Annotated in this window: 61 protein-coding genes (1 of these 61 cut by a window edge); 37 read left to right on the top strand and 24 right to left on the bottom strand. The window is 70.4% G+C overall.

The features are described 5' to 3' along the window. A protein-coding gene (locus E1181_RS16735; protein ID WP_132675812.1) for a hypothetical protein crosses the window boundary here: on the bottom strand, positions 1-800 show its 5' portion. 439 nt of this gene lie to the left of the window's left edge; only the first 800 of its 1,239 coding nucleotides appear in the window; it begins with the start codon at positions 798-800; its stop codon lies beyond the left edge, outside the window. 345 nt (positions 801-1,145) lie between these two features. On the opposite strand from E1181_RS16735, the gene E1181_RS16730 reads away from it, so the two are divergent. From E1181_RS16730 to E1181_RS16720, 3 genes are all read left to right on the top strand, one after another. Next, positions 1,146-2,234, top strand: a complete 1,089-nt coding sequence (locus E1181_RS16730; RefSeq protein WP_132675811.1) for an adenosine deaminase — start codon at positions 1,146-1,148, stop codon at positions 2,232-2,234. Positions 2,235-2,342: 108 nt separating this feature from the next. Further along, positions 2,343-3,107 (top strand): IclR family transcriptional regulator, encoded by a 765-nt coding sequence (locus E1181_RS16725; RefSeq protein WP_165944644.1) that lies wholly within the window; start codon positions 2,343-2,345, stop codon positions 3,105-3,107. 95 nt (positions 3,108-3,202) lie between these two features. Further along, positions 3,203-3,778, top strand: coding sequence for an RNA polymerase sigma factor (locus E1181_RS16720; RefSeq protein WP_132675810.1), 576 nt, complete (start codon positions 3,203-3,205; stop codon positions 3,776-3,778). A gap of 6 nt (positions 3,779-3,784) precedes the next feature. Here the strand turns inward: E1181_RS16720 and E1181_RS16715 are convergent, their stop codons facing one another. After that, positions 3,785-5,008, bottom strand: a complete 1,224-nt coding sequence (locus E1181_RS16715; protein WP_132675809.1) for a primosomal protein — start codon at positions 5,006-5,008, stop codon at positions 3,785-3,787. A 257-nt stretch (positions 5,009-5,265) separates the two neighbouring features. On the opposite strand from E1181_RS16715, the gene E1181_RS16710 reads away from it, so the two are divergent. The 3 genes from E1181_RS16710 to E1181_RS16700 all read left to right on the top strand — a co-directional run bounded on the left by E1181_RS16710 (position 5,266) and on the right by E1181_RS16700 (position 6,907). Beyond that, positions 5,266-5,847: an SMI1/KNR4 family protein gene (locus tag E1181_RS16710; protein ID WP_132675808.1), complete on the top strand. Its 582-nt coding sequence runs from the start codon at positions 5,266-5,268 to the stop codon at positions 5,845-5,847. An 83-nt stretch (positions 5,848-5,930) separates the two neighbouring features. Then, the gene (locus tag E1181_RS16705) at positions 5,931-6,284 is read left to right on the top strand and encodes a PadR family transcriptional regulator (protein WP_132675807.1); all 354 of its coding nucleotides are present in this window, start codon (positions 5,931-5,933) and stop codon (positions 6,282-6,284) included. Beyond that, positions 6,281-6,907, top strand: coding sequence for an HAAS signaling domain-containing protein (locus tag E1181_RS16700; protein WP_132675806.1), 627 nt, complete (start codon positions 6,281-6,283; stop codon positions 6,905-6,907). Before E1181_RS16705 ends, E1181_RS16700 begins: the two co-directional genes overlap by 4 nt. 4 nt (positions 6,908-6,911) lie before the next feature. Here E1181_RS16700 and E1181_RS16695 read toward each other — a convergent pair whose 3' ends face one another. The 5 genes from E1181_RS16695 to E1181_RS16675 form a co-directional block, all read right to left on the bottom strand. Then, complete coding sequence (locus tag E1181_RS16695; RefSeq protein ID WP_132675805.1) at positions 6,912-7,784, bottom strand: aldehyde dehydrogenase family protein; 873 nt, start codon at positions 7,782-7,784, stop codon at positions 6,912-6,914. Beyond that, on the bottom strand, positions 7,777-9,213 hold the full coding sequence (locus tag E1181_RS16690; RefSeq protein WP_132675803.1) for an aldehyde dehydrogenase family protein: 1,437 nt from the start codon (positions 9,211-9,213) through the stop codon (positions 7,777-7,779). The genes E1181_RS16695 and E1181_RS16690 overlap by 8 nt, the downstream gene beginning before the upstream one ends. Next, positions 9,214-10,161, bottom strand: a complete 948-nt coding sequence (deoC, locus tag E1181_RS16685; protein WP_132675801.1) for a deoxyribose-phosphate aldolase — start codon at positions 10,159-10,161, stop codon at positions 9,214-9,216. Positions 10,162-10,599: 438 nt separating this feature from the next. Continuing rightward, positions 10,600-10,785, bottom strand: coding sequence for a DUF397 domain-containing protein (locus E1181_RS16680; protein WP_132675799.1), 186 nt, complete (start codon positions 10,783-10,785; stop codon positions 10,600-10,602). Between the two features lie 20 nt (positions 10,786-10,805). Continuing rightward, a complete protein-coding gene (locus E1181_RS16675; RefSeq protein WP_132675797.1) occupies positions 10,806-11,666 on the bottom strand; it encodes a helix-turn-helix domain-containing protein in 861 nt (286 codons plus the stop codon). Between the two features lie 188 nt (positions 11,667-11,854). Between E1181_RS16675 and E1181_RS16670 the strand changes: the two genes are divergently transcribed. The 5 genes from E1181_RS16670 to E1181_RS16645 all read left to right on the top strand — a co-directional run bounded on the left by E1181_RS16670 (position 11,855) and on the right by E1181_RS16645 (position 16,497). Beyond that, entirely contained in the window at positions 11,855-12,100 is a 246-nt protein-coding gene (locus E1181_RS16670; protein ID WP_165944643.1) for a zinc finger protein, read from the top strand. 500 nt (positions 12,101-12,600) lie between these two features. Next, a complete protein-coding gene (locus tag E1181_RS16660; RefSeq protein ID WP_132675793.1) occupies positions 12,601-13,296 on the top strand; it encodes a TetR/AcrR family transcriptional regulator in 696 nt (231 codons plus the stop codon). 89 nt (positions 13,297-13,385) lie between these two features. Further along, positions 13,386-14,519: a glutathione-independent formaldehyde dehydrogenase gene (locus E1181_RS16655; protein WP_132675791.1), complete on the top strand. Its 1,134-nt coding sequence runs from the start codon at positions 13,386-13,388 to the stop codon at positions 14,517-14,519. A gap of 72 nt (positions 14,520-14,591) precedes the next feature. Continuing rightward, on the top strand, positions 14,592-15,215 hold the full coding sequence (upp, locus tag E1181_RS16650) for a uracil phosphoribosyltransferase (protein ID WP_132675789.1): 624 nt from the start codon (positions 14,592-14,594) through the stop codon (positions 15,213-15,215). 169 nt (positions 15,216-15,384) lie between these two features. Then, complete coding sequence (locus E1181_RS16645; protein ID WP_207922180.1) at positions 15,385-16,497, top strand: glycosyltransferase; 1,113 nt, start codon at positions 15,385-15,387, stop codon at positions 16,495-16,497. A gap of 67 nt (positions 16,498-16,564) precedes the next feature. Here the strand turns inward: E1181_RS16645 and E1181_RS16640 are convergent, their stop codons facing one another. From E1181_RS16640 to E1181_RS16620, 5 genes are all read right to left on the bottom strand, one after another. Beyond that, complete coding sequence (locus E1181_RS16640; RefSeq protein ID WP_132622630.1) at positions 16,565-16,900, bottom strand: hypothetical protein; 336 nt, start codon at positions 16,898-16,900, stop codon at positions 16,565-16,567. A gap of 249 nt (positions 16,901-17,149) precedes the next feature. Beyond that, the gene (locus tag E1181_RS16635) at positions 17,150-17,602 is read right to left on the bottom strand and encodes a flavodoxin family protein (protein ID WP_132675787.1); all 453 of its coding nucleotides are present in this window, start codon (positions 17,600-17,602) and stop codon (positions 17,150-17,152) included. Continuing rightward, positions 17,603-19,225 carry a phospho-sugar mutase gene (locus E1181_RS16630; protein ID WP_132675785.1) on the bottom strand — a complete coding sequence of 541 codons (1,623 nt, stop codon included), beginning with the start codon at positions 19,223-19,225 and terminating at the stop codon, positions 17,603-17,605. Continuing rightward, positions 19,222-20,031: a purine-nucleoside phosphorylase gene (locus tag E1181_RS16625; protein ID WP_132675783.1), complete on the bottom strand. Its 810-nt coding sequence runs from the start codon at positions 20,029-20,031 to the stop codon at positions 19,222-19,224. The genes E1181_RS16630 and E1181_RS16625 overlap by 4 nt, the downstream gene beginning before the upstream one ends. A gap of 166 nt (positions 20,032-20,197) precedes the next feature. Beyond that, complete coding sequence (locus E1181_RS16620) at positions 20,198-21,886, bottom strand: serine/threonine-protein kinase (RefSeq protein ID WP_235876821.1); 1,689 nt, start codon at positions 21,884-21,886, stop codon at positions 20,198-20,200. Positions 21,887-22,274: 388 nt separating this feature from the next. Here E1181_RS16620 and mbhE point away from each other — a divergent pair, with 388 nt between their 5' ends. The 13 genes from mbhE to E1181_RS16555 all read left to right on the top strand — a co-directional run bounded on the left by mbhE (position 22,275) and on the right by E1181_RS16555 (position 34,594). After that, positions 22,275-24,596 (top strand): hydrogen gas-evolving membrane-bound hydrogenase subunit E, encoded by a 2,322-nt coding sequence (gene mbhE / locus E1181_RS16615; protein WP_132675779.1) that lies wholly within the window; start codon positions 22,275-22,277, stop codon positions 24,594-24,596. Continuing rightward, a complete protein-coding gene (locus E1181_RS16610; protein WP_132675777.1) occupies positions 24,593-25,132 on the top strand; it encodes an MnhB domain-containing protein in 540 nt (179 codons plus the stop codon). The genes mbhE and E1181_RS16610 overlap by 4 nt, the downstream gene beginning before the upstream one ends. Beyond that, a complete protein-coding gene (locus tag E1181_RS16605; protein WP_132675775.1) occupies positions 25,129-25,557 on the top strand; it encodes a Na(+)/H(+) antiporter subunit C in 429 nt (142 codons plus the stop codon). Before E1181_RS16610 ends, E1181_RS16605 begins: the two co-directional genes overlap by 4 nt. Beyond that, complete coding sequence (locus tag E1181_RS16600; protein ID WP_132675774.1) at positions 25,554-27,089, top strand: Na+/H+ antiporter subunit D; 1,536 nt, start codon at positions 25,554-25,556, stop codon at positions 27,087-27,089. The genes E1181_RS16605 and E1181_RS16600 overlap by 4 nt, the downstream gene beginning before the upstream one ends. Further along, positions 27,082-27,630, top strand: coding sequence for a Na+/H+ antiporter subunit E (locus tag E1181_RS16595; protein WP_235876820.1), 549 nt, complete (start codon positions 27,082-27,084; stop codon positions 27,628-27,630). The genes E1181_RS16600 and E1181_RS16595 overlap by 8 nt, the downstream gene beginning before the upstream one ends. Further along, a complete protein-coding gene (locus E1181_RS16590) occupies positions 27,627-27,893 on the top strand; it encodes a monovalent cation/H+ antiporter complex subunit F (RefSeq protein WP_132675773.1) in 267 nt (88 codons plus the stop codon). The genes E1181_RS16595 and E1181_RS16590 overlap by 4 nt, the downstream gene beginning before the upstream one ends. Further along, positions 27,890-28,237 (top strand): monovalent cation/H(+) antiporter subunit G, encoded by a 348-nt coding sequence (gene mnhG / locus E1181_RS16585; protein WP_132675772.1) that lies wholly within the window; start codon positions 27,890-27,892, stop codon positions 28,235-28,237. Before E1181_RS16590 ends, mnhG begins: the two co-directional genes overlap by 4 nt. 182 nt (positions 28,238-28,419) lie before the next feature. After that, the gene (locus tag E1181_RS16580) at positions 28,420-28,704 is read left to right on the top strand and encodes a hypothetical protein (protein ID WP_132675771.1); all 285 of its coding nucleotides are present in this window, start codon (positions 28,420-28,422) and stop codon (positions 28,702-28,704) included. A gap of 395 nt (positions 28,705-29,099) precedes the next feature. Then, entirely contained in the window at positions 29,100-30,359 is a 1,260-nt protein-coding gene (locus E1181_RS16575; RefSeq protein ID WP_132675770.1) for a M20 family metallopeptidase, read from the top strand. Then, entirely contained in the window at positions 30,356-31,732 is a 1,377-nt protein-coding gene (locus E1181_RS16570) for a M20 family metallopeptidase (RefSeq protein WP_408010014.1), read from the top strand. Before E1181_RS16575 ends, E1181_RS16570 begins: the two co-directional genes overlap by 4 nt. Positions 31,733-31,816: 84 nt before the next feature. After that, positions 31,817-32,425 carry a hypothetical protein gene (locus E1181_RS16565; RefSeq protein ID WP_235876819.1) on the top strand — a complete coding sequence of 203 codons (609 nt, stop codon included), beginning with the start codon at positions 31,817-31,819 and terminating at the stop codon, positions 32,423-32,425. Between the two features lie 139 nt (positions 32,426-32,564). Beyond that, positions 32,565-33,266 carry an HAD family hydrolase gene (locus E1181_RS16560; RefSeq protein WP_132675769.1) on the top strand — a complete coding sequence of 234 codons (702 nt, stop codon included), beginning with the start codon at positions 32,565-32,567 and terminating at the stop codon, positions 33,264-33,266. Beyond that, the gene (locus E1181_RS16555; RefSeq protein ID WP_132675768.1) at positions 33,263-34,594 is read left to right on the top strand and encodes an FGGY-family carbohydrate kinase; all 1,332 of its coding nucleotides are present in this window, start codon (positions 33,263-33,265) and stop codon (positions 34,592-34,594) included. The genes E1181_RS16560 and E1181_RS16555 overlap by 4 nt, the downstream gene beginning before the upstream one ends. Here the strand turns inward: E1181_RS16555 and E1181_RS16550 are convergent. Next, entirely contained in the window at positions 34,591-35,061 is a 471-nt protein-coding gene (locus E1181_RS16550) for a gamma-glutamylcyclotransferase (RefSeq protein ID WP_093413862.1), read from the bottom strand. The two genes, E1181_RS16555 and E1181_RS16550, sit on opposite strands and share 4 nt — an antisense overlap. Before the next feature lie 294 nt (positions 35,062-35,355). Between E1181_RS16550 and E1181_RS16545 the strand changes: the two genes are divergently transcribed. The 4 genes from E1181_RS16545 to E1181_RS16530 all read left to right on the top strand — a co-directional run bounded on the left by E1181_RS16545 (position 35,356) and on the right by E1181_RS16530 (position 39,186). After that, positions 35,356-36,759 (top strand): NAD(P)H-quinone dehydrogenase, encoded by a 1,404-nt coding sequence (locus tag E1181_RS16545; RefSeq protein ID WP_132675767.1) that lies wholly within the window; start codon positions 35,356-35,358, stop codon positions 36,757-36,759. A 31-nt stretch (positions 36,760-36,790) separates the two neighbouring features. Continuing rightward, positions 36,791-37,180, top strand: a complete 390-nt coding sequence (locus E1181_RS16540) for a thiol-disulfide oxidoreductase DCC family protein (RefSeq protein WP_132675766.1) — start codon at positions 36,791-36,793, stop codon at positions 37,178-37,180. A 179-nt stretch (positions 37,181-37,359) separates the two neighbouring features. Continuing rightward, positions 37,360-38,550 (top strand): macrolide family glycosyltransferase, encoded by a 1,191-nt coding sequence (locus tag E1181_RS16535; RefSeq protein WP_132675765.1) that lies wholly within the window; start codon positions 37,360-37,362, stop codon positions 38,548-38,550. Between the two features lie 150 nt (positions 38,551-38,700). Then, positions 38,701-39,186, top strand: a complete 486-nt coding sequence (locus tag E1181_RS16530; protein ID WP_235876818.1) for an SRPBCC family protein — start codon at positions 38,701-38,703, stop codon at positions 39,184-39,186. Positions 39,187-39,249: 63 nt separating this feature from the next. Here E1181_RS16530 and glpK read toward each other — a convergent pair whose 3' ends face one another. Together glpK and E1181_RS16520 are read right to left on the bottom strand one after the other, a co-directional pair. Next, positions 39,250-40,752, bottom strand: a complete 1,503-nt coding sequence (glpK, locus tag E1181_RS16525; protein WP_132675763.1) for a glycerol kinase GlpK — start codon at positions 40,750-40,752, stop codon at positions 39,250-39,252. Positions 40,753-40,774: 22 nt separating this feature from the next. Continuing rightward, positions 40,775-41,527, bottom strand: a complete 753-nt coding sequence (locus E1181_RS16520; protein ID WP_132675762.1) for an MIP/aquaporin family protein — start codon at positions 41,525-41,527, stop codon at positions 40,775-40,777. A gap of 406 nt (positions 41,528-41,933) precedes the next feature. Between E1181_RS16520 and E1181_RS16515 the strand changes: the two genes are divergently transcribed. Then, positions 41,934-42,761 carry a DeoR/GlpR family DNA-binding transcription regulator gene (locus tag E1181_RS16515; RefSeq protein ID WP_132622590.1) on the top strand — a complete coding sequence of 276 codons (828 nt, stop codon included), beginning with the start codon at positions 41,934-41,936 and terminating at the stop codon, positions 42,759-42,761. A 91-nt stretch (positions 42,762-42,852) separates the two neighbouring features. Then, positions 42,853-44,601 (top strand): glycerol-3-phosphate dehydrogenase, encoded by a 1,749-nt coding sequence (gene glpD, locus E1181_RS16510; RefSeq protein WP_132675761.1) that lies wholly within the window; start codon positions 42,853-42,855, stop codon positions 44,599-44,601. 235 nt (positions 44,602-44,836) lie between these two features. Here glpD and E1181_RS16505 read toward each other — a convergent pair whose 3' ends face one another. The 8 genes from E1181_RS16505 to E1181_RS16475 all read right to left on the bottom strand — a co-directional run bounded on the left by E1181_RS16505 (position 44,837) and on the right by E1181_RS16475 (position 50,600). Beyond that, entirely contained in the window at positions 44,837-45,643 is an 807-nt protein-coding gene (locus tag E1181_RS16505) for an ESX secretion-associated protein EspG (RefSeq protein WP_132675760.1), read from the bottom strand. Further along, a complete protein-coding gene (locus E1181_RS16500; RefSeq protein WP_132675759.1) occupies positions 45,640-46,497 on the bottom strand; it encodes a PPE domain-containing protein in 858 nt (285 codons plus the stop codon). Before E1181_RS16500 ends, E1181_RS16505 begins: the two co-directional genes overlap by 4 nt. A gap of 6 nt (positions 46,498-46,503) precedes the next feature. Further along, positions 46,504-46,854: a hypothetical protein gene (locus E1181_RS16495; RefSeq protein WP_165939759.1), complete on the bottom strand. Its 351-nt coding sequence runs from the start codon at positions 46,852-46,854 to the stop codon at positions 46,504-46,506. Positions 46,855-46,947: 93 nt separating this feature from the next. Beyond that, on the bottom strand, positions 46,948-47,622 hold the full coding sequence (locus E1181_RS16490; protein WP_132675758.1) for a DUF3558 domain-containing protein: 675 nt from the start codon (positions 47,620-47,622) through the stop codon (positions 46,948-46,950). Positions 47,623-47,666: 44 nt separating this feature from the next. Beyond that, positions 47,667-48,038 (bottom strand): DUF1707 SHOCT-like domain-containing protein, encoded by a 372-nt coding sequence (locus tag E1181_RS16485; RefSeq protein ID WP_235876817.1) that lies wholly within the window; start codon positions 48,036-48,038, stop codon positions 47,667-47,669. A 94-nt stretch (positions 48,039-48,132) separates the two neighbouring features. Beyond that, positions 48,133-49,464, bottom strand: coding sequence for a dicarboxylate/amino acid:cation symporter (locus tag E1181_RS16480; protein ID WP_207922179.1), 1,332 nt, complete (start codon positions 49,462-49,464; stop codon positions 48,133-48,135). Positions 49,465-49,584: 120 nt separating this feature from the next. Then, entirely contained in the window at positions 49,585-49,665 is an 81-nt protein-coding gene (locus E1181_RS32920; RefSeq protein ID WP_363872896.1) for a putative leader peptide, read from the bottom strand. Positions 49,666-49,976: 311 nt separating this feature from the next. Continuing rightward, positions 49,977-50,600 (bottom strand): Maf family protein, encoded by a 624-nt coding sequence (locus tag E1181_RS16475; RefSeq protein WP_132675756.1) that lies wholly within the window; start codon positions 50,598-50,600, stop codon positions 49,977-49,979. Positions 50,601-50,670: 70 nt separating this feature from the next. Here E1181_RS16475 and E1181_RS16470 point away from each other — a divergent pair, with 70 nt between their 5' ends. From E1181_RS16470 to E1181_RS16455, 4 genes are all read left to right on the top strand, one after another. Continuing rightward, complete coding sequence (locus E1181_RS16470; protein WP_132675755.1) at positions 50,671-51,498, top strand: biotin--[acetyl-CoA-carboxylase] ligase; 828 nt, start codon at positions 50,671-50,673, stop codon at positions 51,496-51,498. Positions 51,499-51,571: 73 nt separating this feature from the next. Next, positions 51,572-52,078 (top strand): PH domain-containing protein, encoded by a 507-nt coding sequence (locus E1181_RS16465; protein WP_132675754.1) that lies wholly within the window; start codon positions 51,572-51,574, stop codon positions 52,076-52,078. Between the two features lies 1 nt (position 52,079). After that, positions 52,080-53,030, top strand: coding sequence for a hydroxymethylglutaryl-CoA lyase (locus E1181_RS16460; RefSeq protein ID WP_132675753.1), 951 nt, complete (start codon positions 52,080-52,082; stop codon positions 53,028-53,030). Next, a complete protein-coding gene (locus E1181_RS16455; RefSeq protein WP_132675752.1) occupies positions 53,027-53,668 on the top strand; it encodes an adenosylcobinamide amidohydrolase in 642 nt (213 codons plus the stop codon). The genes E1181_RS16460 and E1181_RS16455 overlap by 4 nt, the downstream gene beginning before the upstream one ends. Positions 53,669-53,670: 2 nt before the next feature. Here the strand turns inward: E1181_RS16455 and E1181_RS16450 are convergent, their stop codons facing one another. Further along, entirely contained in the window at positions 53,671-54,120 is a 450-nt protein-coding gene (locus E1181_RS16450) for a MaoC family dehydratase (RefSeq protein ID WP_132675751.1), read from the bottom strand. Positions 54,121-54,312: 192 nt separating this feature from the next. On the opposite strand from E1181_RS16450, the gene E1181_RS16445 reads away from it, so the two are divergent. From E1181_RS16445 to E1181_RS16435, 3 genes are all read left to right on the top strand, one after another. Continuing rightward, positions 54,313-54,756 carry a YbaB/EbfC family nucleoid-associated protein gene (locus tag E1181_RS16445; protein ID WP_132675750.1) on the top strand — a complete coding sequence of 148 codons (444 nt, stop codon included), beginning with the start codon at positions 54,313-54,315 and terminating at the stop codon, positions 54,754-54,756. A 2-nt stretch (positions 54,757-54,758) separates the two neighbouring features. Then, positions 54,759-55,079 (top strand): hypothetical protein, encoded by a 321-nt coding sequence (locus E1181_RS16440; RefSeq protein WP_132675749.1) that lies wholly within the window; start codon positions 54,759-54,761, stop codon positions 55,077-55,079. Between the two features lie 5 nt (positions 55,080-55,084). After that, positions 55,085-56,023 (top strand): WXG100-like domain-containing protein (locus E1181_RS16435; RefSeq protein ID WP_456238798.1); only part of this gene is annotated, 939 nt, incomplete at its 3' end.

Genomic DNA, 56,023 nt, shown 5'->3' with positions numbered 1-56,023 from the left:
TCCAGCCGGTCGGTCAGCGCCTCCAGGCGCTGCGCCAGGTCGTCGAGCTTGTCGGTCGGGTCCACGGCCGGGCGCTCGGCGAGGTGGTCCAGCTTCGAGTCCAGCTGGTCGCGGGAGCCGGAAACGGCTTCCGCGAGCTCCTTCTGCGAAGCGGCGAGCTCCTTCTGGGCCTCGCTGAGGCCCTTCTGGGTCGTGCCCGCGGAGTCGGTGACCGCGCGCTGCAGGGCCTCGCGGGTCCCGTCGAGGTGCTCGTGCACGCCCTCGTCGATCTCGGCGAACCGGCCGCGCAGGCTGGTCTCCAGCGAGTCGATGCGGTCGCGCACCGGGTCGTTGACCGACGCCGGGAGGGCTTCGAGGCGGCTGTCCTGCTTGTCCAGGTGCGAGCCGAGCTCGTCCATGCGCTTGTGGATGTGGCCGAGCTTGTCCTCCAGGCCGTCCATGCGGCCGGAGACGCCGTCCATCCGCCCCGCGACGCCGTCCAGGCGGCCGTCGAGCTGGGCGAAGGGCTTGGCGAGCTTGTCCACGATGGTCTCGACGGCGCCCTTGAGGTCCAGCAGCGCACCGTCGTGCGCCTCCAGCTTCGCCAGCGTCTCGTCGAGCCGCTCGGCGAGCACGCTGACCTCGGTGCGGTCGGGCAGCTCGGACAGGCGCTTGCGCACCGAGCCCAGGGACTCGAGCGGGGAGAGCCGGGCGTGGATTTCGTCGAGTGCGTCGAAAATCTGCTGCTGTTCGCTTTCGCGGATCTCAGCCGCACGCGTGAGCATGTTGCGCATGCGGTCGAACGACATGTTCTCGGTCACGGCTAGGGGCGTCCTTCGTCGAGGGGGGTGAGGACTTGAGAAGCCTAGCCACTGCATTCTCGCGCTCATAGCCGCCCCCCGTTACATTCCGCGACATTCATCCGCCAATTGGGGCTGAACGGCCCTCAGTTGATGGGCTGTTCGCATCAACCATCCAGAACTGAATGCTCTAAGAAAGACATCTGCGTCCATCTGGGTGAGTTTTTTCGCAGGCGCCGCTCGGCCAATCGGTTGTGAACCCCGATCGGCGCAGTGGTCGATGGCCGCTGAACAGCGTCGAAGTCATGGGGTGATCAAGCGGTGTCTCTGCGTGAGTCCCCGGAACGTGGCGGGTAACGTAGTCGCATGTCGACACCGGTGAACCTGGAAAACATCCGGCAGGCGCCGAAGGTGCTGCTGCACGATCACCTCGACGGCGGGCTGCGTCCGCAGACCGTCCTCGATCTCGCTCACGAAGGCGGATATCCCGGGTTGCCCCACGACAACGCCGATGACCTCGCGCGTTGGTTCGTGACGGCGGCCGACTCGGGCTCGCTGGAGCGCTACCTGGAGACCTTCGCCCACACCGTGGGCGTGATGCAGACCAGTGAAGCCCTGTTCCGCGTCGCGGCCGAAGCGGCCGAGGACCTGGCGGACGACGGCGTGGTCTACGCGGAGGTCCGCTACGCGCCCGAGCTGTTCCAGGAACGAGGCCTGACCCTGGACGAGATCGTGCAGGCGGTGCAGGACGGATTCCGCGAGGGAGAGCGCCGCGCGGAGGCCGCTGGAAAACGAATCCGCATCGGCACGCTGCTGTGCGCGATGCGGCAGAACGCGCGATCCACCGAAATCGCCAATCTCGCCATTCGGTACCGGGACGCGCAGGTCGTCGGCTTCGACATCGCCGGCCCGGAAGCGGGATTCCCGCCCACCCGCAACCTCGACGCCTTCGAATACCTGCGGCAGCAGAACGCGCACTTCACCATTCACGCAGGTGAGGCGTTCGGATTGCCTTCCATTTGGGAGGCCATTCAGCACTGCGGCGCAGAACGGCTCGGTCACGGGGTGCGGATCGTCGACGACATCAAGGTCGACGACGACGGCACGGTACACCTCGGCCGGCTGGCCTCCTACGTGCGGGACCGCCGGATCCCGCTGGAGATGTGCCCCTCCTCGAACCTGCAGACCGGCGCGGTGTCCTCGCTCGCCGACCACCCGATCGGCCTGCTGGCCCGGTTGCGCTTCCGCGTCACCATCAACACCGACAACCGGTTGATGAGCCACTGCTCGATGTCCAGCGAGTTCGCCGCGCTGCACGAGACCTTCGGCTACGGCTGGGAGGAGTTCCAGTGGTTCACGGTGAACGCGATGAAGTCGTCGTTCCTCGGGTTCGACGAACGGCTGGCGATCATCAACGAGCAGATCAAACCGGGCTACGCCGACCTGTTCTCCTGACCGCGACACCGCGATGGCGCTAGGCTGCACAGTCTCCGGCGGCACACCGTCGTGCCGCCGGAGACGCCCAGCACAGGTTCGAGCCGCCGCACTGTCCTGGAGGCGCAGGTGAGAAGGACCAGCGAACCCACGTTGATCGCGTCGGTCCAGCGCGCGCTCCGGCTGCTGGAGGTCGTCGGCGAGCACCCCGGCGGGATCACCGCGAAGTGCTTGGCCCGCGACACCGGGCTCGCGCTGTCGACGACCTACCACCTGCTGCGGACCCTCGTCCACGAGGGATACCTGGTCAAGCTCGACGACGGCGCGTTCATCGTCGGCGAGCAGGTGACCGGTCTGCACGACTCCGCGCAGGCGCAGCAGCTGCGCGCCAAGATCCGCGGCGTGATGGTCGAACTCCGCGAGGACCTCAACGCGGCGATCTACCTCGCCCGCTACCAGGACGGCGAGGTCCAGGTCGACGAGATCGTGGACAGCCCGCGCACGCCCAGGGTGGACGCGTGGGTGGACTTCCGGCAGGCGGCGCACGCCACCGCGGTCGGCAAGTGCCTGCTCGCCGGGCTCAGCAAGGGCGAACGCGCCGACCACTTCCGCAGGCACCCGCCGGAAGACCTCACCCCGCGCACCATCACCGGCGTGCGCGAACTGGTCGAGCGCCCGCCATCGGAGCTGGTCGCCGACACCGAGGAGTACTCGTTGGGCACGGCCTGCCTGGCCGCCCGCGTCCAGTGCGCGACCTCGCCGGTGACGCTCGCGATCTCGTTCCCGGCCCACAAGCTCGCCACCACCGGCGACTACCTGCGTCCGCTCAGCGCTGCGGCTGACGAGATCTCCCGCGCCCTCGCGCTGGCGGGTGATCGGGTCTGCTGGAACTGACCGATCTTTGATCACCATCTGAAAATCGGTGCCTTGTCAACCTCTCCAGCGCAGCGGGAAAATTCTGCGCAAGCAGCCAGTGAGGGGTTTACCCGATGTCAGCGGGCGACGATGGGACGTTGCTGCAGGAGGTCCGAACGGGATCGATGATCGCGTTCGCGGAGCTCTACGCCCGGCACAGAACGGCAGCGCACACCATGGCTCTGCAAGTCGCGGCGGTTCCGGCCGATGCCGACGACCTCGTCTCGGAGGCGTTCGCCAAGATCCTCGACGTGCTGCGCAGGGGGAGCGGGCCGGACCGGGCGTTTCGCGCGTACCTGCTCACCACGATCCGCAACCTCGCCGCGGGCGTCAACGCCAAGTCCCGCCGGATGATCCTGGCGGCCGACATCGACGAGTTCTGCGAGCCGGAGGAACCGGTGCAGTTCACCGACGGTGCCATCGGCGAGCACGAAAGTGCCTGCGTGAGCGAGGCGTTCGCGCACCTGCCCGCGCGCTGGCGCCAGGTCCTGTGGTCGGTCGAGGTGGAGGACCAGACGCCGTCGGACCTGAGCCGCCGCTACAACCTCAGTCGCAACAGCGCGGCGGCCCTGGTCTACCGGGCCCGCAAGGGACTCCGCCAGGCCTACGAGCAGCGCCTCGCGACGCCGGAGCTGACCTCGGTCGCTTGAGCCGGGTCAGTGCTTGCGGAAGCGCTCTTCCAGGTCGGCCATGAGCTTGCGCCAAATCTGGACCTCGGCGTCGAACGGCGGGCTCGGGGGCATCCGGTTCGGGCTCGGGCGCAGGATGAACGACACCAGCCAGCCCAGTCGTTCCGAGGACTGCAGGGCGTTCTCGGCGCTGTCGTCGCCGGCCCAAGCCGCCGCGTCGAGCAGCAGCTCCTCGGCCAGGTCCAGCTGGGTGGGGTCCACTTCGGACGGTCCTTCGCCGAGGTCGGCGTCCAGGCCGGCCAGCACGTAGGTGTTGTCCGACTCGACCTCGACCTCCAGCTCGCCGCCGGTGGCCGCGTCGCGCAGGCGCTGCCAGGTGGCCACCCGCGCCAGGTCGGTGTTCTCGACGGCCTCGTCGTCGGCGAGGAAGCGGGCGAGCGCGCGCCGCGAGGTGAACACGTCGATCTTGCCGTCCTCGCCGAGGAAGACCGGGTCGTCGCCGAGGTAGCAGCGCAGCGTGTAGAGCTCGCTGTCGCTGGTGACGATCTGGATGGGATCGATGCCGATCTCGCCCCAGAAGCCGAGTTCGACCTCTTCGATCTCGTCCACATCGGAATCCGAGGTGGCGGTGTCCTCGTCGGAGTAGGTCTCGGTCGCCTCGGCGAGCTCGGTCTCGGCGGTGGCGACCGCGTCCGCGGGGACGTCGGGGGTGGTCACGACGGAGTCGATGGCGTCGAGCACCTCGTCCCAGCGCTCCACCACGACCTTGCACAGCTCGTTCCAGCGCTTCTGCCCGTCGCGGCCGTTGAAGGCCAGCATGCCCTGGTTGAGCAGGGAGAAGCCGTCGGCCGAGTCGAGGACCTCGTCCACGGCGTCGAGCTCGCACACCTCGGCCAGCGACCGGGCGATCTCGACGATGTCGGCGAGCTCGGCGACGGTCCAGGTGTCCAGCGGCTCCGCCACCAGCTCCGGGACGCCCACCAGGTCGAACTGGTGGTCCTCGTCGGGGCTGAGCTCGACGGCCGACAGCGCGGGCACCACGTGCCACGCCGGGTGGTCGTCGAGGTCGTGTTCCCGTGCTGTGCGCACGAACGCGGCAAGCCGCGCGGGATCGGGGAATCCGTAGAGGTCATCCCCGTACCCGAGGAACGCTTCCCATTCCTCACCATCTTCGCGCCAGTGCGGTGCCCACAGGGTGACGACGTCTCCCTGCGGCAGCCCGAGCTCGATGGGGACGATGTCCTGCGCCATCTCTCTACCTCCGGTCACCAGAACCAGACCCCGCGGAAGCCTACGGGTTGGCCGTGGACGGCTTGTGCCCTGGTCCGGTGTCACCGTATCTCGTTCGATCATTGCAACAGCGGACGGAACAGTTGGTAACGATCTCCTGTCGCTTCTCGGGCTTCGGGCTACCCGGTTCCGCTGTTCGGTCCAGCGGCTTCACCGTTCGCCTTCGAAGTCCCCTTTGGCGGTACCACCCCGGTGCGCGACCGGCGATCATGATCGGAATGGATGTCACGGAGCTGTGGAGTCAGATCGCGCACTGGCTCGGGCGACATGCGCCGGTCACCGCAGCCGCTCTGCGTCCGCCAGTTCGGAAACCCGACTTCGTCGAGCTCGAGGGCGAGTTCTCCGTTGAGCTGCCGGACGAGCTGCGAGCGCTGTGGATCTGCTGCGGCGGTACCGAGGGCGACGTGCTGGCCGACGTCCTGCCACCGTTCTACACGCCGTACGGCGCGCACCAGGCGTTGTCGGCGTGGCGCGATCACCGCAAGACCTGGACGGCGCAGTGGGACCGGCCGGCCTGCGACTACTACGCGGGATCGCCGGGGTCGAGCTTCCACCCGTCGTGGATCCCGATCGCCGGTGACGGGTTCGCCGACGAGCTGGTGGTCGACCTGCGGCCGGGGCCGTTGCGCGGGTGCGTGCTGGAGTGGGAGCAGGAGCACGCGCAGGTGCTGCGGCCGGAGTGGCAGGGCATCACGGCGATGCTCGCCGACGTGCACCGGGCGCTGACCGACGGCGCCCCCGCGGGGCACAGCTACCCGACCGTGACCGAGGACGGCCGCCTGGACTGGCAAATCCGCTGATCAGATCCCCATCGGAGTTCCGGTGGGGATTTTTCCTGACCCACTAGTTGGTCTCGCACACTAGTCGGTGTTACGTTCTAGTCATGGCGGAACGGACGACGACGGCCAGGCAGACGCAATGGCTGCGCGGGGTGCTCGACCTCGCGGTGCTGGCGCTGCTGGCCGAAGGCGGGGAGGGCTACGGCTACACGCTGCTGCAGCGGTTGGCCGAAGCCGGACTGCCGGACATGAAGGCCGGAACGCTCTACCCGCTGCTCAACCGGCTGGCCGCCGACGGCCTGCTGCAGGCGGAGTGGCGGGCGGGCGAAGGCGGCCCAGGTCGGAAGTTCTTCTCGCTGACCGATCAGGGCCGTGCCGCGCTGGCGGAGATGGGACCGAAGTGGGTCGAGTTCGCCCGGAACTCGATCGCCGTTGTGGAACGAGGGGTGCAAGCATGATGACGCTGGACCGGAAGTACCGCGATGACCTGGTGAAGGCCCTGCGCGTTCACGAGATATCCGGAACGCGCATCGGTGAGGTGGTCGCCGAGGTGGAAGCGCACGTGACGGAGACCGGCGAGGACCCCGTGGAGGCCTTCGGCAAGCCGCGCGACTACGCCCGCCAGGTCGTCGCCCAGCTCGACACGGCCACCGGCAAGCGCTCGACCGGTGCCGCCATCCTCACGATGGTCGCGGGGGGTGCTCTCGCCATGTTCGGCCAGACGTTCTGGGGTGACGGTCTGAGCGACGCGCCCACGGTCGGCTACACGCTGCGCGACGTGGTCGCCCAGCCGGCCCTGCTGGTCGTGATCGTGCTGGCCTGCCTGCTGGCCTTCCGCGCCTACACCGCTTCGTCGCACAACAAGGCGTTCGGCGGAGCCGCCGCCGTGGTCGTGGCCCTGGGGGTCGCCTCGCAGATCCTCTGCAACAAGTACCTCGACGACCGGACGCCGCTGATCGAGGCGCCCACCTGGCTGATCCTCACTCTCGGCATCCTGTTCCTGATCGCCCTGTTCACGCTGCTCGGCTGGTCCATCCGCCGAGGCCGCGTCCGCTACCCGATCAAGGGAAGTTTCAGCTGAAACTTCACGTCCCCACGGGGTGCCACACGGTCTTGATCTCGGTGAAGGCGCGCAGGCGCTGGAGATCGGGTTCGCCGGTCCAGTCGGGTTCGCCGCGGACCGGCAGCACCCGCTTGACGGTGTCGGCGGCCGAGCGCGCGAGCTCGCCGCGCAGCTCGGCGGAGGCCCCGGTCGGGTCCAGGGCGTTGACGTCGGCGTGGGAGGCCAGCCACGGGCCGAGCTCGGCGGCCCGGCCGGTCAGCACGTTGACCACCCCGCCGGGAACGTCCGAGGTGGCCAGCACCTCCGCGAGCGTGATCGCGGGGAGCGGCCGCTCGCCGGAGGCCACGACCACGCAGGTGTTGCCCGCGGAGATCACCGGGGCGATCACGCTGACCAGCCCCAGCAGCGAGGACTCCTGCGGCGCCAGCACGCCCACGACCCCGGTCGGCTCGGGCGTGCTGAACGAGAAGTACGGGCCCGCGACCGGGTTCGACGCGCCGAGCACCATCGCGATCTTGTCGGTCCAGCCCGCGTACCAGACCAGGCGATCCACCGCGGTATCCACAGTGGACAGCGCGGTCTCCCGGGAGACGCCCTCGGCGGTGGAGACCTCGGCGGCGAACTGCTCGCGCCGCCCCTCCATCACCTCGGCGATGCGGAACAGCACCTGACCCCGGTTGTAGGCGGTGGCACGGGACCAGCCGCTGAACGCATTGCGGGCCGCGGCGACGGCGTCGCGCACGTCCTTGCGCGAGGCGTGCGCGACGTTGGCCTGGAACTCCCCGTCCGCAGAGGTCACGGCGAACACCCGTCCGGATTCGGAGCGCGGGAACGCGCCACCGATGTAGAGCTTGTAGGTCTTGGCGACGGCCAGCCGGCCGGCAATGTCAGACATCGAGGTACGCCTCCAAACCAGCCCGGCCGCCCTCGCGGCCGAACCCGGATTCGCGGTAACCGCCGAAGGGCGCGGTCGGGTCGAACCGGTTGAACGTGTTCGCCCACACCACGCCCGCGCGCAGCTTCTGCGCCGCCCACAGGATCCGCGAGCCCTTCTCGGTCCAGATCCCGGCCGACAGCCCGTAGGGCGTGTTGTTGGCCTTGGCGATCGCCTCGTCGGGGGTGCGGAAGGTCAGCACCGACAGGACGGGGCCGAAGATCTCCTCGCGGGCGATCCGCATCGACTGCTGCACCCTGGAGAACACCGTCGGCGCGAAGAAGAAACCGCGTTCCGGCAGCTCGCAAGGGCTGCTCCAGCGCTGGGCGCCCTCGGTCTCGCCGCTGGCGGTCAGCTCGGTGATCCTACTGAGCTGCTCGGCGGAGTTGATGGCGCCGACGTCGGTGTTCTTGTCCAGCGGGTCACCCACGCGCAGCGCGCTCACCCGCGTCCGCAGCTTCTCCAGCAGCTCCTCGGCCACCGACTCCTGCACCAGCAGCCGAGAACCGGCGCAGCACACGTGGCCCTGGTTGAAGAAGATGCCGTTGACGATGCCCTCGACGGTCTGGTCCACCGGCGCGTCGTCGAAGACGATGTTGGCCGCCTTGCCGCCGAGCTCCAGCGTCAGCTTCTTGCCGGTCCCGGCCACGGTCCGCTGGATCTGCTTGCCGACCTCGGTCGAACCGGTGAAGGCCACCTTGTCCACGTCGGAGTGCGCCACCAGCGCGGCCCCGACGTCGCCGGCACCCGGCACGATGTTGACCACGCCCGCCGGGAGCCCGGCCTGGCGGCAGATGTCGGCGAACACCAGCGCGCTCAGCGGAGTCGTCTCGGCGGGCTTGAGCACCACGGTGTTGCCGCAGGCCAGCGCGGGTGCGATCTTCCACGCGAGCATCAGCAGCGGGAAGTTCCACGGGATCACCTGACCGGCCACGCCCAGCGGTTTCGGGTGGGGCCCGAAACCGGCGTGGTCGAGCTTGTCGGCCCAGCCGGCGTGGTGGAAGAAGTGCGCGGCGGCGGTGGGGACGTCGACGTCGCGGGATTCCTTGATGGGCTTGCCGTTGTCCAGCGTCTCCAGCACCGCCAGCTCGCGGCCGCGCTCCTGGATGAGCCGCGCGATCCGGAACAGGTACTTCGCCCGCTCCTTGCCCGGCAACTTCGACCAGACCTGGTCGTAGGCGCGGCGCGCGGCGGCGACCGCCCGGTCCACGTCACCGGTGTCGGCCGAGGCCACCTCGGCGAGGGTTTCCTCGGTCGCCGGGTTGACGGTCTTGATGGTCTGCCCGCCGCCGTCGACGAACTCGCCGTCGACGAACATCCGGTAACTCGGCTTGAGGTCGGCGAGCTCGCGCGACTCCGGCGCGGGCGCGTACTCCCAAGGGCTGGTCATCTAGTCCACCGCCACGTAGTCGGGGCCGCTGTAGTGGCCTTCGAGCTGGGTTCGCCGCTGCATCAGCAGATCGTTGAGCAGGCTGGACGCGCCGAACCGGAACAGGTCGGGGGTGAGCCACTCGGGACCGGCCACTTCGTGCACCGCCACCAGGTAGCGGATCGCGTCCTTGGTGTTGCGGATGCCGCCCGCGGGTTTGACGCCGCGCAGCTCGCCGGTGGAGTCCCGCCAGTCGCGCACGGCCTGCAGCATCAGGTGCGTCACCGGCAGCGTCGCGGCGGGGGAGACCTTGCCGGTGGAGGTCTTGATGAAGTCGCCCCCGGCCAGCAGCGCCAGCCACGACGCCCGGCGCACGTTGTCGCAGGTCGCCAGCTCGCCGGTCTCCAGGATGACCTTGAGGTGCGCGTCCCCGCAGGCGGCCTTGACGGCCTTGATCTCGTCGAAGACCTGCCCGTAGCGCCCGGCCAGGAACGCTCCCCGGTCGATGACCATGTCGATCTCGTCGGTCCCGGCGGCCACGGCGTGCTCCACGTCGGCGAGCTTCACGGCCCGCGCGGCTCGCCCGGAGGGGAACGAGGTGGCCACCGAGGCCACGTGGATCCCCGACCCGTCAAGCTCGGCGACGGCGGTGGCGGCCAGGTCGGAGTACACGCACACGGCCGCGACCTGCGGAATCCCGTCCTGACCCGGGTCGGGCCGACGGGCCTTGGCGCACAGCGCCCGGACCTTGCCCTCGGTGTCGGCGCCTTCCAGGGTCGTCAGGTCGACCATGGAGATCGCGGTGTCGATGGCCCAGAGCTTCGAGTCCTTCTTGACGCTCCGGGTCCCCAACCCGGCCGCCCGCTGCTCCAGTCCCACCTGGTCAACGCCAGGAAGACCGTGCAGGAACCGGCGCAACGACCGGTCATCCCGCACGGCGTCGTCAAGATCGAACGGCGTCCATGCCATACCGGCAGTCTAGGTCGAGACCAAGAACTCGCGTCCCAATGGAGGGATCACGCCACCCCCAACGTCCCCACACGAACCCCACCGTCACCTGCTCGAACGCCCCCACAGCCTCTGCTCGAAGCCCAGCATGACGCCCCGCGGGACACCCCCAGTCGAATTTCGCGCGAAATTCGACCTGGAACTTCGGGACTCGAATTTCTCGCGAAATTCGACACCTCGCCTCCCTGACCAGGGACTACACGCCCGGGCGCGGGGGGATTCGAATTTCGCGCGAAATTCGAGCCTGAACTTTGGGGGTCGAATTTCTCGCGAAATTCGACTCAGGCCTCGCGGGCTTGGGGCTCGACGCCGAAGGGTGCGATGCCGTCAGCGCGCGCGAGGTCGCGTGGGGAGGGGAAGGGCGCGGCGAGGAGTGGTTCGTCGTTGCGCCCGGTTGGCTCATCGCTGGTGGCGGAGTGCGGTGAGGAAGTCGTTCCACTGGTCGCGGTCGAAGGTGAGGGTTCCTCCGGCGCGGTCCTTGGTGTCGCGGACGCCGACGGCGTTGGTGGTGACTGCGACCTCGACGCACGAAGCGTTCGTGGCGCTCCGGGTCGACTTGCGCCACGCCTCCGGACTGAACTCCATGCGGTGATACTAACTGTGAATCACAGCGCCTTGAAGCTCTCACGGACGAGCGCGAGAGAGTCCTCGCGGCTCAGCGCTGCCTTCACTGCTTCGGAGTGCGCGAGGGCGTACTCCCGCACGGTGAGTGAATCTGTGATCAACCCGGTCGAGGTGACGCTCTCTTGCCAGATCAGAGTGGGGAGAGTTCCACTCGGAAACGCCATGATGTGGAAGCTGGCACCGTTCATCGCGTGATGCCCGGTCGCGTCGAACGGAACGATGAGCACTTCGAGGGTCTCGTGCAGTTCCTCGATGAGGTGAGCCAAGTGATCGAGCTGGCCTTTCAGGGTTTGTGGGCCGCCGATCTGCTGGCGCAGCACCGCTTCGCTCATGACTGCGGTCATTCGCAGCGGGTCCGTTCCGCGGAGGCGCTGTTGCCGGACGAGTCGCGCGTCCGATCTCGGGTCGACCTCGGCCAGACGAACGTTGGGGCTGCCGGATTCGATGACTGCGCGGGCGTATTCCTCGGTTTGAAGGAGCCCGTTGACCAGCCCGTTGTCGTAGGTGTGGATGCTCTCGGCGCCGTGTTCGTAGCCGAAGAAGCGGAGCAGTTCGTCGGTGAAGATCGCCGAGTAGCGGGTCCACCAGCCGCGATGGCTGGCCTGCTCACGGAGCTGGCGGAGTTCTTCCGCCTCGTCGCTGTCGAACTCGTAGATCTCGATCAGCTCGTCGAGCCTGTCCGGCGAGAGGTTCTTCTTTCCCTTCTCGACCTCGGACAGGTACGCGCCGGTGATGCCGACCCGTTTGGCGGCGCCGGTTCCGTTGAGCCCGGCTGCTTCTCGCTTCTGCTTGATCCGCAGGCCGAGGGCCCAGTTCGCGACGGTCGGTGAACTCGGAGCCACAGGATCTCCGCCTTTCCATGACCACACATTCGCGTGCACTGGCTAGCTAATTAGCAAGACGATCCCTATCTTGATCGCAAGCGGTGACGATAGCAACACGCAGGGTCATCGCTGGCGGTGGTGCCGGTCGGTCTTCCTCCCCCGACTCCCGGCCGGCGCTCCGCGTCCGACGACCACTGGGAGGCAACGTGTCCGAGCTCTTCAACGGCCAGCGGCTGGTCGCCTACTGGCGCCCGCACGGCGGTCTCCGCCACGCCCTGCACCCCACGGAACCGCCGCATCCCGGCGAGGAGCGCGAAACCCTCTGCGGCGAAACGATCCACGTCGGCAAACCGACTGCGATCGACTGGCTGTCCCCGACCTGCGACACCTGCTGGCTCACCGCCACCGCGACCCGCGACCGCCTCCACCCGCCTCGGGGCGGCAGGCGCTGACGATCACCGCCCGCAGGGGCGCTCTTCGGTGAGTTCGTCGCGCACCAGGGCGCGCTCGGCATCGGTGTAGTCGCGATCGCCGATGCGGCAGAGGTCGTCGTGTGGTCGATGGTGGAAGCGCGACCGTCCGGTGTGGACAGACAGACGTGCGGGGCGCGAGAACCCGGTCGTCCCGTGGGATTCGTGGGTTCCTCCATGGCCTCGCCCTCGTCGCCGGGCTCGCGGACCACCGCGCCGGGATGGCGGAACCCGAACAGCAGGAGACCGGGGTCCTCGATCGGCGGCGGATCGCCGGGCTCTGCCCACTCCGGGGCGTCGCGCACGACCGCGTTGCGGTACTGGCTCTCCGCGATCAGCTCGCCGATCGGGCGCCGCCAGGACCGGAACTCTCTCCATCATCAACCCCGGCGAACGGTGTTCGAGCTAAATGAACACTGTTCTACTCTCGAACGGTGTTCGCCTCAAGTACGGTGTTCGCAGTCCGAAGTGGAGGTCAGCAGATGTCGGTGCCCGTTCCGCCCTGGCAGCAACGAGCCGCGCGGGAGCGCCCGGTCAAACGACCGCTGAGCCTGGAGCTGATCGTCCGCACCGCCCTGGAGCTGCTGGACACCGAAGGGCTCGACGCGGTCAGCATGCGCAAGGTCGCGCAACGCCTCGGCACCGGAGCCGCCTCGCTCTACGCCCACGTGCGCAACAAGGACGAGCTGCACGAGCTGATGCTCGACCTGGTCATCGGCGAGATCGAGGTCCCCGACCCGGACCCGGCGAACTGGCGGCAGCAGATCAAGGACCTGGTCAACCGGCAGGTCGAGGTCTTCAGCGCGCACCCCGGCATCGCCCAGGTCGTGCTCCGCACCCCGGCGCCCACCGGCTCGAACGCCCTGACCGTCACCGAAGCCATGCTGTCGATCCTGCGAGCGGCCGGCCTGCCGGACCGGGAGGTCGCCTTCGCGGTCGACGCCATCGCGCTGTTCGCGACGGCCGCCGCGATGGAGCTCAGCGCCGACTTCGGCCTCGGCGACGAGCAGCGGGCCGAGCGGATCCGGCAGGTGGAGCAGTACTTCGCGGCCCTGCCCGCGGACCGCTTCCCGACCTTGGTGTCGATGGTGCCCGTGCTGTCGCAGGGCGACTACCGCGAGCGCTTCGAGTTCGGTCTCGACCTCCTCCTCGACGGTGTGACGGCCCGTTCCCGCTGAAAGTCCTCCGACCGTGGGAGTGCGCGTGGCCGGAGGTGGGTAGTCCCCGGGGGCCATGAGTGGTCACGCATGTGTTCTGGAGGTCTGAGATGAAGGCCGTCGTGTACCAGGAGCCTTACCGGGTTGCTGTGAATGAGGTGGAGAGTCCGAGGATCCAGCACCCCAGCGACGTGATCGTGCGGGTGACGTCGACCGCGATCTGCGGCTCGGACCTGCACATGTACGAGGGGCGCACGGCCGCTGAGCCGGGGATCGTGTTCGGGCACGAGAACATGGGCGTTGTCGAGGAGCTCGGTGAGGGCGTCGTCAGCCTGGCCAAGGGTGACCGGGTGGTGATGCCGTTCAACGTGGCCTGCGGTTTCTGCAAGAACTGCATGGCGGGCAACACCGGCTTCTGCCTCACCGTGAACCCGGGGTTCGCGGGCGGGGCCTACGGCTACGTCTCCATGGGGCCCTACACCGGCGGGCAGGCCGAGTACCTGCGCGTCCCGCACGCCGACTTCAACTGCCTGAAGCTGCCCGCCGGCAACGAGCACGAGACGGACTTCGTGCTGCTGGCCGACATCTTCCCGACCGGCTACCACGGGTGCGAGCTCGCGCAGGTCTCGCCGGGCGAGAGCGTCGCGGTGTACGGGGCGGGGCCGGTCGGCCTGATGGCCGCCTACTCCGCGCTGCTGCGCGGCGCGTCCCGGGTGTTCTGCGTGGACCGCGTCTCGGAGCGGCTGGCCAAGGCCGAGGAGATGGGCGCGATCCCGATCGACTTCTCGCAGGGCGATCCGGTCCAGATGATCAAGGACAAGACCGACGGCGAGGGGACGGACAAGGGCGTCGACGCCGTCGGCTACCAGGCGCAGGTCGGCGACGCGACCAAGGAAGAACCCGCCATCGTGCTCAACTCGCTGATCGAAACCGTGCGCCCGACCGGGCGTCTCGGCGTGCCCGGTCTCTACGTGCCCGCGGATCCGGGCGGTCCGTCGGAGGACGCGAAGAAGGGCATGCTGCTGGTGTCCATCGGGAGGATGTTCGAGAAGGGCCAGGTCGTCGGCACCGGCCAGTGCAACGTCAAGCGCTACAACCGGCAGCTGCGGGACATGATCATCTCGGGTCGGGCGAAGCCGAGCTTCGTGGTCTCCCACGAGCTGTCGCTGGACGACGCCCCTGATGCCTACAGCAAGTTCGACCAGCGCATCGAGGGCTACACGAAGGTCGTCCTGCACCCGTAGACGTGCGATCGGCGACACGTTCGCGCAAGTCGGTACGCCGGGGGTGGAAAGCGGCCGTTACGGTTGTCCGTCATGGACGTTCGGGTCGTGGACCACCCCCTCGCGAAGTCGCGGTTGTCGACGATGCGCGATGCGCGCACCAACAGCGCCGCTTTCCGCGCTGCGTTGCAAGAGCTCACCCTGATGCTCATCTACGAAGCGACGCGCGACGCCGAGCTGGCGGAGGAGCCCATCCACACGCCGGTGGCCAAGACCACCGGCTACCGGATCGCGAACCCGCCGCTGCTGGTTCCGGTGTTGCGCGCCGGGCTGGGCATGGCCGACCAGGCGCACCGGCTGATCCCGGAGGCGCAGATGGGCTTCGTCGGGCTCGCCCGGGACGAGGAGACCCTGCAGCCCACCCCGTACCTGGAGTCACTGCCCGTGGACCTCACCGGCATCCCGGTGCTGGTTCTGGACCCGATGCTGGCCACCGGCGGCTCGATGGTGCACACGATCGAGCTGCTGGTCGAGCGCGGCGCCACCGACGTCACCGCCATCTGCACCCTCGCCGCGCCCGAGGGCGTCCGGCGCCTCGAAGAGGCCGGGCTGCCGGTGCGCGTGGTGACGGCGAGCATCGACGACCGGCTCAACGAATCGGGCTTCATCGTTCCCGGCCTCGGCGATGCCGGAGACCGCGAGTACGGGGCCGTCTGACTCCGACGACCTGCACGGACACCGCTCCGGGGAGTGAGCGCAACGCGAAGTTCAGCGCCAATTAGGGCGTTTGATCAGCACCCGTTTGCCCCTTCCGTGGCACGCTGAGTTCGTGGTTTCACCGCGAAGACACACGAACCGCTGGTCGTTGGTGCTCGGTGCGGTCGCCGTGGGGGTGTTGGTCCGCAGCGCGCGCACGATCCGCCAGACGCGCGCCATCGCGCCGCTGCGGGAACCCCGGTCCGGCGCGGTCGCGCCGCCGAAGGTCACCGTCGTCGTCCCCGCGCGCGACGAAGCCGCCGTCCTCGCCGACTGCCTGAGCTCCATCGTGTCGCAGACCCACGGTGCCCAGCACGAAGCGCTGCTGCGGGTGGTCGTGGTCGACGACGGCTCCACCGACGCCACCGGCGAGATCGCCCGCGAGTTCGCCCGGCGCGACCCGCGCGTGGTGCCGGTGCGGGTGGACTCGCCGCCACCCGGCTGGGGCGGCAAGGTGCACGCGATGCACGTCGGCGTGGAGGCAGCCGGTCCGCCGGAGGCCGGGGAGTGGCTGCTGTTCCTCGACGCCGACACCGTCGCGGCCCCGGACCTGCTCAGCCGCCTGCTGGCCACGGCGGACGCCATCGAGGCCGACCTCGTCTCCACGCCTGGTGGCCCTCCTGCGGGCCGCTCGGCGACCTGGCCGCTGCTGATGCCGCCGGGGCTGCAGCTCATCGGTGAGAACGCCTCACCGGACGGCCGGGGTCGCAAGGCGTTCGCCATCGGTCACTGCATCCTGGTGCGCCGCTCGCACTACGAGAAGGTCGGTGGTTGGGCCGCGTTCGCCGCGATCCGCAACGAGGACGTCGCGATCGCCACCGCCGTGCGCGACCACGGCGGCACCACCCGCACCGTCGACGGCCTCGACCACCTGCGCACCAGCGGGATGGACCCCTTCGAGCAGGGCTGGGCGTCGTTCCGGAAGAGCTTCGTGGCGGGCACCAAGGGCTCGGCACCGACGCTGGCGGCCATCGGCCTGGGCCAGATCGCGATGTCGCTGGCCGCGCCGCTGTCGGTGCTGGTGGGACGCGGGCGCCGGCCCGTGCTGACCGCGCTCGGTCTCGCCGGCTGCGCCGCGCAGAGCGCCGCCCACGCCGGGACGGCGAAGTTCATGCGGTCCAACCCCGAGCTCGCGCCGCTGGCACCGATCAGCGGGACGCTGTTCGGCGTGCTCCTGCTCGACGGCGCCGTGCGCGCCCACCAGGGCCGCGACCAGTGGAAAGGCCGTCGTTCGAGGTTCTAGAAGAGCGGCCCGGCCGGACGGGCCGGCCGGGCCATCGCGTTGTTTCGAGAAGGATCTTCAGGGACGGTCAGCCGACGGAATCGCTTCGCAGTCTGCGCATCGCGATCGGTGCGCCTGCCAGGTCCTCCTCGTTGCACATCAGCTTCAGGTCGTAGTACGGGGCGCCGTCTCGATCGTCGTAATCGAGATGAACCGCGATCACATCGATCGGTTCGCCGAGCCAGTTCTGGGCCTCGCGAAGCCACTTGGCGGATCGTTCCAAAGCCGCCGGTAGGTCGTCGTCACGGAACTCGACCGGCCGGTAGGGAACGCCCTGAACCTGGTCGTGAGGACCAGGGGGCTTGGGGAGATCCACGGAGACGCCGGAGTCATCGAGTTCGAGTCGGATCGTTTCCTCACTCACTGTCGCAGGGTAACGCGTACGGCCCCGGAAATGCTGCTGGAGGGCCTGCGGATTCCTCGACGACCACAGCCGACGGGTGACGGCTGATTACGATGAGCGAAGGTGCGGGGCGCCCCGAACATCGCACGTGATGAGGGAAGGCGGGCTCTGTCCCGGGCGCCCCGCCGTCGCCAAGGGGCGCGCCCCGACGACACGATCAGGCTATAGGAGACGCCCCAACCAAGATCAACTGGGTGGTCCCGGGACCACCTACGGCATCAGGTTCGCCGCCACCGTGGCGCCCAGCTCCCAGCAGGAATCCAGGTCGGAGCGCTCCGGCGTGCCCAGGACGGTCGCGGGCTCGGCCGCCTGCTGCCAGCCCAGCCCCGTGGTGATCGAGGTGATCGCGCGCTGCGCTCCCTCGATTCCCTCGTTGCCGTGCACGTAGTAGCCGAACGGCCGTCCCCTGGTCGCGTCCAGGCAGGGGTAGTAGATCGTGTCGAAGAAGTGCTTCAGCGCGCCCGAGATGTAGCCCAGGTTGGCCGGGGTCCCCAGCAGGTAGCCGTCGGCGTCGAGGACGTCCGAGGCGGTGGCGCTCAGCGCGGGCCGGCGCACGACCTCGACGCCCTCGATCTCGTCGGTCGTCGCGCCCGCCACGACCTGCTCGAACATCGCCTGCATCCCGGGCGAGGGCGTGTGGTGCACGATCAGCAGCTTGGCCATCTACTCCTCCACCAGGGCCGTCACGGCTCGGGTGAGCTCCTCCAGGCGGTCGGCGGCGCGCTGCTTGGCCTCCGCCAGCGGCAGCTCGCCGACCTGCTCGACCACCTGCAGGTAGCACTTGAGCTTCGGTTCGGTTCCCGACGGGCGGATCACCACGCGCAGCCCGCCGTCACCGGTGACCACCAGCGCGTCGGTGTCCGGCAGCAGGTCGCGGGTCCGCACGGCCGTGCCCGCCAGCTCCTGCGGCGGTTCGCCGCGCAGCCGCTCCATGATCCGCGGGATCACCGCCAGGTCCGTCACCCGCACCGACACCTGCCCGGTCTGGTGCACGCCGTGCTCGGTGGACAGCTCGTCGAGCAGGTCCAGCAGGTGATCGCCCGAGGCCAGCAGGCTCGCGGTCAGGTCGCAGGCCAGCACCGCCGCCGAGATGCCGTCCTTGTCGCGCACCCGGTCGGGATCGACGCTGTGCCCCAGCGCCTCCTCGTAGGCGTACACCAGGCCGGTTCCCTCGCCGTCGCCCGCGCGCACCAGCCACTTGAACCCGGTGAGCGTCTCGGCGTAGCGGGCCCCGAACTCGGCGGCGATCGAACGCAGCATGCTGGAGGACACGATCGTCGTGGCGACCAGCGGATCCGGCGCCGACTCATCCAAAGTGGACAGGACGTGCCAGGCCAGCAGCACGCCGGTCTCGTCGCCGCGCAACATCCGCCACGTGCCCGCCTCGCGCACGCCCAGCGCGCACCGGTCGGCATCCGGGTCCAGCGCGATCGCGAGATCGGCGTTGATGTCCTCGGCCAGTCGCAGCAGCTCGTCCGTCGCGCCGGGCTCCTCCGGGTTCGGGAAACCCACGCTCGGGAAGTCCGGGTCCGGTTCGGACTGCGAGGCCACGAAGTGAACGTCGTCGAAACCCGCGCGCTGCAAGGCCCTTCGCAAGGTCTTCGCGCCGACGCCGTGCAACGCCGTCGCCGCCACCCGGACCTCGCGGTCACCGCCGCGCGGCAACGCCGACACCCGAGCCAGGTAGTCCTCCTGGCCGGACTCCAGCACCGTCCAGTTCTGCTTGCGCGACACCGCGTTCGCCGCAGGCGTCTTCGCGATCGCCGCCTCGATCTCGGTGTCGGCCGGACCCACCAGCTGGACGCCGCCACTCAGGTAGAGCTTGAAACCGTTGTCCTGCGGGGGGTTGTGCGACGCCGTGATCTGGATCCCGGCCACCGCGTCCAGCGCCCGCGCCGCGTGCGCGAGCACCGGCGTCGGCAGCGGCTCCGGCAGCACCCGCACGTCGAAGCCCGCCGCCGACAGCACCCCCGCGGCGTCCTCGGCGAAGTCCTCCGAACCGTGCCGGGCGTCCCGGCCCACGACCACGATCCCGCCGCCGAGCCCCTGCTGCACCAGCCAGCTCGCGACCCCGGCGGTGGTGCGCACGACCACCGCGCGGTTCATGCCGTTGGCACCCGCGCGCACCGGGGCGCGCAGCCCCGCCGTGCCGAAGCGCGGCATGCCCGACATCCGGTCGGCCAGCTCGGGCGAGTCGAGGAGTTCCCGCAGCTCGTCCTGGGCACGGGGGTCGACGTCGTCGGCGATCCACCGCTCCGCGGCCGCCCGGACATCCGGCTGGGTCACGCCGCCTCCAGCAACGACCGCAGCAACCGGCCCATCCGAGAAGCCGAAACCCGGCCCGCTTCCAGGACCTCCTCGTGGTTGAGCGGCTGGCCGCTCAACCCGGCCGCCAGGTTCGTCACCAGCGACAGGCCGAACACCTCGGCGCCCATCGAGCGCGCGGTGATGGCCTCCAGCACGGTCGACATGCCCACCAGGTCCACGCCGAGGGTGCGCAGCATCCGGATCTCCGCCGGGGTTTCGAAGTGCGGGCCCGGCAGACCCGCGTAGACGCCCTCCTCCAGCGAGGAGTCGATGCCGCGCGCCAGATCCCGCAGCCGCGGCGAGTAGAGGTCGGTCAGGTCCACGAAGTTCGCGCCCACCAGTGGCGACAGCGCGGTCATGTTGATGTGGTCGCTGATCAGGACCGGCTGCCCGACCTGCATGCCCTCGCGGATGCCGCCCGCGGCGTTGGTGAGCATCACCGTCCGGCACCCGGCCGCCACGGCGGTCCGCACGCCGTGCGCGACCTTCACGATGCCGTGGCCCTCGTACATGTGGGTGCGGCCGAGGATGACCAGCACGCGCTTGTCGCCCACGGGCACCGAGCGCATCTTGCCGGTGTGGCCGACGGCGCCCGGCCTGGCGAAGCCCGGCAGCTCGTCCATGCCGATCTCGGCTTCGGGCGTCCCGATCTCGTCGGCGGCGGGCTGCCAGCCGGAACCGAGGACGACGGCCAGGTCGTGGCCATCGACACCCGTGAGCTCGGCGAGCTTCGCCGAAGCCTCGTGGGCGAGGGCGGACGGGTCGGAGATGTTCGTAGCGGTCACGGCCGGGCAGCTTAGTCTCTCCGTTTTTCCGGCGCGTGCTCGTCCGCCTCACCAGTGGCCGGTTCTGGTCCGAACTGACCAGGCGAATGCGACATCGAGCGCGGACGGTCCGGAGCAGAACCGCCCACCGGCGACGACGATCCGCCGCAGGACCGGCCGCGCGGCCTCAGCCGGCGGGGTCGAAGGTGGGCAGCACCTGGTCCAGCAGGGCCTCCGCCTGCTGCCACTTCTCCGGGCTGCTGGTCACCCGGACGATCCAGAGGTCGTCGCCGGACTGCCGCAGCGCCGCCGTCGTGCGGCGCTCGATCTCCTTCGCCGGACCGCTGAGCAGCTGCTCCACCTTGGTCGAGTAGACGACCCTGCGCACGCCGTCGACCGTGTGGAAGCTGTTGACCGCGACGTCGGCCGCCGGGCCGCCGATCGCTCGCGGGAGCTGCGTCTGGTAGCCGTCCAGCGTCAGGCCCCTCTCGAAGTAGTCGCCGTAGCGCTGCACCGCGACCTCCGTGGCCCCATCACCGGACACGAACGCGACCACCGAGTTGTTCGAGAGGTCGTTGCGCTCGCTGTGGAAGGTGCGCCACCCGGCCGGAGCCATGATCGAGAACTCGCCACCGTCGGGAGCCGCCGAGTGCTTCGCGTCCTCCCGGTGCGGTGTCAGCGCCGGGAGCGCCGGGTCCGGGTCCGACGTGGACGGTGGTTCCAGCTCCGGCAGCAGCGGCTGGCCCGCCATCAGGCGCGTCGCCGCGAACGATCCGATCAGCGCCGCCGTGAACAGCAGCAGCGCCGCCAGCACCAGCGCGGCCGCGCGCAGCGGACGGCGCTTCTTCCTCGGCGGGTCCTGCAACGTGAACGGCGGCGGGCCGGGATCGGCCGCCAGCGGCGCCGAACCGGTGAGCTGGGGAGCGGGCGGGATCGACGGCTTGTCCTGAGAGGTCTGCTGCAGCACCCGCTGCCGGACCCGGACGGTCGGCGCATCGGGATCCAGCAGCATCGCGAACGGGCGGGCGCCCGGTTCCGGCAGCAGGTGCTGCAACCGGCGCCGCACCTCCGTCAACGGCATCCGCTGCGCCGGGTCCTTGACCATCAGCGCCCGGATCACGTCGCCCACCGCTCCCGGCCGGTGCAGCGCCGGAACGGGACCGCGCACGACCTCGGTGACCGTCGCGAGTGGATCGTCGCCCACGTCGTAGGGCGGACGGCCCTCGGCGGCGGCGAACAACGTGGCGCCCAAGCCCCACAGGTCCGCCGCGGCCGTCACCGCTTCTCCGGCGGCGACCTCGGGGGCGATGTAGGCCGGTGTGCCCAGCAGGATCCCGGTGTTGGTGAGCGTGTGCTCGGCGATGTTGCGGGAGATGCCGAAATCGCTGACCTTCAACCGGCCGTCGTCGCCGATCAGCACGTTGCCCGGTTTGACGTCGCGGTGCACGATCCCGGCCCGGTGCGCGGCGTCCAGCCCGGCCGCGACGCCGTCGGCGATCACCGCGAGCTGGTCGTCGTTGAGAGCGCCGTGGTCGTCGAGGATCGCCGCCAGGCTCTGCGACGGGACGAGCTCCATCACCACGAACGGCTCGTCCTGCTCGCGCGCGACGTCGTAGAGCGTCACCACGTTGGGGTGGGACAGCACCGCGATGGCGCGAGCCTCGCGCAGCGCGCGCTCGCGCAGCTCGGCCGCCTCTTCCTCCGGCATCCCCGGCGCGAGCTTGACCTGCTTGACGGCCACCGGGCGATGCAGCAGTTCATCTGTGCCGTACCACACGGTGCCCATCGCGCCGCCGCCGAGCTTGCGCTCCAGGCGGTACCGGTCGGCGATCAGCCGGCCGATGCCGGCGAGGGTGTTCTGGTTGTCGGTGGGCACGGCCACATTTTCCACCTTCGGTCCGACAGCCGGGCCGGAACGGGTCCGAAGACCGCCGAAAACTCAGCGGCACCACGTCGGCCACCGGGAGATCGCCCAGGTCGGAAGATGATGTTACGCCACGTGAAGAATCCCACTCGCAAAGTCGCGGTCTCAGACCGTTTTGAAGGCGAACGTTAATTCGGCGCAACGAAAAAGGGCCTCCCAGCGGCCCGGACGCTCCGATGGGCGGTGTTGGCGCGAGACGGGCGCGTCCAGATAACTTGTCATTGGTCGGACCTTCCGGACATCCGCGACGCCTGCTCGCGTCGCGGTGCGCGGACCTCCTGGGTGGCGAATGATCGGGCGAGGCTGGCAGGCATGACAACAGCGGTGCGGAGGAGGTGCCTTGTTCGGCTTCGTCATCGCGCACCTGTTGGTGGCCGTGCTCCTGCCGCTGGTGGCCCGGCGCAACACCCGCGCCGCGTTCCTGATCGCCGCGATCCCACCCGCCGCGGCCGCCGTCTGGCTGCTCGCGCGCACCCCGCAGGTGCTCGCGGGCGAGACGATGACCGAAACCGTGCCCTGGGTGCCGCTGATCGGCCTGAACTTCGGCTTCCGCCTCGACGCGCTCGCGCTGGTGATGACCATCCTGGTCTGCGGCCTGGGCGTGCTGGTGCTGATCTACGCCGACTCCTACTTCGCCCGAGGACGCGGTGACGCGCGGCGTTCCGCACCGCTGCTGCTGGGCTTCGCCGGAGCGATGCTCGGGCTGGTCGTCGCCGACGACCTCACCACCGTCTACATCTTCTGGGAGCTGACCACGGTCTGCTCGTTCCTGCTGGTCGGGCAGGCGGGCATCAGCCGCGAGTCCCGCCGGTCGGCGCTGCAGGCGCTGATGATCACCAGCCTCGGCGGACTGGTCATGCTGCTCGGCTTCGTCGTGCTGGGCGAGACGGCCGGCACCTACCGGATCTCCGAGCTCATCGCCCACCCGCCGACCGGCACCGCCACCGCCGTGGCCGCGGTGCTGATCCTGGTGGGCGCGTTCACCAAGTCCGCGCAGCTGCCCTTCCACAACTGGCTGCCCGCCGCCATGGTCGCCCCCACCCCGATCAGCGCCTACCTGCACGCGGCGTCGATGGTCAAAGCCGGTGTCTTCCTCGTCGCCCGGCTCGGCCCGATCTTCGAAGCGCAGCTCGAATGGCGCGTTCCGGCCGTGGTGTTCGGGCTGGCCACCATGCTTTTCGCCGGCTGGCGCGCGCTGCACGAGCACGACCTGAAGAAGCTGCTGGCCTACGGCACGGTCAGCCAGCTCGGATTCCTGATGGTGCTCTTCGGCGCGGGCAGCCACGACGCCGCGCTGGCCGGAGCGACCATGCTGCTCGCGCACGGCCTGTTCAAGGCCACCCTGTTCCTGGTCGTCGGCATGATCGACCACCAGGCCGGCACCCGCGACATCCGCAAGCTCTCCGGCCTCGCCAACCGCCAGCCGTGGCTCGCGGCCATCGCCGCGCTGGCCGCGGGCTCGATGGCGGGACTGCCGCCGATGCTCGGCTTCCTCGGCAAGGAGGCCGCGTTCGGCGCGTTCCTGTACGGCCCCGCGGGCGCCGCGGTCGACGTCTTCCTGGTGCTCGGCTCGATGCTCACCGTCGCCTACAGCCTGCGGATGTGGTTCGGCGCGTTCGGCACCAAACCCGGGCTCGCGCCGACCACCGTCAAACCCGCCGACCTGCAGGCCCTGATCCCCGCCGGGCTGCCCGCGCTCGCCGGACTGGTGCTGGGCGTTGCCTACCCGGTGGCCGACGAGCTCGCCGACGGCTACGCGACGTCCTACGAGTCCGTCGGCAAGCCCGCCGAGCTCGCGCTGTGGCACGGCTTCAACCTCCCGCTCGCGCTGTCGGTGCTCGCCCTCGCCGGTGGTCTGGTGCTGCACCGGGTGCGCACCCCGCTCACCGCCTGGCGCAACCGGCTCCCGCAGCCGCTCAACGCCCAGCGCGGCTACGAGCGCATCACCGCGCTGCTGGAACGCGTCGCGGTCGCCGTCACCGCGCGCACCCAGGTGGGTTCGCTGCCCACCTACCTCGGCATAGTCCTGGTGACCGTCGTGGCCATCCCCGGATCGGCCCTGCTGATCCAGTTCACCGTGCCCGACGACCTGCGCGCCTACGACAACCTGCTGCAGGTGCCGCTGAGCCTGGGCGTGGTGCTCGCCGCGCTGGCCGTGCTGCGCGCCCACCGCAGGCTCACCGCGGTGCTGCTGGTCGGCGTCATCGGCTACGGCATCGGTGGCCTGTTCATCGTCGACGGCGCGCCGGACCTCGCGCTCGCCCAGTTCCTGGTGGAGACGCTGACCGTCGTGGCGTTCGTGTTCGTGCTGCGACGGCTCCCGGAGCGCTTCTCGCAGGCCGACTCGTCGAAGGCCATCCGGATCCCCAAAGCGATCATCGCCACCGCCGCCGGGCTGTTCGTCGCGCTGGCCGCGGTCGGGTTCAGCTCGGCGCGCCAAGCACCGCCGGAGGCCAGCCAGTACTTCATGGACCACGCGGAGAAGGGCGCCGGGGCCACCAACGTGGTCAACGCGATCATCGTGGACTTCCGCGCGTTCGACACGGTCGGCGAGATCGCGGTGCTCGCGGTGGCCGCGACCGGTGTCGCCAGCCTGATCCTGGCCTCGCGGCACGAACGCCGCAGGCGCGAGCAGACGCAGCAGCAGGAGGTGCGCAAGTGAGTCCCTCGACCAAGCCGTCATGGACGAACTGGGACGCGCCGACCGAGCGCTGGCTGCTGTCCGGTTTCCGCCGCGAGGGCCAGGCCCGCTCGGTGCTGCTGGAGCTGGTCGCGCGCATCGTGTTCCCGACCGTGCTGGTGCTGTCGATCTACCTGCTGTTCGCCGGGCACGACCGGGCGGGCGGCGGCTTCACCGGCGGCCTGGTGGCCGGGCAGGCGTTCCTGCTGCGCCACCTCGCCGGTGGTCGCATGGACGACAGCGCCGTGGTGTCGATGCGACCGCCGGTGCTGATCGGCCTCGGCCTGACGATCGCCTGCGCCTCGGCGTTCCTGCCGCTGCTCTTCGGCGGTCAGCTGCTCGAGACCGCGATCTACAAGTTCACCGTGCCGCTGCTCGGCGAGATCAAGTTCGTCAGCAGCGTCATCCTCGACACCGGTGTGTTCCTGCTGATCGTGGGCGTGGTGCTGGACCTGCTGCGCACCCTCGGCTCGGGCATCGAGGCCGATGCCGACGCCGCGGCGAGGGGGCGCCGATGACCATCAACCTGACCGTGGCGTTCGCCATCGCGGTCCTCTACTCGGTGGGCTTTTACCTGCTCATGCAGCGGTCACTGATGCGGATCCTGCTGGGCATCGTGGTCCTCGGCCACGGCTCGAACCTGCTGCTGCAGATCGCGGGCGGCCCGCCCGGGCGCCCCCCGATGCTCGACGTCGCCCGCCCGGAGGAGATGACCGATCCGCTGCCGCAGGCCATGGCGCTGACCGCCATCGTGATCACCTTCGCGCTCACCACGTTCCTGCTGGCGCTGGCCTACCGGTCCTGGACGCTGCTGGGCCACGACGAGGTCCGCGACGACGTCGAGGACCGCCGGATCCAGCGGCTGGAGAAGCGGCTGGAAGCCGGTGAGGACGAGGACGACGACGCGACGGAGGACGAACCGGCCAAGGAGGCGGCGCAGTGACGGTCCTGGTCGCCCTGCCGGTCCTGCTGCCGCTGGCCGCCGCCGGGCTCTCGCTGGCCCTCGGCCGCTTCGCCGACGTGCAGCGCATCCTCGGCCTGCTCGTGCTCGGCGTGATCATCGCCGACGCGGCGGTGCTGCTCTACACCTCCGACCAGAGCGGCCCCGTCGTGCTGCAGATGGGCGCCTGGCCGGCTCCCTTCGGCATCACGCTCATCGCCGACCGGCTCTCGTCGCTGCTGCTGCTGGTGTCCTCGGTCGTGACGTTCGCCGTGCTGATTTACTCGATCGGGCAGCGCATCACCGACTACGGCCGGGAGCGCTCCAGCACGACGTTCCACCCGATGTACCTGATGCTGTGCGCGGGCGTGTCGCTGGCGTACCTCACCGGCGACCTGTTCAACCTCTTCGTCGCCTTCGAGATCATGCTCAGCTCGTCGTACGTGCTGATCACCCGCCGCACCACCTCCACCCGGATCCGCGCGGGCATGACCTACACGATCGTCAGCCTCGCCTCGTCGCTGCTGTTCATCACCATGATCGCGCTGGTCTACGCCTCGACCGGCACCGTCAACCTCGCCGACCTGGGCACCAAGGTCGCCGACCTGCCGCGCGGTCTGCAGATCGCGCTGGCGCTGCTCGTGGTGATCGTGTTCGGCGTGAAGGCCGCGATGGTGCCGCTGCACTTCTGGCTGCCCGACAGCTACCCGACGGCGCCCGCGCCGGTCACCGCGGTGTTCGCGGGCCTGCTGACCAAGGTCGGCATCTACGCGCTGATCCGCACCCAGACGCTGGTGTTCTCGCACGCCGAGACCTGGGACCTGATGCTCGGCATCGCGCTGATCACCATGATCGTCGGCGCGCTCGGCGCCCTCGCGCAGAACGACCTCAACCGGTTGCTGTCGTTCCTGCTGGTCAGCCACATCGGGTACATGCTGTTCGGGCTCGGCGTCTACAACGTCGTCGGCCTGACCGGCGTGATCCTCTACGTCGTCCACCACATCACCGTGCAGGCGACGTTGTTCCTGGTCAGCGGTCTGATCACGCGGCACAGCGGAACGGTGGCGCTGACCCGCATGGGCGGCATGGCCAAGGCGACCCCGCTGATCGCGGTCCTGTTCGCGCTCCCGGCGCTGAGCCTGGCGGGCGTGCCGCCGTTCTCCGGTTTCGTCGCCAAGCTCGCGCTGCTGCAGGCGGGCATCGGCAGCGGGACCATCACCGGCTACGCGGTGACCGCCGGTGCCGTGCTGACCAGCCTGCTGAGCCTCTACGCGATGGCGCGGGTGTGGACCAGGGTGTTCTGGGGCCAGGTGAAGGCTCCCGCGCCGGACCCGGACCCGACCGACGAACTGGTCGTCGGCACCGCCAGCTCCAGTCGTCCGATGCTGGCGGCGACCGGCGTGCTCGTCGTGTCCAGCCTGGTGATCGCCCTGGTCGCGGGCCCGCTGGGAGAGATTGCGGGCCGGGCGGCCGGGGACCTGATGCACGGCGAGATCTACCGGACCGCGGTGCTGGGAGGTGGTTCCGGTGGGTGAGCGCATGCCGAAGCACAAGCGGCTGCTGCGCCGGGTTCCGCTGGTGATCTGGCTGACCGCGGTGTGGGTCCTGCTGTGGGGCACCTTCGACGCGGGCACGCTGTTCCTCGGCGTGCTGGTGGCGCTGCTGGTGACCCTGCTGTTTCCGCTGCCGATGATCCGCACCGGCATGGTGCTGCGCCCGCTGCCGATGCTGCGGCTGATCGGCTACCTGGCCTGGGACCTGGTGATCTCCACCCTCCGGGTGGCCTGGCAGGCGGTGTGGCACCGGCGCAGCGCCAAGGCGGGCATCGTGGCCAGCACGCTGCGCAGCGACTCCGACCACGTGATCGCGATCGTGGCCAGTGCGGTGTCGCTCGCGCCGGGCAAGTTCGTGCTGCAGATCGACCGCGTCAACCGCACCTGCTACGTCTACGCGCTCGGCCTGCGTCCGGGCGAGGAGGACTCGGTGCGACGCGAGATGTGGTTCCTGGAGCGGCTGGTCGTCGACGCGGTCGGCTCCGCCGGACAGCGAGAACTGGTCAGGGGTGATGCGGGATGAGCTGGGTCTTCGCCGTGACCTTCGTGCTGCTGAGCGTGGCGGGGCTGCTGGTGGTCGTCCGGTTGCTGCTCGGCTCGACCACGCTCGACAGGATCGTCGCCGTCGACGTGCTGGTGACGCTGGTCGTCGCGGGCACCTGCGTGGGCATGGGCCTGCAGCAGGACGGGTCGAACATCGCGCTGCTGGCCGCCTTCGCGCTGCTGGCCTTCATCGGGTCGATCAGCACCGCGAAGTTGATCGAGAGGAAGGAGCCGTACCGATGAGCTGGACGGACGTCCTCTCCGCGATCTGCCTGATCGGTGGCGCGCTGTCCTGCCTGTTCGGCGCGATCGGACTGCTGACCTTCCCGGACGTGACCGCGAGGCTGCAGGCCGCCACGAAACCGCAGACGCTGGGCCTGATCCTGATCCTGATCGGCACCGGAGTGCAGCTGAACCTCGGCTATGCCACCGGATTGATCCTCGTTGGACTGTTCCAGATGCTCACCGCGCCGGTTCTCGCGCAACTGGTGGGACGGGCCGCTTATCGCACCGATAGCGTGGACCGGGACACGTTGATCGTCGATGAACTCGGCGAGCGAATCGATCGTGAACCGGGAGTTCGCTGAACCGGCGGTTGTCGCTCGACGGTCGATCTAGGACTGTCCTCACTGGGGGGAGTCGACCTCGTTCGCTCGCGGCACGTGTTCGATATGATCGACTCCGACCGGAACGGGTGACCCCTGGACGGGGTCGCGGAACACGACCCGGATGTGTCGGTCCGGCGCGACGCGAAGGATGTGGAGCCATCATGTGGCGGATCGGCCGCCTGCTCGCGGGACTTGCGATCGCGTTATCCCTGCTGCTCACACCATGGGCGGCGGCAAGCCCGCCGGCCGGGCAGGCCGAGGTGGCCCAGGTCGCCGTCGTGGCCCAGCAGCCGACGCCGGAGTCGCCCGCGCCCGAGCGCGAGACGCAGGCCGAGCGCAACCAGCGCACCGCGATGGGGGTCGCCGGCGTGGTGCTGATCGGGCTCGTGCTGCTTTCCCGCAAGGTCCGGAAGAAGCCGATGCTGTTCTTCGAGAAGAAGAAGTAGGTATTCCTAGAGAACAGGCCGTGGCGTCGGTTCTCGCTATTTCTTTACTACCAATTTCCGCCATGGACTAGACCTGACGGCGAACCTGTGGGATTTTCACACCTGATCGTGCGTGTGGAGTCATTCCGCACGCTTCCTGGGTGAGTAACCCATTGAGACGTGGGTCGGCGCCGGGAAGCCCCCCGACCGGTGCCGGCCCACACCCATTCCCGGCCCTGCGCCGGGAATGTCCGTCTCGGCCCGTGGAATTGCGTGGAATTCAACAAATATGTGAATTCCCTTTTTTCTGTCCAGCTGAAGTCCCGCCACCCGTTCGGCGCAGCTGGCCTACCGGTGGTCTCCACGTAGCGTGCTCGTCACGCGCCGCTGATCCTGCTGATGCAGGATGAACGCACATGCGTACCACCCCGCCCGAAGATCAGACCGCGCCCGGAGGCCGAACCGCGCTGCGCGACCGCTGCCGCGACGTCGTGCGCCGGAACGAGGAGGCGCTGACCGGGCTGTCCCGCAGCATCCACGCCGAGCCGGAGACGGCCTTCGCCGAGCACCGCAGCGCCGCCAAGGTCGCAGCGCTGCTCGCCGAGCACGGCTTCGACGTCCGGACCCCCGTCGCCGGCCTCGACACCGCACTGGTCGCCGAGCGCGGCAGCGGTGACCTCGTCGTCGGCATCTGCGCCGAGTACGACGCGTTGCCGCAGGTCGGGCATGCCTGCGGGCACAACGTCATCGCCGCCTCCGCCGTGGGCGCCGCCCTCGCGCTGGCCGAGATCGCCGACGAAGCCGGGCTCACCGTCAAGGTCCTCGGCACGCCCGCCGAGGAGACCGGCGGCGGCAAGGTCGTGATGCTGGAGGAGGGCGTCTTCGACGACGTCGCCCTGGCGATGATGGTGCACCCCGGGCCGGAGGACATCTGCCTGCCGAGCTCGCTGGCCATCACCGACCTGGAGGTCCGCTACACCGGCCGCGCCGCGCACGCCGCGGCCGCGCCCGACCTCGGCATCAACGCCGCCGACGCGCTCACCGTCGCGCAGGTGGCCATCGGACTCCTGCGGCAGCACCTGGAGCCGCAGCAGATGGTGCACGGTATCGTCACGGAGGGTGGCGCGGCGCCGAACATCGTGCCCGCGCGCACCGCGGCGGTCTACAACCTGCGTGCTGCCGAAGCGCGCTCGCTGCAGCGCCTGGAGAACCGCATCCGGGCCTGCTTCGAAGCGGGTGCGACGGCGACCGGGTGTTCGCACGAGATCGTGCAGATCTCCCCGGTCTACGCGGAGCTCGCCTGCGACCAGTGGTTGTCGGAGGCGTACCGTCGCGCGATCACCGATCTCGGGCGTGAACCGCTCGATCGGAGCACCGAGCGGGGCCGGGTCATCGGCAGCACCGACATGGGCAACGTGACCAGGGCCTTGCCCGCGATCCACCCGATGATCGCGGTGGAATGCGGAGACGCGGTCAACCACCAGGCGGAGTTCGCCGCGGCCTGCGCCACTCCCTCGGCGGACCTGGCGGTCCTCGACGGGGCGGTGGCGATGGCCTGGACCGCGCTCGCGGCCATGCTCGACGGCACGCAGCGCGAACGGCTGCTCGCCGGTGTCGCCGACCGCGCTGGAAAAGGTTCGACCGAACAGTTCTGCACGTCGGGAGGCGTGGCGTGACCGTGGTGGATTCTCGTGGCCCGGACCCGGGCCAGCGCCCGAACCGTGACGGTTCGGCGGTGACGGATGAGGAGTGGGCCGTCGCTCAGGCGACGCTGGTGGCTGACGAGCCGATCGGCGCGACCGAAAGCACGATTGCGGACATGGATTCCCGCTTCGGATCCAGTGTGGAGTCCGTGGTGCCCGACATCGGTGCGGGTCGCGGACCGTCCTGGCTGGACGCCTGGTTGAACGCGAACGCGCACCGCGTGGTCGCCTGGCGCCGTCACATCCACTCCCACCCGGAGCTCTCCCGCGCCGAGCATCGCACCACCGCGTTCCTCGTCGACCAGCTCGGCCGGATCGGCCTGTCGCCCCGGCTGCTCCCCGTCGGAACCGGTCTGACCTGCGACATCGAGGGAACGAGCGCCGGTCCCACGATCGCGCTGCGCGCCGACATCGACGCGCTGCCGCTGACCGAGGCCACCGGCCTGCCGTACTCCTCCACAGTGGAGGGTGCCTCGCACGCGTGCGGCCACGACGCGCACACCACCGTCGCGCTCGGCGCGGCGATGGCCCTGGCCACCGCCCCCGACCTGCCCGGGCGCGTGCGGATGATCTTCCAGCCCGCCGAGGAGGTCATGCCCGGCGGCGCGCTGGACGTGCTGGCCAGCGGCGCGCTCGACGACGTCGACCGGATCTACGGCCTGCACTGCGACCCGCGCCTGCCCGCGGGCAGCGTCGGAACCCGCGTCGGACCGATCACCTCCGCCACCGACCTGCTGGAACTGCGGCTGACCTCGCCCGGCGGGCACACCTCGCGGCCCCACCTGACCGCGGACCTGGTGCACGCCCTGGGCAGCGTGATCACCGGCCTGCCCGCGCTGCTGTCCCGCCGCGTCGACCCGCGCACCGGGACCGTGCTGACCTGGGGCGCGGTGCACGCGGGCGAGGCGCCCAACGCCATCCCGCAGGACGGGGTGCTCACCGGCACCCTGCGCACCGCCGACCGGGACACCTGGGCGAAGCTGGAACCGCTGGTCCACGACCTCACGCAGAGCCTGCTCGTGCCGCTGGGGGTCGGCTTCGACCTGCAGCACCGCCGCGGCGTCCCGCCGGTGGTCAACGAGCGGGACAGCACCGAGCTGATGCGCGCCGGGATCACCGCCGCGCTCGGGGAGCAGGCGCACGCCGACACCCCGCAGTCCTCGGGCGGCGAGGACTTCGGCTGGTACCTGGAGCACGTGCCCGGCTCGTTCGCCCGCCTGGGCGTGCACTCGGGCAGCGGCCGGATCAAGGACCTGCACCAGCCGACCTTCACCCTCGACGAGCGGGCGCTGCTGGTCGGCATCCGCACGATGGTCCACACGGCGCTGCTGAGCCTGCGGAGCTGATGGAGCGGGCTGCGGAATTCGCCTGATCGAGGTGTATCCGGGCTCGGGGTGTATCTGTGGGCGGGGTTCGCGCCTCTTCTCAGCATGAGGACGAACATCGACCGCCCGCAGTTCCTGCCCGCACCCGACCCGCAGACACCGCAGCACTGGCACGGGGCGTTGCCGCGCCACGAGGCCGAACGCGTGCTCGGCGCCGATCTCGCCGAGGCGTTGGCGACCGGCGAGTGGGTCCAGCCCTGGCCAGGGGTGGTGCTGCCGGCCGCGCTCCTGCGCGATCCGATGGCCAGAGCCGCCGCCGCGCTGCTGCGCGCCGGTGATCAAGGGGTGATCTCCGGGCCGACGGCCGTGGCCATGCACGGCTGCGGCCCGGTCGAGGACGCCGTGCACGTGACCGTGCCCTACGACCGGGAGCTGCGGTCGCACGGCGACATGGTCGTGCACCACGCCTGGTTCCGGGAGACCGAGGTGATCGAGCTCGACGGGCTCCGCGTCCAGGCGCTGGACGTCGCGCTGGCGGACGTGCTGTGCTCCGGTCCGCAACGTCGCGCGCTGGACTGCCTGGAACGCGCTCTGGGTCGGCTCGGTTCGGGTGCCGAGCACTTCCGCGCGCTGATCGGGGAGCGGCTGGCCCGTCGCCGGGACCGGCGCGGCACCCGGAGGGCCTGGGCGTTGCTGGAGCTGGCGTGGGCGTGACCGGGTGCGGCGAGCGCCGCACCACCAGCGCACTGGTATTTATCACATCAAAAGCTGTTAATTCTGTCGCTCCCGATGTTATTTTGGGGGCGCAGGGTGCCACCTCGGTCCCGTTGGACCGCGAGCGAAAGGACCGGACGTGCCGGCCGATCCCACCACCGGAGCCGAACCGATCGACCTCGTGCTGCTCGACGTGGGCGGCCCGATCTACGACGATGCCGCGTACCGGGACGCACTGCTGCGCGCCACCCGCGAACTCGCGGCCGAGGAGGGCGACGAGGTCTCCGAGACCGAGTTCCTGCGCCTCTACGACGAGCGCAGGCAGGCCCAAGGCGGCTCGCTGCGCACGGCGATGGCGCAGCGCTTCCTCACCGTGCAGGACCGGCAGCGGCTGTCGGACCTGGCGGAGCGGTACTGGGAGTACCCGCCGGAAGCCCTCTACGACGACGTCCTGCCCGCTCTGCGCCTGGTCGGCGAGCGCTACCGGATCGCCGTGGTCGCCAACCAGCGCTCCGTCGTCGTCGACGCGCTGCGCCGGGACGGCGTCGCCGAGCACATCGACGTCTGGGCCATCTCGGAGACCGTCGGTGCGGAGAAGCCCGACCCGCGGATCTTCCAGCACGCCCTCGACGAGGCCGGTGTTCCGGCGTCCCGCGCGGTGCACGTCGGCAACCGCCTCGACACCGACGTCCGCGGTGCCCAGCGCATGGGACTGCGCACGGTGTGGGTGCTGCGCGGCGAAGCGCCGCCCGCGCCGACGCCCGAGCAGCTCGCCGAACCGGACATCGCCGTGCACTCGCTGGCGGAACTGCCGGGAGCGCTGGAGAAGCTGGCGTCATGACCGGCGAGCTCGTGGCCGGTGTGGACGTCGCCACGGCCACCGTCCGGGTGCAGGTCCACGACCCGGCGGGCGCGCTGCTGGCCCAGTCCTCGCGGCCGCTTCCCGCGCCCGTGCGCTCGCCCGGCGGGCGCTCGGAGCAGGACGCCCTGTCGTGGTGGCCCGCCGCGCGCGACTGCCTGGCCGAGTGCACCCGCCTGCTGGGTGCGCGCAGCGCCGGGATCACCGCGCTGGCGATCTCGGCCACCTCCGGCACGGTCGTCGCCGTCGACGCCGACGGCGAGCCGGTCGGGCCCGCGCTGATGTACGACGACCGCCGCGCCCGGGTCTCCTGGCTGGCCGACAACCTCCCGGCGGGGGCCGAGCAGATCTGCCACACGCCCGAGGTGATCGCCCGGCGCCTCGTCGGGCACCCGGTCGCCACCGACACCAGCCACGCGCTCAAGAGCGGTTACGACGCGGCGGCGGGTGAGTGGGCGGCAGGCGCTCCCGCCGCGCTGCTGCCGCAGGTCGTGCGCCCCACGGCAGTGCTCGGTCAGGTGGGGCGCGAGGCCGCGGGGCGCACCGGGCTGCCGGTGGGCTGCGAGGTCCGCGCGGGCATGACCGACGGTTGCGCCGGGCAGCTGGCGACGGGCGCCGTCGACGCCGGGCAGTTCGTGACCGTGCTGGGCACGACGCTGGTGATCAAGGGCGTGTCGGAGAAGCTCGTGCACGACCCGACCGGCGTCGTCTACAGCCACCTGCACCCCGGAGGCAGGTGGCTGCCCGGCGGGGCCGCCAACATCGGCGGCTCGGCGCTGTCCGATGTGGACCCGACCGAACTGCCCGAACTGGACGCCGCGGCCGTCGCGAACGGACCGGCGAGCGTGCTCAACTACCCGCTGCGCGGGCGGGGAGAGCGGTTCCCGTTCCACGCGCCCGAAGCCGAGGCGTTCCTCGTCGGCACGCCGCGGGACCGCGTGGAGGAGCACCGCTCGCGCCTGGAGGGAATCGCCTTCTGCGAACGCCTCGCGCTGGAACGCCTGGCCACGTTGGGCGCGGTGGCCGAAGGGCCGGTGCGCACGGCGGGCGGTGGCGCGCGGAGCACGGCCTGGTGCCGCGTCCGGGCCTCGGTCCTCGACCGGCCGGTGCTGCGCGTGCTCGGCGCCGGAACGGCTCTGGGAGCGGCGCTGCTGGCGGCCACCGGTTCGATCCACCCGGACCTGAGCGCGGCGGCGGCCGCGATGGTGCCGGAAGGCGAGCTCGTCGAGCCGGACCGGGCGGAAGCGGACGCGCTCGACTCCACCTACGAGCGGTTCGCGGCGGAACTCCGCGAGCGCGGCTGGCTCTAGAGCTCGCGGGGAGAGCCGGGGCCCACGTTGTGGCAGGGGCGTTTCCGGAGCTTCTCGACGTAGTCCTCGGGGGCTCCGGCGGCTTCCGCCGCGTCGGCCATCACGCCGAGGTAGCGCGCCGAGGGCAGCCCGCCCTCGTAGGCGTCGAGCACGTACAACCACGCGAGCACCGGGCCGTCGAGGGTCTGCACCATCAGCCGCAGCTTCTTGTGCATCCCGAGCTCGGCGCCCTCCCAGTTGTCCAGGTTCTTCTCGTCTTCCGGGCTCACGTCGTAGAGCACCGTGAAGACCTGCGAACCGGGCTGCTCGACGATGGTCGCGAGGGCGCCTTCCCAGCCGTAGTCCTCGCCGCCGAAGGTCAGCCGCCAGTCCATCAGCCAGCCGCTTCCCGCCAGCGGGGAATGCGGGGCGCGCTTCAACATCTGGGCAGGATCCATGTTGGATCCGTACGCGGCGTACAGAGGCACGCCCCACAGGGTAGCGATCCGTTGGCCGAAAAGCGGACCGGAGGGCAGCACGAATGTGGGTTTCTCGGTCATCCGGCATCCCGGCCGCGAGCCGGAGAACCTGCGCACCGGCGACGATCACAGGCGGTGTCGGCGGACGGGAGTGGTCTTCGCCACGATCACCCATCCCGGTCGGTACCACCCGGTTTGCCCGGACTCGTCGCGGCGTACCGTGAATCCGGCGCCCATCGGTGTAATCGGTGACCACCGGCAACGGGGTGCCCTTCGGCCAGGTGGACTCAGGAGGAGCGCGAAGTGACCCGCATCGTGATCATGGGCGGCGGACCGGCGGGCTACGAGGCGGCATTGGTCGCTGCCTCCAACGGAGCGGACGTCACGCTCGTCGAGCCGGAAGGTCTGGGCGGGGCCTGCGTGCTCTACGACTGCGTTCCTTCGAAGACCTTCATCGCCTCCGCCGGGGCTCGATCCTCCTTCCGCGACGCCGAAGAGCTCGGCATCCGGCCCTCCTCCCACGAAGCCGACGTCGAGGTCGCCGTCGTGCACGGCCGGGTCAAGGGCCTGGCCCTTGCGCAGTCGGCCGACATCCGCTCCCGGGTGCGCCGCGAAGGCGTCAAGATCATCCCGGGCCGTGCCCGCTTCACCGACCCGACGCCGGGCATGGCCGTGCACCAGATCGGCGTGGACCGCGCCGACGGCACCTACGAAGAGCTCACCGCCGACGTCGTGCTGATCGCCACCGGCGCCACGCCCCGCATCCTCAAGGGCGCCGAGCCCGACGGTGAGCGGATCCTGACCTGGCGCCAGCTCTTCGACCTGCCCGAACTGCCCGAGCACCTGGCCGTCATCGGCTCCGGTGTCACCGGTGTGGAGTTCGCCTCCGCCTACACCGAGATGGGCGTCAAGGTCACCATGATCTCCAGCCGCGACCGCGTGCTGCCGCACGAGGACGCCGACGCCGCGGCCGTGCTCGAAGAGGTGTTCGCCGAGCGCGGCACCGAGGTCGTCAAGCACGCCCGCGCCGAGTCGGTGGAGCGCACCGAGAAGGGCGTGGTCATCCACCTCGCCGACGGCCGGAAGGTCGAGGCCAGCCACGCGCTGATGACGGTGGGCTCGGTGCCCAACACCAGCGACATCGGCCTGGAGAAGGTCGGCATCGAGCCCGGCCGGGGCGGCTACGTCGAGGTCGACCGCGTGTCGCGCACCGGCGCCCCGGGCATCTACGCCGCCGGTGACTGCACCGGTCTGCTGCTGCTGGCCTCCGTCGCAGGCATGCAGGGCCGCATCGCGATGTGGCACGCGCTGGGCGAGGGCGTCACGCCGATCAAGCTGAAGACGGTGGCGGCCAACGTCTTCACCCACCCCGAGATCGCCACGGTCGGCATCAGCCAGCAGGCCATCGACAGCGGCGAGGTCCCCGCGCGGACCGTGATGATGCCGCTGGCCACCAACCCCCGCGCCAAGATGGAAGGCCTGCGGCGCGGTTTCCTCAAGGTCTTCTGCCGCCCGCAGACCGGCGTGGTCGTGGGTGGCGTCGTCGTCTCGCCGAACGCCAGCGAGCTGATCCTGCCGATCGCGCTCGCGGTGCAGAACCAGGTGACGGTGGACAACCTGGCCAACACCTTCTCGGTGTACCCGTCGCTGTCGGGTTCGCTCACCGAGGCCGGCCGCCTGCTGATGCGCCACGACGACCTGGACTGACGGAAGGCCTCCCGTGGGGGAGGATGGCGTCGTGGCCGAACGTCCGGTGCTGATCTACGACGGCGACTGCGGGTTCTGCACCCGCAGCGTCCGCCTCGCCGTGCGCCTGCCGGTGCGCATGCGGGTCGAGCCCTGGCAGGAAGCCGATCTCCCGGCGCTGAACGTCACCGAAGCCCGCGCCGCGCACGAGGTCCTCTGGATCGACCGCTCCGGCCGGGTTTTCGGCGGCGCCGCAGCGGTGGCCGAGCTCCTCAGGTCCAGCCGCGCCCCCTGGCCCCTGCTGGGCGGGCTCATGTCGGCGCCGCTGCTGCGCACCCTCGCCGAGCGCCTCTACCGCTGGGTCGCCGACCACCGCCACCGCCTGCCCGGCGCCACGCCGGCCTGCCAGCTCCCGCCCGAACAACGCCCCCACCGCGACTGACCCCGCGCAAAAATCGCGCGACACGTCTCGTGGCCGCGGGCTAGTCTCGGCTCGTGCAGTGGCAGCTCTACCTCTGATCAAGACCGCCTGAAGCGGCCTCACCGCGCGCGGATCTCCGCGGCGCGGTCATCACTCGTTCCCGCCCGGCATCCGGGCGTCTTGATCAGGAGTTCCCACTCATGTCTCAGAACCTCCACCGCACCAGGCGGCGGGCGCACGTCCTGTTCGCGTCCATCCCCGCTCACGGTCACATCAATCCCGGCCTCGGACTGGTCGCCGAGCTCGTCGAGCGCGGCCACCGCGTCAGCTACGCGACCACCGACGAGTTCACCGCGCAGATCACCGACAGCGGCGCCGAACCGGTCCGATACGACTCCCTGCTGCCCGGCACCTCCGGCGCTCAGCGGTCGGAGTGGCCGGACGACGAGCTCACCGCGCAGCGCCTGTTCCTCGACGAGACCGACCTCGTGCTGCCGCAACTGGAGCGGGCGCTGGCCGACGATCGACCGGACGTGATCGTCTACGACGTGGCCGCGTTCGCAGGACTGGTGCTGGCCGAGAAGTGGCGGATCCCGCGCATCCAGCTATCACCGACGTACGTCTTCTCCCCGGGCATCGAGCAGGTGCTGGGGATGACGCAGGACACGGCGGGCAAGCGCGAGGTGCGGGCCCGCTACGACCGGTACTTCGCCGCGCAGGGCGTCGGCCTGGCCTTCCAGGACATCGCGGTGCCGCAGCGTGCCATCGTGACGATTCCGCGCGGGTTCCAGTACTTCGGCGACCAGGTCGAGGACTCGTTCGAGTTCGTCGGCCCGATGCTCTCGGAACGCGCGTTCCAGGGCGGCTGGAGCCCACCGGACGACCGCCCGGTCCTGGTCATCTCGCTGGGCTCGGCCTACAACGACCGCCGCGACTTCTACCGCAGGTGCCTGGAGGCGTTCGGCGGGATGGACCGGCACGTGGTGCTGTCGGTCGGTCGCGGCATCGATCCGGCGGAGCTGGGCGAGGCGCCGGAGAACTTCGAGATCCACCAGTGGATCCCGCAGCTCAAGGTGCTCTCGCACGCGGACGCTTTCCTCACCCACGCGGGCATGGGCGGGGTGATGGAGGGGCTGCACCAGGGCGTCCCGCTGATCGCGGCACCGCAGGCGGCAGAGCAGTTCGCCAACGCCGACCGCATCGAGCAGCTGTCCCTCGGCGTCCAGGTCGACTCCGGCACGGTGTCGCCTGACGAGCTGCGGGACGCGCTGTCGAAGGTCACGAAGGACCCGGACATCCGTGGGAACGTGGACCGGATGCAGCAGGAGATCAGGGAATCAGGCGGTCTCACCCGGGCCGCGGACCGGGTCGAGTCCCTGCTCGAAGGCTGAAGTGGCGTGGGGTGGTCCGCTGCTGCGCGGATCACCCCACCCACTACCCGCGTTCCGCGGGCGCAGCGATGAGTTCTTCGCGGTCGCTCGGTCTGCATGGGCGAACGGCCTCGCGTGGGGCCGACCGACATCGCGAGGAGCGTGCCGACGGTGAACCAGGAGAACGTGAGCGCTACCCGGACGATCGCCGCACCCGCCGAGGGGGTGTTCGCCGTGCTGGCGGACCCGACCACCCATCCCACGATCGACGGCACCGGTTGGGTCCAGGAACCCGTCGATCGGGCGAGGCTGGCGGAGGTGGGGCAGATCTTCCGGATGGACATGTACCACCCCGACGCCCAGAACGGGGACTACCAGGTGGCGAACGAGATTCACGTGATCGACCCGCCCCGCACCATCGGCTGGCGGACCGGTTACGACCCGAAGGGCGACGGCCGCCTCGAATTCGGCGGCTGGTCTTGGCGCTACGACCTCGTGCCGCTCGGCCCGTCCACGACCGCGGTCACCCTCACCTACGACTGGTCCGCCGTCCCGCAGTCCGTCCGGGACTGCCTCCACTTCCCGCCGTTCGGCCCGGACCACCTCGCCAACTCGTTGCGCCACCTGGCCGAGCTCGCACGCGAAACGGCGGCGTGACCCGCTCTCGCGATGCTTCGCGAGCTGCGGATCACGCCGCCGGAACGGCTCAGCAGCAGGTCGTCACTCGACCCAGTCGAAGGTCTTCGTGACCGCCTTCTGCCAGTTGCCGTACTGCTTCTCGCGGACCTCCTCCGTCATGGCGGGGTCCCACTGCTTGTCCTTGGCCCAGTTGCTGCGGATGTCGGCTTCGCTCTCCCAGAAGCCGACCGCCAGGCCTGCCGCGTAGGCGGCGCCGAGCGCGGTGGTCTCGTTGACCTTCGGCCGGATCACCGGAACGCCCAGGATGTCGGCCTGGAACTGCATCAGCAGCTCGTTGACGACCATGCCGCCGTCGACCTTCAGCGACTTCAGCGGGACACCGGAATCGGCGTTCATCGCCTCGATGACCTCGCGGGTCTGGAAGGCCGTGGCCTCCAGCACCGCTCGGGCGAGGTGACCGCGGTTGACGTACCGGGTGAGCCCGACGATCGCGCCGCGCGCGTCCGAGCGCCAGTGCGGCGCGAACAGACCGGAGAAGGCGGGCACGAAGTACGCGCCGCCGTTGTCGTCCACGCTGGACGCGACCTGCTCGATCTCCGGGGCGCTGCCGATCATGCCGAGGTTGTCCCGCAGCCACTGCACCAGCGAACCCGTGACCGCGATCGAGCCCTCCAGGCAGTAGATCGTGTCGTTGTCGCCGATCTTGTAGCCGACCGTGGTCAGCAGGCCGTTCTGGCTGACGACGCGCTCGGTCCCGGTGTTGAGCAGGACGAAGTTGCCGGTGCCGTAGGTGTTCTTGGCCTCACCGGGCGACAGGCACGCCTGCCCGAAGGTGGCGGCCTGCTGATCGCCGAGGATGCCGGCGATCGGGATCCCGGCGAACACACCGCGCTCGCGGAACTGCCCGTAGACCTCCGAGGAGGAGCGGATCTCCGGCAGCATCGACATCGGCACGCCGATCTCGGCGCAGATGTCCGGATCCCACTGCAGGGTCTCCAGGTCCATCAGCAGCGTGCGCGAGGCGTTGGTCGGGTCGGTGACGTGCAGTCCGCCGTCCGGACCACCTGTGCAGTTCCACAGCACCCAGGTGTCCATGTTGCCGAACAGCAGCTCGCCCTTCTCGGCGCGCTCCCGGATGCCCTCGACGTTGTCCAGCAGCCACTTCACCTTCGGACCGGAGAAGTAGGTCGCCAGCGGCAGGCCCGTCTTCGCCTGGAAGCGGTTCTGCCCCTCCTTCGCGCCCAGTTCGCTGACGATCTCGTCGGTGCGGGTGTCCTGCCAGACGATGGCGTTGTAGACCGGCTTGCCGGTGGCCTTCTCCCAGACCACCGTGGTCTCGCGCTGGTTGGTGATGCCGCACGCGGCGATGTCGGAGGAGACCAGGTCGGCCTTGGCGAGCGCGCCCGCGCACACCTGGCGGACGTTGTTCCAGATCTCGAGCGGGTCGTGCTCGACCCAGCCGGCCTTGGGGAACAGCTGGCGGTGCTCCTTCTGGTTGACCGCGACCACGCTGCCGGCGTGGTCGAAGATCATGCACCGCGTGGACGTGGTCCCCTGGTCAATGGCGGCGATGTACGAGGCCATTGTTCAAACCTTCCTTGTCCGGTCAGCTGCTGATGGGCAGAGCGAGGGCCAGCAGCGCCGCCAGCGCGCCACCGATGATCGGTCCGGCGATCGGGACCCACGAGTATCCCCACTCGGCCGAACCCTTGCCGCGGATGGGCAGGATCGCGTACGCGATGCGCGGACCCAGGTCGCGCGCCGGGTTGATGGCGTACCCGGTCGGTCCGCCGAGCGAGGCGCCGATGCCGATCACGATGAAGGCGACCGCGGCGTAGCCGAGCGCGGCGTTGCCGAAGTCCGGAACTCCCGGGGAATCACCCGCGCTGGCCGGCGGGTTGGTGATGATCCAGAACACCAGCACGAAGGTGCCGATGATCTCGGTGATCAGGTTCCACGGAGCGTTCGGGACCGTCGGTCCGGTGGCGAAGATCCCCCGGGTGTTGGCGGGGTCCTCCGTCGTGTCGAACTGTGACTTGTAGGCCGCCCAGCACAGGACCGCACCCAGCGCGGCGCCGATGATCTGCGCGATGATGTAGACCGGGACCTGCGACCACGGGGTGTCCCCGTAGATCGCTAGTCCGATGGTGACCGCGGGGTTGATGTGGGCCCCGGCAGGTTCGGCGATGCTGGCGCCGGCGAAAACCGCGAAGCCCCAGCCGAAGTTCACCAGCAGCCAGCCGCCGCCGACTCCGAGGCTCTTGCTCAGCGTCACGTTCGCGACGACGCCGCAGCCCATGAGCGTCAGTATCGCCGTCCCGAGCAGCTCCCAGAGGAATACCTCGCCAAGACTGGTCATTCTCCCGTTCCCCTCGTGATGCCGCCGTTGGCACAGGCGGGTGTTCGGTGTCTGTCCGACATGGAGCGAGTCGGGACGGTACTGCCGCATGGCAACACGTGTCCATGTGTGCCGCCAGTCGTGCGCAGCACGTTCGTCCGTACCGCCTAGTCCCGGAACTCGCCCGGTGGTAGCGCGGAATCACGAAGATCCCCGGTGCCGGGCTCCCGGTGCGGGGACACCGACGTCCGGCACGCCTGGATCGAGTGATCGCCCCGGCTACCGGACGACACTTTAATCACAAACTCCGTGTGAAAAGAAGCGTTGCGGACTGGTCGAGATGGTGTTTTTATCGAGTTGTACGGTGAGCGTGCGGTAGCGGAGGCGATCCGGCCGCAGTCAGCGCCACTCGGAGCGAGGAGCCGCCATGTCCGGCCGACGACCGTCCGGCAAGCAGCAGGACCGGCGCCGCAAGATCACCGAACTGGTGATGGCGGAGGGCACCCTGCGCATCGACGACCTGGTCGCGACCATCGGCGCCAGCGCCATGACCGTGTACCGGGATCTCGCCGACCTGGAATCGCAGGGCCTGGTGCACCGCAACAGGGGCAACGTCTCGGCCGCATCGTCGCTGCTCTACGAAGCGGCTTCGGAATACCGGCTGCAGCAGAACCAGTCCGAGAAGGAGGAGCTGGCCCGCGCCGCCGCCGAGCTCATCGAGCCCGGGCAGGCGCTGCTGCTCGACGACTCCACGACCGGCGTGCACCTGGCCCGGCTGCTGCCCGAACGCGCCCCGCTGACGGTGGTCACCAACCACCGGGGCGTCTTCGACGAGCTCGCCGCCGCTCCCGGGATCAGCTTGATCTGCGTCGGCGGCGACTACCTGCCGTGGGCGGACGCGTTCGTCGGTGGCATGGCGCTGGACTCGCTGCGCAACCTGCGCGTCGACCTGGCGATCATGTCGGTGTCGGCGGTGACCGACGGCATCGGCTGCTACCCGCAGCAGGAGATGGTGCAGATCAAGAAGGCGATGCTGGCCGCAGCTCAGCGCACAGTGCTCTACGTTGACCACACGAAGTTCCACCGGCGCGCGCTGCACGCGGTCGCGCCCGTCGAGGACTTCGACATCGTCATCGTGGATTCGAGAACACCCGGCCACCAGATCGAAGTGCTGCGCGAGCGAGGAGCGCTCGTCGAACAGGCGACGGCAGCGGGACGCGCTGCGCCAGGCACGGACAGTGCTGGTCGGGCATGATGACCACCGTGGTGCGCCACCTGCGCGCAGGTCCGGTTCCGCGTCGGCGGTGGGTTTAACGGTGGGACGCGATCAAAGCGAGGAGGACGCGGTGTCCAAGTCCAAGGACAAGACCGAGACCGGAAACCGGCTGAAGGGCTCGTTGGGACCCACCGAGCGGGCCGAGAACTGGAAGCGGCTCGAACACGAGGAGTTCGACGTCGTGGTGATCGGCGGCGGCGTCACCGGCGCCGGCGCGGCGCTGGACGCGGCCACCCGGGGACTCCGGGTCGCGCTGGTGGAGGCCCGCGACCTGGCGGCCGGGACCTCCAGCCGTTCCAGCAAGCTGTTCCACGGTGGCCTCCGCTACCTGGAGCAGCTGGAGTTCTCCCTGGTGCGCGAGGCGCTGCGGGAACGCGAGCTGATGCTGACCAGGCTCGCTCCGCACCTGGTCAAGCCCGTCCCGTTCCTGTACCCGCTGACCCGCCGCTTCTGGGAGCGCCCCTACACGGCGGCCGGTCTGCTCATGTACGACACGATGGGCGGCGCCCGCTCGGTGCCGGGGCAGAAGCACCTCAGCCGCGCCGGTGCGCTGCGGATGGTCCCCGCGCTCAAGCGCAGCGCGATGATCGGCGGCATCCGCTACTACGACGCGCAGGCCGACGACGCCCGGCACACCATGACCGTCGCCCGCACGGCCGCGCGCTACGGCGCCGTGGTCATGACCTCCACGCAGGTCACCGGTTTCCTGCGGGAGGCCGACCGGATCGCGGGCGTCAAGGTGCGCGACGTGGAGACCGCCGAGGAGGTCGAGGTCCGCGCCCACGCGGTGATCAACGCGACCGGTGTGTGGACCGACGAGCTGCAGAAGCTCTCCGGAGGTCGCGGGCGGTTCCGCGTCCGCGCCAGCAAGGGCGTGCACATCGTCGTCCCGCGCGACCGGATCGTCGCCGAGACCGGCATGATCCTGCGCACCGAGAAGTCCGTGCTGTTCGTCATCCCGTGGGGCAACCACTGGATCATCGGCACCACCGACACCGACTGGCACCTCGACCTCGCGCACCCGTCGGCGACCAAGGCCGACATCGACTACCTGCTCGAGCACGTCAACTCGGTGCTGGCCACCCCGTTGACGCACGACGACATCGAGGGCGTCTACGCCGGTCTTCGGCCGCTGCTGGCGGGTGAGAGCGAGGAGAGCTCCAAGCTCTCCCGCGAACACGCGGTCGCGCGGGTGGCCCCCGGCCTGGTGGCCATCGCCGGTGGCAAGTACACGACCTACCGGGTCATGGCCGCCGACGCGGTCGACGCCGTCTCGCCCGACGTCCCCGGCCGGATGGCCTCGTCGATCACCGACCAGGTTCCGCTGATCGGTGCCGACGGCTACCACGCGCTGGTCAACCAGGCCGATCAGCTGGCCGGTGCGCACGGCCTGCACCCGTACCGGATCCGGCACCTGCTGGACCGCTACGGCTCGGAGATCCACGAGGTGCTCGCGGCGGGCGACGAGCGACCCGACCTGCTCAAGCCGGTCCCGGCCGCGCCGAACTACCTGCAGGCCGAGATCGTCTACGCGTGCAGCCACGAAGGCGCCATGCACCTGGAGGACGTGCTCACCCGGCGCACCCGCATCTCCATCGAGTACCCGCACCGGGGCGTGGACTGCGCCGACGCCGTGGCGCGGCTGATGGCGGTCGAGCTCGGCTGGGACGAGGAGACCATCACCCGCGAGGTCGCCGTCTACACCCAGCGGGTCGAAGCCGAACGCGACTCGCAGACCGAACCCAGCGACCAAGCCGCCGACGCCAAGCGCTCGGCGGCCCCGGAAGCCAGGATCAGCCTCCTGGAACCGGTGGTCTGACGAACGCCGTGACGACGATGGCCCCGTCCTCGGACGGGGCCATCGTCATGAGCACCACGCCGACCGACGAGCCCCGCACACTTCCAGACACCCGCCGAGGTGCGCCTCCGGAACCGGGATTCGAATTTCGCGCGAAATTGGAACGCGAACTTCGGCGCTCGAATTTCGCGCGAAATTGGAATGGTGCTGCGGGGGCGAGGTCCTCGCCGTGCTGGGGCGGTGGCGATGGTGAGCGCTACGGGCGGGGTGAGCCGGTCACCTCGTCGAGGAGTTCTTCCACGTGGCCCGCCAGGCGGCGGTTGTCCGCCGGGGCGATCGTGCTCCAGGCCTCCCCGGAAGGCGACGTGGTGCGCAGCTGCGCGTAGCGGCCCAGGGCGGAGTCGAAGAACCCGACGACGCGTTCGGCCCTCTCGCGCCTGCCGTAGCGGATTCGCGCGGCCGCGCCGAACTGCCCCTGCGCCACGGCTCCGGCCACCATCTCGCCCAGGACCTCGGCGTCGTCGGGACGAACACCGCGCCGCTGCAGCGCGGAGGCGAGCTGCTCGGTCTTGTCACCCACCTCGTGGGCGGCGGCGTCGAGGACGTCGCTGGGCACCGACACCGATCGGCCCGGGCCGGCGGGCAGTTCCGGCAGCGGTGAGATCGCCGCGCGCGGGAGTCCGGCGGCCGAAACGGCGGAGAAGCTCAGGTGATCGCCGTCCTTGACCACGAGAACGGCGCGCTCGCCGTCCTTCTCGGCGGCGGCCAGCACTCGAACGCTGCGCTGCAACCAGCTCCGCCCGTCGACCTCGCGGCCGGGTTCGGCGACGAGCCGCAGCATCCGCTCCAGGTCGGCGTCGAGCTCACCGCCGCTGATCAGGCCGCGGTTCGACATCGCGCGCCACGCCGAGGCGACCAGCTTCGCGCGCTCGGCGTGGGTGCGTCCCGGCGACGGGACCTTGAGGACCAGCGGCACGCCGTCGAGCTCCAGGTGCTCGGTGAGGACGTCGAACTCCAACGCCGAGAGGCCGATCGACCTCTCGGCACGTGCGGTGGTGTTCATCGACCGGGCTCGCCGCCGATCACCGGGCGCGAACCCGTCTGCTGCTCGCCGAAGAACCCGCCGTCACCCAGCTTCTCGGTGACCTCGCGCTCGACGGCCTCGTCGCGGCCGCCCTTGGCGCGCTTGCCCGACGCCCGCCCGGCGGCGGAACCGGCGGGGCGGCCCGAACGGCGACCGTCCTGCTTGGCGCCGGGCGCGGTGGTGCCCGCACCGGTCCGGCCGGTCGGCGCACCGGTGCTCGGCGCGGCGACCGTGGGACCCCAGCTGATCGTCACCTGCGGTGATCCGCCCGGCGCCCTGGACCCGCCCGAGGCGGGCGCGTCCACGACGACCTGCGGCGGCGGGGCGAACGAGGCCAGCGACGTCGTGTTGGCCTGCGTCGACGCCTCGTAGGTGCGCATCACGTCGAACGCGCGCTGCTCAGCGGCGTGCTGCCGGGCCTCCTGGACCTCGTAGTCGGTCTGCCCGCCGAACAGGTGCGTGAGCGCGGTCGCCGCGGTTCCCGGGTCTTCGCTGGTCACCTGCACCGGCGGTGGCATGTCCCTGCGGGCCTTGCTGATGAACTCCGCCTGCTGCTCGGCGCGCTCGCGCATGACCGTGCTCGCCTGCTGCGCCAGCACCGCCCACTCGCCGAGCGGGCGCAGCCCGGCGTTGGCGTTGTCGGCCGCGGAGCCCTGCCAGCCGCTCTTCGCGGCGGCGACCGCGGCGGCCAGACCGCCGTCGATCTCGCCCAGCGCGCGGGTCAGCTCGCTCCAGCGGCGCACGCTGTCGGTCGAGCCGTGCGCACCCGGACCCTCGTTGATCTGCGCGTACAGCTCGGCGTGCTGGTAGCCCTGCCATCGGTGGTCACCCATCGCGGATCAGCAACCCCCGCCCAGACCGGCCGCGCTGTCGTGGTCGATCTGCTCGTACTCGCGGCCGGCCTGCTGCAGCGACTCGGCGGCGGCCTGCAGCTGGTCGCGGTAACCGCACAGCGCGGTCAACGCGTCCTCACCACCGCCCACCGATCGCTCGTTGAACAGCTCGGCCGCGTCCGTGCTGACCGGGTCACCGGCCCACGGACGGATGCGGAGCTCGGTGATGGCGTGCTCGATCTGCAGCCCGACGGCGTCCAGGGACTCCTGCAGCGAGTTGACCAGACGCGGGATCGCGGTGGGCTCGACCTGCATCGAACCACCGGAACCCGCGCCGTACGGCTCGGTTAACGGCACGTCGCCCCCTCCCACAGGTGAAACGTCCGCCGGACACTGTATCCGCGATCTGTAACGCTGTGGAGTCCTCCACACGCGGGGAGTGGTGCCGGATCAGGGAGTCGACTCGGACGGCAGCTGCGTCGGGGTCTCCGAGCTGGAGGTTCCCGAGGCGGGCGGGTGGGCGAGCGTGCGCACCGCCTCTTCGGCGACCCGCTGAGCACCGGAGCACAGCTGGTCCACCGGCGGCGGTGGCTGCCCGCCGTCGTCGCGGTAGAGGACGTCGAGGTGCTGCCCCTCGGCCACGTCGACCGCCACGTTGCACGACAGGTCGAGCCCCGGGGTCTTGATCACCAGCGCGGGGAAGCCCTGCACGAGGATCGGCGTGGCCTCGACCTGCGCGGTGTCGTCGGTCCACACCCGCATGCTCTCGGTGGTGATCAGCGCCAGGCGGGCGCCGACCTTGGCCGTGGTGTTGCGGTAGCTGCAGGTGGCGGCGTTGCCGAAGCCGGCGTCGGAGTCCGGCTGCGGTTCGCGGTCGAAGCCGAGCTGGTTGCGCTGGTCGGCGGTGAGCAGCTCGCACGGGTCGACGCCGTCCAGGCCGAGGTCGAACGGCCTCGGCGGCAGCGACGGCGGTGCGCTGGTGACCGGTGCCGGTGGTGGCGGTGGGGGCGGTGCGGTGCCTGCCGTGGGGGCCGACTGCCAGATACCGCAACCGGTGAGGGTGAGCGCGCCGAGGCCGAGCAACGCGTTGAGACGTCGCACCCCGGTGAACCGCGAGCTGTGCATGGACCTCACCGTAACGAAACGTGCTCGCAGGTGACGGTAGGTCGTCACCTGCGTCGCCACATGAACCAGATGATCGCCACGGTCGGCAACAGCAGCATCAGCCCGATCGGCCTCGCGACCACCACGAGCGCGAGCAGCAGCGCCACCGCGCCGACCGCCAGTGCGATGTTGCCCACCGAAGGGGCGGGGCGTGTCGTGGCGGGTGCCAGCTCGCCGAACGGGCGGGGCCCGGGCAGGTCGTCGAAGAGCCCGTCGAGCTCCGAGCCGAACCGCGCTCCCGCCGCGAGCTTGCTGCGCTCGTCGTACTCGGCGAGCTCCAGGCGCCCGGCGGAGAAGTGCTCGCCGAGCAGCCGGATGGCCCGCTCGCGCTCGGGGTCACCGATGCGCAGGTCTTTTCCCCGCCGGCCGCTGTCCACGCGGCCCATCCTACGGATGCGCCATCACCCGAACGAAGTGCCGAGGCGGGTTTTCCCGGTCCGGTGCGTGCGATCACGCACCGGACCGGTCCGCTCAGGCCGTGGCCGGTTCCCGGTCACCGATCAGCGGGGGCGTGCTGGGGGCGTCCAGCACCTCGTCGTCGAGGACGTTCTCGCTGCGGGCCACGATCACCGGAACGGCGATCTGGCCGGCGACGTTGGTGGCGGTGCGCATCATGTCCATGATCGGGTCGACCGCGTAGGCGATGGCGATGCCGGTGGCCACGACCTCGGGCGGGAAGCCCAGCGCGCCGACGGTCAGCGTCAGCATCGTGAACCAGCCGGTCACGCCCGCGGTGGCGATCGAGCCGAACACCGCGACCGCGATGATCGTCAGGTACTGCACCCAGCCCAGCTGGATGCCGAAGAGGTTGGCGATGAACAGCGAACCGATCGCCGGGTAGATCGCCGCGCAGCCGTCCATCTTGGTGGTGCTGGCCAGCGGGACCGCGAAGCTCGCGTAGGAGGGCGGAACGCCCAGGTTCTCCGCGGCCTGGCGGGTCATCGGCAGGCTCGCACCGGAGGACCGGGAGGCGAAGGCGAACTGCAGGACCGTCCACGACTTGGCGAAGAAGCGGGCCGGGCTGACCTTGGCCACCAGAGCCAGCAGCAGCGGGTACACGGCGAACAGCACCAGCAGGCAGGCCACGTAGGTGGAGCCGATGAGCTTGACCAGGGGCAGGAAGAACTCGTTGCCGTAGGTGGCCACGGCGTTGCCGATCAGGCCGAGGGTGCCCAGCGGGGCTAGCCGGATGATCCAGCCCAGCACGCGCTGGATGACCTCGAAGGCCGCCTTGTTGAAGTTCACGAACGGCGCGGCCTTGTCACCGAGGCTGTAGGTGGCCGCGCCGATGATCAGCGACACGAACACGACCTGCAGGGTCTCGCCCTCGGCGAAGGCGCTGATCAGGTTGTCCGGCACCAGGCCGTTGAGCAGGTCCAGCCAGGAGCCCTGCGTCTTCTCGCCGATCGCCTGCAGCTTCTCCGGGTCGGGCTCGATGACCAGGCCGCGGCCGGGCTGGAACAGGCGGCCGATCACCAGGCCGATCACCACGGCGATCAACGAGGTGATGGCGAACCACAGCGCGGTCTTGCCGCCCAGGCGGGCCGCGGTCCGGCCGCCGCCGAGAGAGCGGAGGCTGTTGATGCCCACCACGATCGCCGTGAAGATCAGCGGCAGGACGGTGAAGCTGAGCAGCTTGGTGAACGTGCTGCCGATGGTGTCCAGCGCGGTGATCAGCCACTGGGCGTCGGTCTGCTTGGCGATCCAGCCGAGCAGGGCGCCGAGCACCAGGGAGGCGAGCACTGCGACGGCGAACAACTTGGGGTTGAAGCGCAGGCGTGACCGCCCGGCGGTGTCGGACACAGGGATCTCCTGAAGTCGTGAGGGGTTGATGCGCAAGAGGGCGCGGTTCAGCGCCGGAGCGCGGCGGAGCGCCGCGCGGGGGAGCGGCCGAGCGAGGGCTTCAGCTCAGGCCGGAGGAGATCAACGACAGACGCAGCTGGCCTGCCGTCGAAGATCGACGTGCAGGCGCGAGGTCAACAGCCACGGTCGCAGGACAGACATAGCGACCTCAATTAACCACCCGATCGAGCGATTAAGTCCCGAAGGTGGGCGAAATGTGCCCACGTTCACCCCGATGGCGGCACCGGGTACCCCGATCACCGCCGTGGTCGGGACCCCGATTACCGCCGCAATCGGGCGTCCGAATACGGCCGCGATCCGGAAGCACCCTGAATACCGCCGTAATCGGGGGTCTGATTACCGCCGTATTCGGGTTACCCCGGGCATGAGGCGACCGGGGATCGGAGGCCGGGACCAGGTGGGCCTGGGATCACCGGGATCTGTGGGGTTCGGGTCCCGGCTGGGGCAGGTGATCAAGCGGGGGTGGTCCAGAGGTGGGTGATGGTGAGGCCGAGGTCGGCGAGGAGCTTGCGGGTGAGGGGGAGGCTGATGCCGAGGACGCTGGAGGGGTCTCCGTCGACGCCCTCGATGAACCAGCCGCCGAAGCCCTCCAAGGTGAAACCGCCCGCGACGTTGAGGGGTTCGCCGGTGGCGATGTAGGCGTTGATCTCGTCCTCGGTGGGGGTCCCGAAGTGCACCGTCGTGCCCAGGTGGCCGGAGGTGCGGTCGGTGATCTTCCCGTCGCGCACCCGGATGATCGCGTGCCCGGTCAGGAGCTCGGCGCTGCTGCCGGAGTGCTGGGCCCAGCGCTTGGCGGCGACCTCCGGCGTGCCCGGCTTGCCGACGATCTCGCCGTCGGCCAGCAGCAGCATCGAGTCGCACCCGACGATCACCGCGTCGGGCTCCGCGCACTCGGCGGCGACCGCCTCGGCCTTGGCCTGCGCCAGCGCGGTGACCAGCTCGGCAGGAGCCGGATCGGTCAGCGACGCGGCCACCGCGTCCTCGTCGACGCCCGAGACCTGCACGAGCGGTTCGATCCCAGCGGAGCGGAGCACGGAGAGGCGGGCGGGCGAGGCGGAAGCAAGCACGAAGCGCACGCGACCGATGTTAGTGCGTGCTCCCACGCCGGCGGACGTGGTGGGAAGCGGAGCCGCATAGGCTGAGCGGGTGAGTGCTGAAGTTCTGCTCGATGGAGACCGGCTGCGCCGACGGTTGGTCGACGGAGGACCGTATTCCGCGCTGGACGTGGTGGCCGTGACCGGCTCCACCAACTCGGACCTGGCCGCCGACGCGGCTCGCGGTGCCGCCGACCGGACGGTGCTGATCGCCGAGGAGCAGAACGCCGGGCGCGGGCGGTTGCAGCGGCAGTGGATCTCGCCGCGCGGCGCCGGGCTGTTCGTGAGCGTGCTGCTGCGTCCCGGGGTTCCGCCGTCGGCGGTGGGGTGGATGCCGCTGATCGCCGGTGTCGCCCTCGCCGAGACCGTCGAGCGGACCACCGGTGTTCCCGCCGGCCTGAAGTGGCCCAACGACCTCCTTCTCGGCTCGGGTGAGGACTGGCGCAAGGGTGCCGGGATCCTCTCCGAGGCGGTCGCCGGACCGGACGGGATCGCGCTGGTCCTGGGCATGGGGGTCAACGTCCGCCAGCAGCGCGACGAGCTGCCCACCGGCGCGGGCGGCATGCCCGCCACCTCGCTGGCCGCCGAGGGCGCCGACGTGGACCGCGAGGACTTCGCGGCGGACCTGCTCGGTGCGCTCGCCGAGGTCGAGGGCCTGTGGCGCGACGCCGGTGGCGACGTGGTGTCCACCGGGCTGCTCGCCCGCTACCGCGACCGGTGCCGGACCCTCGGGCAGCGCGTGCGGGTCGAGCTGGGGGACGGCGACCTGCACGGGGAGGCCGTCGACGTCGACGACACCGGCAGGCTCGTGGTGCGCACCGAGACCGGTCGGACCACGGCCGTCGCCGCGGGTGACGTGGTGCACGTCCGGCGGAGCTGAGAGCGTTCTCCACGCCCGGGCGCGGCCGGTAACGTGATTCGCAGACCGGCTTCAGGGCTGAGGAAGGGGAACCGTGGCCTACCCAGACGGCCTGCTCCACGACGACGAGAACGTCGTCGTGCACAAGCATCCGCACTGGAAGATGCTGCTCGGCCCGGTGCTCGTGCTGTTCGTGGTGGTCGGTGGCGCCTCCTACCTGGCGGCGCTGGTGGCGACCACCCCGTGGCGGCTGCCGGTGTGGATCGCGCTCGGCGTGGTGGGCCTGGTGCTGATCGTCTGGTTCACGCTCGCCCCGCTGGCCCGCTGGCGGACCACGCACTTCGTGATCACCACGCACCGGCTGATGGTCCGCGAGGGCGTGTTCACCAGGTCCGGGATCGACATCCCGATGTGGCGGATCAACTCGGTGCGCTTCCGGCGCGGTCTGGTGGACCGCGTCTTCGGCTGCGGCACGCTGGTGGTCGAGTCGGCGTCGGACGAGCCGCTGGAATTCGATGACATCCCGCAGGTCGAGCAGGTGCAGACGGTGCTCTACCGCGAGGTTGGCGATGGTGCTGAACATCGGGCGCAGGAGGGCTGAGATGGGACCACGTGAGCTGGGCTTGCCGATGCGGGTCGCCTCACCGGAGCCGGCGGAACTGCCCGCCGAGGTGACGATCTGGGAGGTCGGCGCGCGCGACGGCCTGCAGAACGAGAGGGAAACCGTCCCGCTCGACGTGAAGCTGGAGTTCCTGCGGCGGATGGCCGACGCCGGTCTGGCCGTCCTGGAGGCGACCAGCTTCGTGCACCCGAAGTGGGTCCCGCAGCTGGCCGACGCCGCCGAGCTGATCGACGGGCTCGACCAGGCGCCCGGTGTGCGGTACCCGGTGCTGGTGCCCAACGAGCGCGGTCTGGATCGCGCGCTTGACGCGAAGGTCCGCGACATCGCGATCTTCGCCGCCGCGTCCGAGACGTTCGCGCAGCGCAACCTCAACAGCGGGCTCGACGAGCAGTTCGCCATGTTCGAGCCGGTGGTGGGGCGTGCGGTCGGCGAGGGGATCGCCGTGCGCGGCTACCTGTCGATGTGCTTCGGCGACCCGTGGGAAGGCCCGGTCCCGGTCGAGCAGGTCGTGGCGACGGGCAAGCGGCTGCTGGAGATGGGCTGCCACCAGCTCTCGCTCGGCGACACCATCGGCGTCGCCACGCCGGGCCACGTGGAGGCCCTGCTCCGCGCGTTCGTCGCGGCCGGGGTCGGGGTGGACAGGATCGCCGTGCACTTCCACGACACCTACGGCCAGGCGCTGGCCAACACCGCCACCGCGCTGCGCCACGGAGTGTCCACTGTGGACTCCTCGGCTGGTGGCCTCGGCGGCTGCCCCTACGCCAAGTCCGCGACCGGCAACCTCGCCACCGAGGACCTGATCTGGATGCTCGACGGCCTCGACATCCAGCACGGGGTCGACCTCGGCAAGCTCGTCGACACCAGCGTCTGGATGGCCGAGCAGCTGGGCCGTCCGAGCCCCTCCCGGGTGGTCAAGGCACTGAGCTCGTGACCGCGCCGAGCCCGGTCCTGCACGCCGTGCAGGACCGGCCGGTGCTGGTCTGGCGCTGCACCCGCACGTGGCTGGCGATCTCCTCCGCGCCCCGCGGCGGCGGCATCGGCCTGCGCGACTGGGTGTTCAACGCGACCGTCGTGACCGACTACGACCACCCCGACCCGTCGGCGCACGCCGGTGAGATGGCGGCCGGACTCGGCCTGACCGGCGAGGGAATCGGCCTGCTCACCGCGGTCGACGTGCGGCACGAGGTGACCGCGACCGACGGCGGCGTCCGCGCCAGCGTGACCACCGGTGCCCACGCGCCCGTCTGGGCCGCCGCCCCTGCCGCCGAGCGGGCCTGGGCGCCGGGCACGATCAACGCGGTCTGCTGGTCACCGGTGCGGCTGAGCGAAGCCGCGCTGGTGAACGCGGTCGCGACCGTCGCGGAGGCCAAAACCCAAGCCCTGCTGGAATCCGGAGTCGCGGGAACCGGAACGGTCACCGACGCCACGGCGATCCTCTGCCCGGCCGACGGCGACCCCGAGCCCTACGGCGGCCCCCGCTCCCGCGTCGGAGCGGCCCTGGCCCGCGCGGTCCACGCAGCGGTCACGGCCGGGCTGCGCGTCGAGAACGCGCGCCACGAATCGTCCTGAGGTCAGTCCTGCTCGCGGGTCCCGAACATCCCGACGAAGCTGAAGCGCAGCACCCGGTCATCGCCGCGATCGGCCGTGCCGGTGATCTCCACCAGACCCAGGTTCGGCTTGCTGCGCGAACGGCGCTGGCCGGTGACCTCCATGCCGAACCGGAGCACGTCACCCGGGAACACCGGGGCCAGCCAGGTCAGCTCGTTGCCGCCGGGCGAACCCTGCGAGGTCGAATCGGCCAGCACGTGATCGACGTAGGCGCGCATCCACAGCGACGCGGTGAACCAGCCCGAAGCGCACAAGCCGCCCAGCACCGAGTTGCGGCCCGCCTCCTCGTCGAGGTGGAACGGCTGCGGGTCGAAGCGGGCGTTGAACTCCAGCATCTCCTCGCGGTCGATCTCGGTCTTGCCCAGATCGAACGTCCGCCCCGGCGTCAGGTCCTCGTACGCGATGGTGGCCATGACGTCATCTTCGCAGCTACCAGGCGCGGACGGCGTTGAGAGGGTCCTCACAAGCAGCCCCCGCGACCGGCGATTTCGGTGGCGATCAGCGCCGGAGGTGGTGAAAAGCGCCCTCGTGCGTGGAACCATCGAACCGTCCGCGCGTCCCACCACGAGGGGCGCCGACGCACGCGGCAGGGGAGGGCAGCGGCAGTGCCGACCGACCACAGATCTCAAGTGGAAGAGCTGATGGCCGACTACCGGCGAAGCCGGGAGCGGCTGGCCGACACCCGGCGCGACCTCGCTGCCGTCACCGCCGCCGCGAGCAGCGATGACGGCCGGGTGCGGGTCGTCGTCGGTCCGCAAGGCGCGCTGCGCGAACTGGAGATCGCCGACGACACGACGCAGCGGATGCGTCCGGTCGAGCTCGCGGCCACGATCGTCCGGCTCAGCACCGACGCCGCTCGCGCCGCCGCCGCTCGCGCCGCGTCCGTGCTCGCCGACGTGCTGCCCGCCGGAACCGACCCGGAATTGCTGCTTGGACCACCCCCGGAACCGGTGTCGCGCAACGATTCGCGGCGGATCGACGATGATGCCGACGACGAGGACTTCTCGGACGCCAGCTGGTTGCAGCAGGGCCCGACGGGACGGACGTGACCATGGGCGGTTTCCGCACCGACACCGAGCGGTTGGCGCAACGGGCAGGTGAGTTCGAGGACCTGGCCGGTCAGGCCCAACGCATCGCCGACACCGTGCGGCAGGCAGTGGAGTCCGCGGGCGCCTGCTGGGGCGACGACGAGTTCGGCGAGCGCTTCGCCGCAGCCCACGCACCCCGCGCCGAAGCCGCCCTGGCCGCCGCGGGCGAGTTGTCCGGCGAACTGCGCGCCCTCGGCCAGAAGTTCGCCGACACCGCCCGGACCACGCGCCGAACCGACGCCGACAACGCCGACGAACTCCGCCGGCTCACCGGAGAGGGGTGAACGGCGTGGGCATCGAACTCCCGCCGGAACTCCGCGACGTCGCCGCCCGAGCCGGAGCCCGCTGGCCGGCCGCCGACGAAGACCTCATGCGCGACTCCGCCACCGCCTGGCGCGAAGCCGCGACGTCCCTCGACGCGCTCACCCGCAACGCCGACACCGTCGCGCAAGGCGCCCTGAACTCCTTCGAGGGCGAAGCAGCCCAGGCCGCGGGCCGGGAGTGGAACGGCTTCATCGCCGACGACGGGCCGCTGCCCGCCACCGCGAAGCAGTGCCGGGCCAACGCTGATCGACTCGACCACGCGGCCGAGCAGATCGGCACCGCCAAGGTCGAGCTCGTGCGCGAACTCGTCTCGCTGGCCAAGCAGACCGACGCCGCCGAACAAGCCGCCGCGACCGGAAATCCGCAGGCCCTGGCCGGTCTCGACGCGGCGCTCAGCGGCGCGGCCGCCAACGTCGCCCGCGTCCACGAGACGCTGTCCACCGCGCTCGACCCCGGCGTCCCGGCAGCCGCGGAACAGGCCTCCGGTGCTCTGGCGGAGGTCGGCGCGGCAGCAGGCCATACGCTGGAACCGGAATCCGCAGTGGACGGTGCGGAACCCGGTGATGTCGGTGCTGTGATCGAAGAAGCGGAACGTGGCGTGGCGGAAACAGTCGGTGGTGCCCATGACACCGTCCGCGAAGCGGTTCCGGAAGGTGGGTTCGGCGCTCCCGCCGCTCCGCCCGCGCCGGGCTGGCAGCCCGGGATGGCGGAAGCCGGAACCGGACCGATCCCGGTGATCGGCTCCGGCGGTCACGCCGGTTGGCGTCCCGACGAGGCGCCCAACACCGCACCCCAGGCCTCGCACGCGGCCTGGGCATCTCCGCCCGTCCAGCAGCCGCAGGCACCGGCACCGGGTTTCAACCCGCCCCAGCCCCCGCCGCCGCAGCAGCAGGGCGGTTACGCC

The sequence above is a fragment of the Saccharopolyspora terrae genome (assembly GCF_004348435.1).
Lineage (GTDB): Bacteria > Actinomycetota > Actinomycetes > Mycobacteriales > Pseudonocardiaceae > Saccharopolyspora > Saccharopolyspora endophytica.
The sequence above is the reverse complement of the archived record's forward strand: the minus strand, read 5'-3'. Positions and strand labels throughout refer to the sequence as shown.

Excerpts from the sequence above, each read along its gene's own strand:
- E1181_RS16565 (WP_235876819.1), top strand. The coding sequence starts at position 31,817 with ATGAGGACGAACATCGACCGCCCGCAGTTCCTGCCCGCACCCGACCCG.
- E1181_RS32920 (WP_363872896.1), bottom strand. The coding sequence starts at position 49,665 with ATGTCTGTCCTGCGACCGTGGCTGTTGACCTCGCGCCTGCACGTCGAT.
- E1181_RS16690 (WP_132675803.1), bottom strand. The coding sequence starts at position 9,213 with ATGACCAGCCCTTGGGAGTACGCGCCCGCGCCGGAGTCGCGCGAGCTC.
- E1181_RS16655 (WP_132675791.1), top strand. The coding sequence starts at position 13,386 with ATGAAGGCCGTCGTGTACCAGGAGCCTTACCGGGTTGCTGTGAATGAG.
- E1181_RS16730 (WP_132675811.1), top strand. The coding sequence starts at position 1,146 with ATGTCGACACCGGTGAACCTGGAAAACATCCGGCAGGCGCCGAAGGTG.
- E1181_RS16535 (WP_132675765.1), top strand. The coding sequence starts at position 37,360 with ATGTCTCAGAACCTCCACCGCACCAGGCGGCGGGCGCACGTCCTGTTC.
- E1181_RS16700 (WP_132675806.1), top strand. The coding sequence starts at position 6,281 with ATGATGACGCTGGACCGGAAGTACCGCGATGACCTGGTGAAGGCCCTG.
- E1181_RS16635 (WP_132675787.1), bottom strand. The coding sequence starts at position 17,602 with ATGGCCAAGCTGCTGATCGTGCACCACACGCCCTCGCCCGGGATGCAG.
- E1181_RS16715 (WP_132675809.1), bottom strand. The coding sequence starts at position 5,008 with ATGGCGCAGGACATCGTCCCCATCGAGCTCGGGCTGCCGCAGGGAGAC.
- E1181_RS16605 (WP_132675775.1), top strand. The coding sequence starts at position 25,129 with ATGACCATCAACCTGACCGTGGCGTTCGCCATCGCGGTCCTCTACTCG.
- upp (WP_132675789.1), top strand. The coding sequence starts at position 14,592 with ATGGACGTTCGGGTCGTGGACCACCCCCTCGCGAAGTCGCGGTTGTCG.
- E1181_RS16520 (WP_132675762.1), bottom strand. The coding sequence starts at position 41,527 with ATGACCAGTCTTGGCGAGGTATTCCTCTGGGAGCTGCTCGGGACGGCG.
- E1181_RS16705 (WP_132675807.1), top strand. The coding sequence starts at position 5,931 with ATGGCGGAACGGACGACGACGGCCAGGCAGACGCAATGGCTGCGCGGG.
- E1181_RS16590 (WP_132675773.1), top strand. The coding sequence starts at position 27,627 with ATGAGCTGGGTCTTCGCCGTGACCTTCGTGCTGCTGAGCGTGGCGGGG.
- E1181_RS16490 (WP_132675758.1), bottom strand. The coding sequence starts at position 47,622 with ATGCACAGCTCGCGGTTCACCGGGGTGCGACGTCTCAACGCGTTGCTC.
- E1181_RS16460 (WP_132675753.1), top strand. The coding sequence starts at position 52,080 with ATGGGACCACGTGAGCTGGGCTTGCCGATGCGGGTCGCCTCACCGGAG.
- mnhG (WP_132675772.1), top strand. The coding sequence starts at position 27,890 with ATGAGCTGGACGGACGTCCTCTCCGCGATCTGCCTGATCGGTGGCGCG.
- E1181_RS16505 (WP_132675760.1), bottom strand. The coding sequence starts at position 45,643 with ATGAACACCACCGCACGTGCCGAGAGGTCGATCGGCCTCTCGGCGTTG.
- E1181_RS16580 (WP_132675771.1), top strand. The coding sequence starts at position 28,420 with ATGTGGCGGATCGGCCGCCTGCTCGCGGGACTTGCGATCGCGTTATCC.
- E1181_RS16710 (WP_132675808.1), top strand. The coding sequence starts at position 5,266 with ATGGATGTCACGGAGCTGTGGAGTCAGATCGCGCACTGGCTCGGGCGA.
- E1181_RS16555 (WP_132675768.1), top strand. The coding sequence starts at position 33,263 with ATGACCGGCGAGCTCGTGGCCGGTGTGGACGTCGCCACGGCCACCGTC.
- E1181_RS16660 (WP_132675793.1), top strand. The coding sequence starts at position 12,601 with ATGTCGGTGCCCGTTCCGCCCTGGCAGCAACGAGCCGCGCGGGAGCGC.
- E1181_RS16680 (WP_132675799.1), bottom strand. The coding sequence starts at position 10,785 with ATGGAGTTCAGTCCGGAGGCGTGGCGCAAGTCGACCCGGAGCGCCACG.
- E1181_RS16440 (WP_132675749.1), top strand. The coding sequence starts at position 54,759 with ATGGGCGGTTTCCGCACCGACACCGAGCGGTTGGCGCAACGGGCAGGT.
- E1181_RS16450 (WP_132675751.1), bottom strand. The coding sequence starts at position 54,120 with ATGGCCACCATCGCGTACGAGGACCTGACGCCGGGGCGGACGTTCGAT.
- E1181_RS16500 (WP_132675759.1), bottom strand. The coding sequence starts at position 46,497 with ATGGGTGACCACCGATGGCAGGGCTACCAGCACGCCGAGCTGTACGCG.
- E1181_RS16720 (WP_132675810.1), top strand. The coding sequence starts at position 3,203 with ATGTCAGCGGGCGACGATGGGACGTTGCTGCAGGAGGTCCGAACGGGA.
- E1181_RS16575 (WP_132675770.1), top strand. The coding sequence starts at position 29,100 with ATGCGTACCACCCCGCCCGAAGATCAGACCGCGCCCGGAGGCCGAACC.
- glpK (WP_132675763.1), bottom strand. The coding sequence starts at position 40,752 with ATGGCCTCGTACATCGCCGCCATTGACCAGGGGACCACGTCCACGCGG.
- deoC (WP_132675801.1), bottom strand. The coding sequence starts at position 10,161 with ATGGCATGGACGCCGTTCGATCTTGACGACGCCGTGCGGGATGACCGG.
- E1181_RS16515 (WP_132622590.1), top strand. The coding sequence starts at position 41,934 with ATGTCCGGCCGACGACCGTCCGGCAAGCAGCAGGACCGGCGCCGCAAG.
- E1181_RS16695 (WP_132675805.1), bottom strand. The coding sequence starts at position 7,784 with ATGTCTGACATTGCCGGCCGGCTGGCCGTCGCCAAGACCTACAAGCTC.